At 62.6% G+C, this 56,907-nt stretch carries 55 protein-coding genes (2 of these 55 cut by a window edge); 26 read left to right on the forward strand and 29 right to left on the reverse strand.

Annotation, left to right across the window (positions count from 1 at the left end; genetic code table 11):
• The 3 genes from HMPREF2734_RS00525 to HMPREF2734_RS00535 form a co-directional block, all read left to right on the forward strand.
• A protein-coding gene (locus HMPREF2734_RS00525; RefSeq protein WP_070568215.1) for a YPDG domain-containing protein crosses the window boundary here: on the forward strand, positions 1-1,297 show its 3' portion. It extends 584 nt beyond the left edge of the window; 1,297 of the gene's 1,881 nt are visible here — the last part of the coding sequence; the start codon falls outside the window, past its left edge; its stop codon occupies positions 1,295-1,297.
• Between the two features lie 10 nt (positions 1,298-1,307).
• Positions 1,308-1,730, forward strand: coding sequence for a hypothetical protein (locus tag HMPREF2734_RS00530; RefSeq protein WP_070568218.1), 423 nt, complete (start codon positions 1,308-1,310; stop codon positions 1,728-1,730).
• A 170-nt stretch (positions 1,731-1,900) separates the two neighbouring features.
• The gene (locus HMPREF2734_RS00535; protein ID WP_070568221.1) at positions 1,901-2,335 is read left to right on the forward strand and encodes a DUF6918 family protein; all 435 of its coding nucleotides are present in this window, start codon (positions 1,901-1,903) and stop codon (positions 2,333-2,335) included.
• 103 nt (positions 2,336-2,438) lie between these two features.
• On the opposite strand, the gene gyrB is transcribed toward HMPREF2734_RS00535, so the two are convergent.
• The 6 genes from gyrB to dnaA all read right to left on the reverse strand — a co-directional run bounded on the left by gyrB (position 2,439) and on the right by dnaA (position 10,925).
• Positions 2,439-4,538: a DNA topoisomerase (ATP-hydrolyzing) subunit B gene (gene gyrB / locus HMPREF2734_RS00540; protein ID WP_070568481.1), complete on the reverse strand. Its 2,100-nt coding sequence runs from the start codon at positions 4,536-4,538 to the stop codon at positions 2,439-2,441.
• 140 nt (positions 4,539-4,678) lie between these two features.
• Entirely contained in the window at positions 4,679-5,428 is a 750-nt protein-coding gene (locus HMPREF2734_RS00545) for an Abi family protein (protein WP_070568224.1), read from the reverse strand.
• Between the two features lie 250 nt (positions 5,429-5,678).
• A complete protein-coding gene (locus tag HMPREF2734_RS00550; RefSeq protein WP_070568227.1) occupies positions 5,679-6,275 on the reverse strand; it encodes a DciA family protein in 597 nt (198 codons plus the stop codon).
• A complete protein-coding gene (gene recF, locus HMPREF2734_RS00555) occupies positions 6,259-7,440 on the reverse strand; it encodes a DNA replication/repair protein RecF (RefSeq protein ID WP_070568230.1) in 1,182 nt (393 codons plus the stop codon). The genes HMPREF2734_RS00550 and recF overlap by 17 nt, the downstream gene beginning before the upstream one ends.
• Positions 7,441-7,455: 15 nt before the next feature.
• Positions 7,456-8,655, reverse strand: coding sequence for a DNA polymerase III subunit beta (gene dnaN / locus HMPREF2734_RS00560; protein ID WP_070421914.1), 1,200 nt, complete (start codon positions 8,653-8,655; stop codon positions 7,456-7,458).
• A 683-nt stretch (positions 8,656-9,338) separates the two neighbouring features.
• Positions 9,339-10,925 carry a chromosomal replication initiator protein DnaA gene (dnaA, locus tag HMPREF2734_RS00565; protein WP_070421913.1) on the reverse strand — a complete coding sequence of 529 codons (1,587 nt, stop codon included), beginning with the start codon at positions 10,923-10,925 and terminating at the stop codon, positions 9,339-9,341.
• Between the two features lie 761 nt (positions 10,926-11,686).
• On the opposite strand from dnaA, the gene rpmH reads away from it, so the two are divergent.
• The 7 genes from rpmH (at position 11,687) to HMPREF2734_RS00600 (ending at position 16,231) form a co-directional block, all read left to right on the forward strand.
• On the forward strand, positions 11,687-11,824 hold the full coding sequence (rpmH, locus tag HMPREF2734_RS00570) for a 50S ribosomal protein L34 (protein ID WP_070421912.1): 138 nt from the start codon (positions 11,687-11,689) through the stop codon (positions 11,822-11,824).
• 15 nt (positions 11,825-11,839) lie between these two features.
• Positions 11,840-12,193, forward strand: a complete 354-nt coding sequence (rnpA, locus tag HMPREF2734_RS00575) for a ribonuclease P protein component (protein ID WP_070568233.1) — start codon at positions 11,840-11,842, stop codon at positions 12,191-12,193.
• A complete protein-coding gene (gene yidD / locus HMPREF2734_RS00580) occupies positions 12,193-12,480 on the forward strand; it encodes a membrane protein insertion efficiency factor YidD (RefSeq protein ID WP_070421910.1) in 288 nt (95 codons plus the stop codon). The genes rnpA and yidD overlap by 1 nt, the downstream gene beginning before the upstream one ends.
• 9 nt (positions 12,481-12,489) lie before the next feature.
• Positions 12,490-13,470, forward strand: coding sequence for a membrane protein insertase YidC (gene yidC, locus HMPREF2734_RS00585; protein WP_070421909.1), 981 nt, complete (start codon positions 12,490-12,492; stop codon positions 13,468-13,470).
• 100 nt (positions 13,471-13,570) lie between these two features.
• Positions 13,571-14,203: a 16S rRNA (guanine(527)-N(7))-methyltransferase RsmG gene (gene rsmG, locus HMPREF2734_RS00590; protein ID WP_101732845.1), complete on the forward strand. Its 633-nt coding sequence runs from the start codon at positions 13,571-13,573 to the stop codon at positions 14,201-14,203.
• Between the two features lie 27 nt (positions 14,204-14,230).
• Complete coding sequence (locus tag HMPREF2734_RS00595) at positions 14,231-15,151, forward strand: ParA family protein (protein WP_141750388.1); 921 nt, start codon at positions 14,231-14,233, stop codon at positions 15,149-15,151.
• Positions 15,152-15,154: 3 nt separating this feature from the next.
• On the forward strand, positions 15,155-16,231 hold the full coding sequence (locus HMPREF2734_RS00600; RefSeq protein ID WP_070568242.1) for a ParB/RepB/Spo0J family partition protein: 1,077 nt from the start codon (positions 15,155-15,157) through the stop codon (positions 16,229-16,231).
• A gap of 503 nt (positions 16,232-16,734) precedes the next feature.
• Here HMPREF2734_RS00600 and HMPREF2734_RS00605 read toward each other — a convergent pair.
• From HMPREF2734_RS00605 to HMPREF2734_RS12190, 7 genes are all read right to left on the reverse strand, one after another.
• A complete protein-coding gene (locus HMPREF2734_RS00605) occupies positions 16,735-17,910 on the reverse strand; it encodes an N-acetylmuramoyl-L-alanine amidase (RefSeq protein ID WP_070568245.1) in 1,176 nt (391 codons plus the stop codon).
• Between the two features lie 48 nt (positions 17,911-17,958).
• Entirely contained in the window at positions 17,959-18,288 is a 330-nt protein-coding gene (gene trxA / locus HMPREF2734_RS00610) for a thioredoxin (protein ID WP_070421904.1), read from the reverse strand.
• Positions 18,289-18,298: 10 nt separating this feature from the next.
• Complete coding sequence (gene trxB, locus HMPREF2734_RS00615; RefSeq protein WP_083307991.1) at positions 18,299-19,312, reverse strand: thioredoxin-disulfide reductase; 1,014 nt, start codon at positions 19,310-19,312, stop codon at positions 18,299-18,301.
• 10 nt (positions 19,313-19,322) lie between these two features.
• Positions 19,323-19,889, reverse strand: coding sequence for an RNA polymerase sigma factor (locus HMPREF2734_RS00620; RefSeq protein ID WP_070421903.1), 567 nt, complete (start codon positions 19,887-19,889; stop codon positions 19,323-19,325).
• 75 nt (positions 19,890-19,964) lie between these two features.
• Complete coding sequence (gene murJ / locus HMPREF2734_RS00625) at positions 19,965-23,390, reverse strand: murein biosynthesis integral membrane protein MurJ (RefSeq protein WP_070568248.1); 3,426 nt, start codon at positions 23,388-23,390, stop codon at positions 19,965-19,967.
• Entirely contained in the window at positions 23,387-25,849 is a 2,463-nt protein-coding gene (locus tag HMPREF2734_RS00630; protein ID WP_070568251.1) for a DUF6049 family protein, read from the reverse strand. The genes murJ and HMPREF2734_RS00630 overlap by 4 nt, the downstream gene beginning before the upstream one ends.
• Positions 25,846-26,622, reverse strand: a complete 777-nt coding sequence (locus HMPREF2734_RS12190; protein ID WP_083307992.1) for an NUDIX hydrolase — start codon at positions 26,620-26,622, stop codon at positions 25,846-25,848. Before HMPREF2734_RS12190 ends, HMPREF2734_RS00630 begins: the two co-directional genes overlap by 4 nt.
• A 129-nt stretch (positions 26,623-26,751) precedes the next feature.
• On the opposite strand from HMPREF2734_RS12190, the gene HMPREF2734_RS00640 reads away from it, so the two are divergent.
• The 6 genes from HMPREF2734_RS00640 to HMPREF2734_RS00665 all read left to right on the forward strand — a co-directional run bounded on the left by HMPREF2734_RS00640 (position 26,752) and on the right by HMPREF2734_RS00665 (position 30,915).
• Positions 26,752-28,176: a CCA tRNA nucleotidyltransferase gene (locus HMPREF2734_RS00640; RefSeq protein ID WP_246816751.1), complete on the forward strand. Its 1,425-nt coding sequence runs from the start codon at positions 26,752-26,754 to the stop codon at positions 28,174-28,176.
• Positions 28,169-28,777, forward strand: a complete 609-nt coding sequence (locus tag HMPREF2734_RS00645; protein ID WP_070568254.1) for a YqgE/AlgH family protein — start codon at positions 28,169-28,171, stop codon at positions 28,775-28,777. Before HMPREF2734_RS00640 ends, HMPREF2734_RS00645 begins: the two co-directional genes overlap by 8 nt.
• Positions 28,778-29,497, forward strand: a complete 720-nt coding sequence (locus tag HMPREF2734_RS00650) for an AzlC family ABC transporter permease (RefSeq protein WP_070568258.1) — start codon at positions 28,778-28,780, stop codon at positions 29,495-29,497. It abuts the gene before it with no gap.
• Positions 29,498-29,845 carry a branched-chain amino acid transporter permease gene (locus HMPREF2734_RS00655; RefSeq protein WP_070568261.1) on the forward strand — a complete coding sequence of 116 codons (348 nt, stop codon included), beginning with the start codon at positions 29,498-29,500 and terminating at the stop codon, positions 29,843-29,845.
• Between the two features lie 96 nt (positions 29,846-29,941).
• On the forward strand, positions 29,942-30,355 hold the full coding sequence (locus tag HMPREF2734_RS00660) for a hypothetical protein (RefSeq protein WP_070568264.1): 414 nt from the start codon (positions 29,942-29,944) through the stop codon (positions 30,353-30,355).
• Between the two features lie 188 nt (positions 30,356-30,543).
• Positions 30,544-30,915, forward strand: coding sequence for a hypothetical protein (locus HMPREF2734_RS00665; RefSeq protein WP_070568267.1), 372 nt, complete (start codon positions 30,544-30,546; stop codon positions 30,913-30,915).
• A gap of 68 nt (positions 30,916-30,983) precedes the next feature.
• Here HMPREF2734_RS00665 and HMPREF2734_RS00670 read toward each other — a convergent pair whose 3' ends face one another.
• Positions 30,984-32,267, reverse strand: a complete 1,284-nt coding sequence (locus HMPREF2734_RS00670) for an HNH endonuclease signature motif containing protein (protein ID WP_070568270.1) — start codon at positions 32,265-32,267, stop codon at positions 30,984-30,986.
• 456 nt (positions 32,268-32,723) lie between these two features.
• On the opposite strand from HMPREF2734_RS00670, the gene HMPREF2734_RS00675 reads away from it, so the two are divergent.
• Entirely contained in the window at positions 32,724-33,095 is a 372-nt protein-coding gene (locus HMPREF2734_RS00675; RefSeq protein WP_070568273.1) for a hypothetical protein, read from the forward strand.
• A gap of 86 nt (positions 33,096-33,181) precedes the next feature.
• Here the strand turns inward: HMPREF2734_RS00675 and HMPREF2734_RS00680 are convergent, their stop codons facing one another.
• The 11 genes from HMPREF2734_RS00680 to HMPREF2734_RS00730 form a co-directional block, all read right to left on the reverse strand.
• Positions 33,182-33,694 carry a hypothetical protein gene (locus tag HMPREF2734_RS00680; protein WP_070568276.1) on the reverse strand — a complete coding sequence of 171 codons (513 nt, stop codon included), beginning with the start codon at positions 33,692-33,694 and terminating at the stop codon, positions 33,182-33,184.
• Between the two features lie 15 nt (positions 33,695-33,709).
• On the reverse strand, positions 33,710-34,015 hold the full coding sequence (locus HMPREF2734_RS00685) for a hypothetical protein (RefSeq protein ID WP_070421893.1): 306 nt from the start codon (positions 34,013-34,015) through the stop codon (positions 33,710-33,712).
• Entirely contained in the window at positions 34,012-34,950 is a 939-nt protein-coding gene (locus HMPREF2734_RS00690) for a bile acid:sodium symporter family protein (RefSeq protein WP_070421892.1), read from the reverse strand. Before HMPREF2734_RS00690 ends, HMPREF2734_RS00685 begins: the two co-directional genes overlap by 4 nt.
• A 24-nt stretch (positions 34,951-34,974) precedes the next feature.
• Positions 34,975-35,349: a Rieske (2Fe-2S) protein gene (locus HMPREF2734_RS00695; protein WP_070815896.1), complete on the reverse strand. Its 375-nt coding sequence runs from the start codon at positions 35,347-35,349 to the stop codon at positions 34,975-34,977.
• Entirely contained in the window at positions 35,346-36,161 is an 816-nt protein-coding gene (gene trpA, locus HMPREF2734_RS00700; protein ID WP_070483295.1) for a tryptophan synthase subunit alpha, read from the reverse strand. Before trpA ends, HMPREF2734_RS00695 begins: the two co-directional genes overlap by 4 nt.
• Positions 36,162-37,358 carry a tryptophan synthase subunit beta gene (gene trpB / locus HMPREF2734_RS00705; protein WP_070568278.1) on the reverse strand — a complete coding sequence of 399 codons (1,197 nt, stop codon included), beginning with the start codon at positions 37,356-37,358 and terminating at the stop codon, positions 36,162-36,164.
• 10 nt (positions 37,359-37,368) lie between these two features.
• On the reverse strand, positions 37,369-38,754 hold the full coding sequence (gene trpCF, locus HMPREF2734_RS00710; protein WP_371440403.1) for a bifunctional indole-3-glycerol-phosphate synthase TrpC/phosphoribosylanthranilate isomerase TrpF: 1,386 nt from the start codon (positions 38,752-38,754) through the stop codon (positions 37,369-37,371).
• Positions 38,741-39,760: an anthranilate phosphoribosyltransferase gene (gene trpD, locus HMPREF2734_RS00715; RefSeq protein WP_070568282.1), complete on the reverse strand. Its 1,020-nt coding sequence runs from the start codon at positions 39,758-39,760 to the stop codon at positions 38,741-38,743. The genes trpCF and trpD overlap by 14 nt, the downstream gene beginning before the upstream one ends.
• Positions 39,753-40,313: a glutamine amidotransferase-related protein gene (locus HMPREF2734_RS00720; RefSeq protein WP_070568284.1), complete on the reverse strand. Its 561-nt coding sequence runs from the start codon at positions 40,311-40,313 to the stop codon at positions 39,753-39,755. The genes trpD and HMPREF2734_RS00720 overlap by 8 nt, the downstream gene beginning before the upstream one ends.
• The gene (locus HMPREF2734_RS00725) at positions 40,310-41,779 is read right to left on the reverse strand and encodes an anthranilate synthase component 1 (protein WP_070568286.1); all 1,470 of its coding nucleotides are present in this window, start codon (positions 41,777-41,779) and stop codon (positions 40,310-40,312) included. Before HMPREF2734_RS00725 ends, HMPREF2734_RS00720 begins: the two co-directional genes overlap by 4 nt.
• 185 nt (positions 41,780-41,964) lie before the next feature.
• Complete coding sequence (locus HMPREF2734_RS00730; RefSeq protein ID WP_224213302.1) at positions 41,965-42,420, reverse strand: SdpI family protein; 456 nt, start codon at positions 42,418-42,420, stop codon at positions 41,965-41,967.
• Between the two features lie 88 nt (positions 42,421-42,508).
• Here HMPREF2734_RS00730 and HMPREF2734_RS00735 point away from each other — a divergent pair, with 88 nt between their 5' ends.
• From HMPREF2734_RS00735 to HMPREF2734_RS00745, 3 genes are all read left to right on the forward strand, one after another.
• Positions 42,509-43,735 (forward strand): dicarboxylate/amino acid:cation symporter, encoded by a 1,227-nt coding sequence (locus tag HMPREF2734_RS00735; protein ID WP_070421885.1) that lies wholly within the window; start codon positions 42,509-42,511, stop codon positions 43,733-43,735.
• A 203-nt stretch (positions 43,736-43,938) separates the two neighbouring features.
• Positions 43,939-45,612, forward strand: a complete 1,674-nt coding sequence (locus tag HMPREF2734_RS00740) for an ATP-binding protein (RefSeq protein ID WP_070568289.1) — start codon at positions 43,939-43,941, stop codon at positions 45,610-45,612.
• Between the two features lie 55 nt (positions 45,613-45,667).
• Positions 45,668-46,375, forward strand: a complete 708-nt coding sequence (locus HMPREF2734_RS00745) for a hypothetical protein (RefSeq protein WP_070568292.1) — start codon at positions 45,668-45,670, stop codon at positions 46,373-46,375.
• Positions 46,376-46,402: 27 nt separating this feature from the next.
• On the opposite strand, the gene HMPREF2734_RS00750 is transcribed toward HMPREF2734_RS00745, so the two are convergent.
• From HMPREF2734_RS00750 to HMPREF2734_RS00760, 3 genes are all read right to left on the reverse strand, one after another.
• Entirely contained in the window at positions 46,403-46,744 is a 342-nt protein-coding gene (locus HMPREF2734_RS00750) for a hypothetical protein (RefSeq protein WP_070568296.1), read from the reverse strand.
• A 323-nt stretch (positions 46,745-47,067) separates the two neighbouring features.
• Complete coding sequence (locus tag HMPREF2734_RS00755) at positions 47,068-47,484, reverse strand: hypothetical protein (RefSeq protein ID WP_070568299.1); 417 nt, start codon at positions 47,482-47,484, stop codon at positions 47,068-47,070.
• A 148-nt stretch (positions 47,485-47,632) separates the two neighbouring features.
• Positions 47,633-48,055: a hypothetical protein gene (locus tag HMPREF2734_RS00760; protein ID WP_070568302.1), complete on the reverse strand. Its 423-nt coding sequence runs from the start codon at positions 48,053-48,055 to the stop codon at positions 47,633-47,635.
• A gap of 108 nt (positions 48,056-48,163) precedes the next feature.
• On the opposite strand from HMPREF2734_RS00760, the gene HMPREF2734_RS00765 reads away from it, so the two are divergent.
• The 3 genes from HMPREF2734_RS00765 to HMPREF2734_RS00780 all read left to right on the forward strand — a co-directional run bounded on the left by HMPREF2734_RS00765 (position 48,164) and on the right by HMPREF2734_RS00780 (position 52,408).
• A complete protein-coding gene (locus tag HMPREF2734_RS00765; RefSeq protein WP_070568306.1) occupies positions 48,164-49,615 on the forward strand; it encodes a DUF5129 domain-containing protein in 1,452 nt (483 codons plus the stop codon).
• 172 nt (positions 49,616-49,787) lie between these two features.
• Complete coding sequence (locus tag HMPREF2734_RS00770; RefSeq protein ID WP_070568309.1) at positions 49,788-51,035, forward strand: amidohydrolase; 1,248 nt, start codon at positions 49,788-49,790, stop codon at positions 51,033-51,035.
• A gap of 659 nt (positions 51,036-51,694) precedes the next feature.
• Entirely contained in the window at positions 51,695-52,408 is a 714-nt protein-coding gene (locus HMPREF2734_RS00780) for a hypothetical protein (protein WP_070568312.1), read from the forward strand.
• 12 nt (positions 52,409-52,420) lie between these two features.
• Here HMPREF2734_RS00780 and HMPREF2734_RS00785 read toward each other — a convergent pair whose 3' ends face one another.
• Complete coding sequence (locus HMPREF2734_RS00785; RefSeq protein ID WP_070568315.1) at positions 52,421-53,317, reverse strand: acetamidase/formamidase family protein; 897 nt, start codon at positions 53,315-53,317, stop codon at positions 52,421-52,423.
• Between the two features lie 733 nt (positions 53,318-54,050).
• On the opposite strand from HMPREF2734_RS00785, the gene HMPREF2734_RS00790 reads away from it, so the two are divergent.
• The 3 genes in view from HMPREF2734_RS00790 to HMPREF2734_RS00800 are tightly spaced (each overlapping or abutting the next) and all read left to right on the forward strand, a layout consistent with a single transcriptional unit that may run on beyond the window.
• On the forward strand, positions 54,051-55,517 hold the full coding sequence (locus HMPREF2734_RS00790) for a DUF3375 domain-containing protein (protein ID WP_070568491.1): 1,467 nt from the start codon (positions 54,051-54,053) through the stop codon (positions 55,515-55,517).
• A complete protein-coding gene (locus tag HMPREF2734_RS00795; protein ID WP_070568318.1) occupies positions 55,514-56,113 on the forward strand; it encodes a DUF4194 domain-containing protein in 600 nt (199 codons plus the stop codon). The genes HMPREF2734_RS00790 and HMPREF2734_RS00795 overlap by 4 nt, the downstream gene beginning before the upstream one ends.
• On the forward strand, positions 56,110-56,907 hold the start of the coding sequence (locus HMPREF2734_RS00800) for an ATP-binding protein (protein ID WP_070568321.1). 2,490 nt of this gene lie beyond the right edge of the window; only the first 798 of its 3,288 coding nucleotides appear in the window; the start codon lies at positions 56,110-56,112; the stop codon falls past the right edge of the window. The genes HMPREF2734_RS00795 and HMPREF2734_RS00800 overlap by 4 nt, the downstream gene beginning before the upstream one ends.

Raw genomic sequence — 56,907 nt, forward strand, 5'->3', positions numbered from 1 at the left:
AGTAACCGCAACGTTCGCCGACGGTTCGACGAAGACGTTTAGTGTGCCTGTCCTGGTCACGAAGTTCGAAGATGGCGAGCGCTCAGAACTGGCAAACGCGACAATCGAGGAATATTACGACTTCCTCTTTGAAAACCGGTTCAAGCCCGAATGGGAAGTCGCAAACATGGCGGGCGATGAGCCCGGGTATGCAGAATACTCCGGCGGGTTCGCTGAAGGTTCGAAGTTTAAGCTCCGCGATGACCTCGTCCCCAATCTCCGCTACTTCGGTGATGTCTCCGTCGATCCGGACAATGGCACCGTGACCGTGAGCCCGAAGCGACCAATCAAGGGCTTTCGGCGATTCGACGTCCCCGTCGAGGTGGAGGGCCCGGATGGCCGGGTAGGCGTTGGTTCCGCCGAGTTCTTCATTGACGAGCCAGGTCGGTGGCAGTCCGAAAAGGCGGTCGTTGAATACCCCGAGGTAAGCTCCCCGACACCCGGGCCGTTTACGTCGAATCCGTACACAGAGGTCCCCGAGGAGACATGGTTCGAACTTCATGGGAAAGCGCCGGAGGGCACGGATGTGGATGTCAACCGCCAAACCGGGGAGGTCACGGTGCAAACACCGGATCGCACAAGGCCGGGTACCACCTTGATTTTGCCGATCCTCGCCCACTTCCCAGACGGTTCCAGAAAGCACACCGACGCAAAACTTATCCTGACAGAACCGGAAGTGCCAGAGGCGAGCACGACACACGTCACGTACCCGACCCAGACGATTAATCCTGGTGAGACCGTTACCATCCGCCCGGATAATCTGCCGGAGGGTGCAGCGGTTTCCGTCAACGAAACATTCGGCCACGGGAGTTCAGTGTCGGTGGATGAAAAGACTGGTGCTGTGACAATCGCTGCCTCGGAGGATGCGAGGCGTGGATCAGCAGGAGCAAAACTTTGGGTCATATTTAAAGACGGGTCTTATCACGAGGTATGGGCTTATGTGGACATCGAAGAACCCACCCCCACGCCCACCCCGGAACCGTTGCCCGAACCCACCGAGCAGCCCACGCCCGAACCCGAGGAACCGCAGCCCGCGCCCGAACCGGAACCAGAGGCCACCGAAAAACCCACCCCGGACGTCTTCGAACCGGCCGATGTGACCGAGGAAGAACCGGGTTCCGCGGAAGGCTCCAGCACCGGCGGCATCATCGCTATTGTGCTCGGGGTGCTGGCTGCACTCGGTGGCTTGGCGTTCGCAGCCAAACCGCAGTTAGAGAAGATGGGACTCTGGCCGGACTTGCCGTTACCCACCGCCTAACATATCCCCCATGAGGAAGATCGCCACTGCCGCCACGGCCATCGCCGTCGCCGTCGCCACCACCACTGCCCTGCCCGCCCACGCTGAGCCGGCTATCACTCAGCTGTCGACGGCGCTGGGCTCGAGCGGCTCGTCGAAGCCGAATTACGACAACCTGGACTCTGTCGAGGGTTCTCCGGACAAGCGCCTGTTCGAGGGCTCGTACACGGGGTCGGCACCGATTAGCCTGACCATTGCGTTCGTCGCTACGGCGGTGGCCATCCAGGCGATCGTCGACTTCGTGCCTCCGGTGCGCGAGGCCGTGGACAAGTACGCGGAGCAGTTCAATCTGCAGCACGTTCCGGGCTCGTCCGAGGGCAACCGCATCTTCCCTGCCGAGCAGATTAAGGCGCAGGTCAACCAGGCTATTCAGGACTTCCAAGCCCAGTTGTAGCACCACCACCCACCCTGTGTTACGGTTGTGAACCGTTGTGGTTGCAGTGACTTGTGTGGCTAATGTGACTTAAGCCCGAACTGCGGTGGAAGGGCTGCAACCGAAAACGGCCGGTCGTCGATACGCGACACGGCCGTTTTGCCGTCCCAGGGGCAAGTAAGATCGCACCCATGACTGATCTTTCAAACCTGCTTGATTCCGCGAACCGCCCCAAGGTCGTCGAGGAGATCTCCAAACTTATCGACGACACCGTGGCCAACCAGTCCGGCCTCACCGGCATGGCCCTGAAATCGGCAGTCGCGGCCGGCAAGAAGGCCGACGCCGACGCGATTTCCAAGGGCGTGAACAAGTTCCTCCCGCAGATCGTCGACGAGCTCAACCCGTACTGGAACGCCTTCAACGCCAGCGACGAGCAGAACTTCGGCCAGTTCCTCTCTGCACGCGAGGACGAGGTGGTCAAGTCCATGCTCGACGCCGGTGACAGCGCCGTCGACTCCATGCCCAGCGCGCTGAAGAAGGTCTACTCCACGCTGCGCGGCAAGGCCGCCAAGATCGTCGGCCCGGCCCTGCCGGAATTGGGCAATATCGCGGAGCGTCACGCTTAACGACGACCCCGCATTGCAAAGTTGACACGGGCCCGGCATTTCCCCAGGTGGGAGATGCCGGGCCCGCGTTATTTGTCAACTTCTGCACAAAGGAGGGCGTGAACTACACGTCCAGGAAGCGCACGTCCTTCGCGCGGCGGGTGATAAACGAGCGGCGCGCTGCCACGTCGTCGCCCATGAGGATGGAGAAGAGTTCGTCGGCGCGCTGCGCGTCCTCGAGCTCCACACGGCGCAGGATGCGGGTCTCCGGGTCCAGGGTGGTCTCCCACAGCTCCTTGGCGTTCATCTCGCCCAGACCCTTGTAACGCTGGATGCCGTCATCGGTGTTGATCTTGCGGCCGGCCTCCAGGCCCTCCGCCAGCAGCTCGTCGCGCTCGCGGTCGGAGAAGGCGTAGCCCGGCTCGCCCTTGCCCCACTTGAGCTTGTACAACGGCGGGTTAGCCAGGTACACGTGGCCGTTCTCCACCAGTTCCGGCATGAAGCGGAATAGCAAGGTCAGCAGCAGGGTGGCGATGTGCTGGCCGTCCACGTCAGCATCGGCCATGAGCACGATCTTGTGGTAGCGCAGTTTCGCAATGTCGAACTCTTCGTGGATACCCGTGCCCAGGGCGGTGATGATGGCCTGGACCTCGGCGTTCTTGAGCACGCGGTCCATGCGGGCCTTCTCCACGTTCAGGATCTTGCCTCGCAGCGGCAGGATCGCCTGGTACTTGGAGTCGCGGCCGCCCTTTGCGGAACCGCCTGCGGAGTCACCCTCCACGATGAACAGTTCGGACTTTGCAGGGTCCTTGGAACGGCAGTCCGCCAGCTTGCCCGGCAGGCCACCCAGGTCCGTCGCAGACTTACGACGAACCAGGTCACGCGCCTTACGCGCCGCCTGACGAGCCTGCGAGGACGCCACCGCCTTGTTCACGATGACCTTCGCCTCAGCCGGGTTCGCGTCGAACCAATCGGACAGGTTCTCGTTGATGGCGCGCTGGACAAAGCCCTTGACTTCAGTGTTGCCCAGCTTCGTCTTCGTCTGGCCCTCGAACTGCGGGTCAGCCACGCGTACGGAGACGACAGCGGCGAGGCCCTCACGGCAGTCGTCGCCAGTAAGATTCGGCTCCTTGTCCTTGAGCAGCTTGTGCTCGCGGGCGTAGCGGTTCATCAACGTGGTCAGCGCGGCACGGAAACCTTCCTCGTGCGTACCGCCCTCATGCGTGTTGATGGTGTTGGCAAAGGTGTGGACAGACTCCTTAAAGGAGCTGTTCCACTGCATCGCCACCTCAGCCTCAAGGCCGTCGCCCTTCTGGTCGAAACCGACGATGGTCGGGTGGATCGCGGTCTTCGACTTGTTCAGGTAATTGACGTAGTCGATCAGGCCGTCCGGGTAGTGGTAGACAACCTTTTTCTCACGCTTCTTCTTAACGTCCGGCGCAACCTCATCGCCAACCTCAACCGGGTTGCCGTCGCCGTCCTTATCCACCTCAGAAGCGTCGACGGTTTCGGTGTTGTCGTCGAACGAGTCGCCGCCGATAAGCGCCGCAGTGTCGCCCTCTTCCGCAATCGCCTCGAGCTCGAGCTCCTCATCGGTGACGCGCTGGTCCGTCAGCGTAATCGTCAGACCCTTGTTCAGGAACGCCATCTCCTGCAGACGGCGCGCAATGGTGTCGTAATTGAACTCGACCGTCTCAAAAATCTCCGGGTCCGGCCAAAAACGAATCGCCGTACCAGTACCGCGGGCATTACCGCCCTCCTCCAGCTTGTCCGGCACAGCCATCTTGAAGTTCTGCAGCCAGTGCTTGCCGTCGCGCTTAATGTCCGCCTCAACACGAGTCGACAGCGCGTTCACCACGGAAATACCAACACCGTGCAAACCACCAGACACCGCGTAGGAATCCGAGTCGAACTTACCGCCGGCGTGCAGCTGCGTCATGACAACCTGCACCGTCGGTGCACCAGACGGGTGCATCTCCACCGGAATACCGCGACCATTATCGACGACCTGAACGCCGCCGTCTTCCAACAACGTCACATCGACCTGGTCGGCGTAGCCCGCCATCGCCTCGTCGACAGAGTTGTCCACGACCTCCCACACCAAGTGGTGCAGACCGCGCACACCGGTGGAACCGATGTACATACCTGGGCGCTTACGCACCGCCTCAAGGCCCTCGAGAATAGTAATCGACGACGCGTCGTAATGGGGTTGCTGTTCAGCCACTGCGGGACGCTCCTCCATGCGTGAAATATGGGCCCTAAGCCCGTTGAACTCGTTTCATCTTACACGCCGAGGGGGACATAACGGGCACTCGTCCAACCCGCGAGCGGGCGTTTCACGCCCCAATTTCACGTTTTCGGGTTTTAAAGGACAGTCAATCCGTCAAGGAAATCTTGTTGCTGGGCGATCACAGAACGAAAGCGGTTGTTTTGTCGGATAACCTCCGCAACGTCCTCGTCGATATAGCTCGCGATACTAACGAGGTTATCCGCATCACTATTAAAGTTGTGCCGTCCGAGAAGATGTTCATGATGAGCGATCCGGTTCCGTAACTTGGCAAACTGGTTTAATTCGTTCCTCAGCTGGGAACGCTTGCCTTGATAGTTCGGAAAAGCCTCAACCAAACACGGCTCCCATAGCGTCTGTTCGTAGTTGAGATAGCCGCGCCCTGGACCCGAGTCTCCGTTATTCAACAAGCTAAGCCACATTCCTAGAGAAACTTTTCCTACAAAATAGTCCCCCGAAATAGCAGAACTGGGACGCTTCCGTTTAATCTCACTCAGTTTCTGTTCAAATGCACGGTAGTCTTTTCGCGTCAGAAGGATGTACTTGCTCTTGAGCTGATTCCCTTCTTCGGAAGACGATATGGAGTCTTCTCCATTCATCACTAACGTATGCCAACCGTCTTCGTGGTCTATATCGAAGTAGTCGCACAGTTCGTCGTTCATAGCGTTGCGGACGAGAACCTCCACCAGCGCCACTGCGGGCCAAAAAGACCCCGCGATTTGTGAGTCCCAGAAATACAGTCGACTTGCAGCCCGGTTAATTCTTTCAGAAAGTTCTGAGGTGTTGTTCCGCCCTTGGTAAGCGATCAACTGGCGCTTCCTGTCCATTCTTTCCTGGCGTTAAAACATAATCCCGAAACGTTGACATTCTCGGCGAAGAAGCGATGAGATTCATATTCAGATCGCTGAAATTCATTTCCACCCCCAGAAATTTCAAATGCCCCGAGCGTCCTGAAAACTCAGAACCTTCGCCGTTACTGGCTCAATCTGCGGGGCTTACATGGAAAACAATAAGCGACACTTTTCCCCAACGCAAGCTCTAACTGCGTGAGGGTATTGACATTCAAATCAGTAATCCCTACCCATACGTATCCCGCGGGCCGCGGCCTTTGACGTGCAGCGGCCCGTAGCGCCAACTTTTCGTCTTCGGTCCGTAGATGTGCAGTTTGGTCACCACGTCCGGCCCGACTTTCTCGGCGATGGCGCGCAGCACTTCGCGCTGCATGTACTTCATCTGGGTCGCCCACGCGGTGGAATCACAACTCACGTGCACTTCGTCGCCCTTGATCATCTCCACGTGCGTGTGCTGTGCGATCTTCTCCCCGACCAGGTCCTCCCAGTGCCCCATCACCCAGCCATGCGCCATCTTTTCGGTCCAGTCGCGTTTGCGCACTTCTTTGCCCAGCAGGTTGGCAAAAGAGGAGACTTTGTAACTCCTCGGCAGCGCGCGTCCGTCCAGGCCGGTGGGAACCCCCCGAACATCTGCTTGTCGACGACCCCCTTCCGGCAAGTCCAACCCCGGCACCGTGATGGTGCGGTGGTCGTCGATAAGCGTTGGCTTGTTGCGCCTTGGAATCACACTTCTGCCCTGCCGGGAGAGGTCCGGCAGGCGGCCGCCGCGTTTGCGGGCGGTGGCGCGCAGGTTGTCGAAGGTGGTTTTAATGAGATCGCTCAATCGAACTCACCCCATCCTCCATGGTCACGGCGTAGCGGGCGGTGACGGCGTCGTCGAGGTTGCCGGGCAGATCGTCGCCAACCGCGGCGGTGATCAGGACCTGCTCGGTCTCTTCCGCCACGTGAACGAGGCGCTCGCGGCGTTTGGCGTCGAGTTCGGCGAAGACGTCGTCGAGAATCAGCACCGGATCCTTGCCGTCGCTGGACAACAATTGGTATTCGGCCAGGTGCAGTGACAACGCATACGACCAGGTCTCCCCGTGCGAGGCGTAACCTTTCGCAGGGTTGTCGCCGAGCATGAGCGCCAGGTCGTCGCGGTGCGGGCCGACCAGCGTGATGCCCCGGTCGATCTCCTCCTTGCGGCGCCGCCCCAACTCCGTGAGCATCGCCGCCTCAAACACCGCAGGGTCCCGCGAGGGCCCGCCGGCGAGCTCCGTGACAGCTTTGTCCAGCGTAGAGCGGTATTCCACCGACGCCGGCCGCGATTCCGGCGCCACCGAGTGGTACGCCTCCGCGATCAGGGGCCCAAGCGTATCGACGAGCCCATGCCGCCCCGCCACCACCTGCGCCCCAAAATGTGCAAGCTGGCCGTCCCACACGTCGAGGGTGCTCAGGGCGCTCGCGCCGTCGTCGTCACCGTAGCCCCTGCGAAGCGCCATGTTTGAGTGCTTGAGCAGTGCGTTTCGTTGGCGCAGCACCCGCTCATAATCCGCGCGGGCCCCGCCAAGACGCGGCGTGCGCAGCGCCGCCAGGTCGTCCAGGAAGCGACGCCGCTCCGCCGGCTCACCATTGATCAGCCGCAGGTCCTCCGGCGAAAACATCACCGTGCTCAACACGCCCAGGATCTCCCGGGCGGACTTCAACTTCGTGCGGTTGATCTGCGCCTGGTTCGCCCCATGCGGCTTGATCAGCAGGTGGGTTGTGAGTTCGCGGCCGTCGTTGACCGTGGTGACCGAGACGCGCGCGTTCGGTTTGTTGCTGGCTACGAGCGGTGCATCCGTAGATACCCGGTGGCTCGACAACGTGGATGTGTAGTGCACAGCCTCCACAATGTTGGTCTTGCCATGGCCGTTGCGCCCGGCGATCACCGTCACCCCCGGCTCGAGCTTGAGATTCAACTCGGGCCACGAGCGGAAATCACGCAGATCAAGCTCGCGGACGTGCATACAGACCGCCCGCGACTAGCCCGGCAGGCGAACCGGCATCAGCAGGTACGTGAAGTACGTATCCGGGGTGGGGAACGTGCCGTTCTCGTCCGCCTCCGGCAGCTCCTCCGGCTCCGGGATCATGATCGCCGGACGCGACGGCTCCGTGAAGCCGAACACCACGCGGTTCGTGCCAATCACCGACAGGCCCTCGCGCAGGTAGCCGGCGTTGAAGGCGATGAGCAGTTCGTCGGCACCGGTGAAGGCGGCGTCGATGGTCTCCTCAGCCGCACCCGAATCCGCGCCGGAGGAAAACAGCGTGACCTGGCCTTCCTTGAAGTGCAGGCGCAGCTGCGCGTTGCGGTCCGCGACCAGGCTGACACGACGGATCGACTCCATCAGCGGCGCAACCTCAACCGACGCGATCGACGTGTGCTCCTTCGGCAACAACGGCTCCACATTCGGGAACTCCGCATCCAACATGCGAGTTGTGGTTTCGCGGTTGCCGGTGTGCAGGCCAAACAGGCCCTCGCCGCCAATGTTGTCCTCGGAACCGACAGCGATCTCCACCGGCTCGTCGATACTCGTGTCCAGCGTACGAGCGTTATCCAACAGCGTCTTCGCCGGAACCAGCAGATCCGCCTTCACGTTCGCGCTCGCTGGCTCCCACGTCAGGTGACGCTGCGCCAGGCGGAAACGGTCCGTTGCAGTGAGCGTGACATTTTCGCCGTCGATCTCCACATGGATACCCGTGAGCATCGGCAGCGTGTCATCACGACCTGCCGCCGCCGCGACCTGCGTGACCGCACCCGTCAGCGACGCCGGCGAAATGCGACCCGTGACCTGCGGCAAGTGAGGCAACTGCGGGTAATCATCCAAGGACATAATCGGCAGCTCGAAGCGCGCCGCGGCACCCTGCAGCACCAGCTTCTGACCATCCGTGGTCACCTCAACCGGCTTGTTCGGCATGTTCGCCACAATGTCCGCCAGAAGCTTGCCTGCAACAGCGACGCGACCCGGGTTAGACACCTCGGCGCCGATACGCACACGCGTGGACACCTCGTAGTCAAAGCCCGCGAATTCCAAACCATTGTCATCCGCAGTGATCACCACCGCGCGAAGCACCGGCTGCGTGTTCTTCGTCGGCAAACTGCGTGCAACCCACGCCGCGGCGTCAGAAAGGTCGTCCCGTTCGACGCGGAACGACACGTTGTTGTCACCGTTGATGTCAACCATGGCGGCGCAGACTCCTTGCACGTGGGTAGGGGCCGGATGTAATTACGCAACCACTCTAGGCGGGCACCCCGACACACGCCATTTCCGGGTGCCAGTTTTGTCATTCGCTCTTTGCCTCTCGACGCCTATCGACGAAGCCCCGGCGAGTTCTGCACACCGTCTCTTTCTCTTAGAAGAATTACAAGTAAATAGATGGGAACAACAGTAAGTCCTGGGGAATCTGTGGATTACACCTTATCTGCGCCGGTCATCTCGGCGATCCGTCTTGTGATTCAGGGTGTGGATAACTTGTGGATAACTACCTTCGCCTGTGGATAGATTTCTGTGCCTTTTGGAATTACACATTTTGTCCCGAGCTATCCACGGTTTGTCCACATTTCGCTCCCCAGCCGGTCAGCGGCCTTTTGTGACCAAAATCGCCTAATTACAACGGTGTAATTACACAGGTGTGGATAGGTCTGTGGATAGATCTAGGTTGGGTGGGGTTTGGCGTGGTTTCGGTGTGTTGTTGAGGCTCCCTGGCTGACACATTCCGCCAGAATCTGTCAGCCGTCGGCATCGCTGCTGGTCAGAAATGAACCCTGACAAATTTTGTGAAGTTTGTCAGGAAACGCCGTGCGGGAGGCGCGACAACCACAAAAAAGGGAGCCCACCGGAGTGGACTCCCCTATTAACTCGACCGCCTACCGCGCGCGGGCCCGGTTCTTCACCAGTTGCGTGAGCTCCTGGATCTCGTCGTAGGTGCCACGGTTTTCTGTCATTTCCTTGCGGATCTTGCGGTCGGCGTACATGACGGTGGTGTGGTCTTTGCCGCCGAACTCGTCGCCGATCTTGGGCAGTGACAGGTCGGTGAGTTCGCGGCAGAGGTACATGGCGATCTGGCGGGCGTGCGCTACCTGACGGGTTTTACCTGCGCCGACGAGCTGCTCCATGGTGACTTCGAAGTATTCCGCGGCGGCTTCTTTGATGGTGGCGGCGTTGATGTTCACGTCGCCTTCGTCGGGAAGAATGTCGCGCAGTGCTACCTGCGCAACTTCCATGGTGATTGGCTCGTTGATCAGCGAAGAGTAGGCGGAGACGCGGATTAACGCGCCTTCGAGTTCGCGGATCGACGACTCAAACTGCGACGCGATGAGTTCGAGCACGGCGTGGTCGACTTGGGTGCCGTCGGCGGCAGCCTTCTTCATCAGAATGGCGATGCGGGTTTCTAGGTCTGGTGGCTGAACGTCGGTGATCAGGCCGCCTTCGAAGCGCGTACGCAGACGGTCTTCCAGCGTGGTCAGTTGCTTCGGCGGGCGGTCGGACGACAGGATGATCTGCTTGTTTGCCTGGTGCAGCGCGTTGAAGGTGTGGAAGAACTCTTCCTGGGTGCCTTCTTTGCCTTCGAGGAATTGGATGTCGTCGACCATCAGAATGTCGAGGTTGCGGTAGCGCCGCTTGAAGGATTCTTGGCGGTCGTCGCGCACGGAGTTGATGTAGTCGTTGGTGAATTCCTCGGACGAGACATATTTAATACGCAGGCCTGGCTGTAGGACGCGAGCGTAGTTGCCGGCGGCGTGCAGCAGGTGGGTTTTGCCGAGGCCGGAGCCGCCCCAGATGAAGAGGGGGTTGTAGGCCTTGGCGGGGTTTTCGGCGACGGCGACGGCGGCGCCGTTGGCGAAGCGGTTTGAGGAGCCGATGACGAAGTTTTCAAAGGTGTATTTCGGGTTGAGGCTGGCTTCGCGGTCGGGGTCGTGAGCTGGCTTTTCGCGCGGGATGCGGCGGTCCACGGTGGGATGAGCAGCTGCTTCTCGACGACGCCCCTCAACCTGAGCGGCATGCATCCGCGCCAGCTCGTCGAGGCCCATTGGGATTTGTTCGCCGGCGGCGGGTTGTTCTGCTTCGTACTCCCCCGCCACGGTTTGGGATTGGCCCCAGGAGTGCTGCTGGACCGGCGGCGTGGGCGGCTGCACCGGTTCGGGTTCGGGCTGTGGTTCAGGCTCGGGCTCGGGTGCGGCGACGGAAACGGCCAGGTTGTAGGGCAGTCCGGTGTGGGAGGTCAGCAGCGCGGTGATGTGCGGGGAAAGGGAGTCTTCGACCACGTTTTTGGCGGCTTGGTGTGGTGCGGAGAGGAGGGCGTAGCCGTCGACAAGTACGACTGGCTTCATGAGCCGCAGGTAGGCGCGCTGCTGCGGGGTGAGTGTGGGGACCGTGGACGAGGGTTGCTCGGAGAGTCTGAGGAGTTCGTCGACGATGCCACGCCAAAGATCCTCGAGGTGTTGATCCGCCAAGGTCCGCTCCAGTCTGTCAATTTCCTGTAATTCCAAATTCACCGCTTGATCCACAAGCGCTGAGGATGATCGGCTTGGCTCTCACCTGCCGATCCACAATGTTATCCACAGGTGTGGACAGCTTCGCATTCGGGAGTTGTCCACAGGTGCATTTTCCTCTGTGGATAACTGTGTGAATTACAGAAACCTGACCTGCCCTGCGGAAATGACCGTCGAACCGGGAAAGTCTCAACCATTACTTCACAGTTATCCACAGGGCTGTGCATGAACAGCCTGTGTGATTGTGGTGTTGAAACATTGTTACCCCGCCCGACCTCGCAGTGTCTAACGTTTTGTCATTCACCAAACTGTGGACAACTTCTGTTGTCGAACATGTGTCCCCCTATTCACAGTTACCCCGCAGGAAACTTCGGCGATTCGTCGCCCGACCTGCGAAAAAACACAAGCTTGTAATTATGGGGGCACCCGTTCGGGCCAGATGAGAAACCCGGAGTGTTGATTTGGCCGCGGCCGCAAATCTCGCGTAGTCTTATCCCCGTCTTCACGCCAGTTACCCCTGGCGTGCTTCACGAGAGCACCGCCCCCGCCGGGCACCGGGCCGCTTACCAAGGCGAGCCGGCGAAGGCGCTGCACGCGACTGCGCACCGATCCACTGGTGCCGAACCGCAATCTCGACGCACTCGTTTCAACTTTGGAACGGCCACTACCCCGGGAGGCTTTCACGAGCCGTCGGCCGTTCATGACCGCACAAGGAGTCCACCGTGTCTAAGCGGACTTTCCAGCCGAATAACCGTCGCCGCGCACGCAAGCACGGCTTCCGCGCTCGCATGCAGACCCGCGCCGGCCGCGCAATCGTTTCCGCGCGCCGCAAGAAGGGCCGCGCGAACCTTTCCGCGTAGTCTTACGCAACCATCGTGCTACCCCGCCCGCACAAACTCACTTCATCCGCCGACTTCAAAACGGCGATGAAGCAGGGAGTGCGCGCGGGGTCTCGCACATTAATGGTCCATGTGTACCCACGCCCGGACGAGGTCATCACAGGTGGCCCACGTTTCGGGCTTGTGGTGTCTAAGCAGGTCGGCAACGCCGTGACCCGCCATGCGGTGTCGCGGAAGTTGAGGCATGTGGTGGTGCAACGTGGGGTCGTCGATAAGCTGCCGCGCAATTACGACGTCGTCATTCGCGCCCTGCCGAAGTCTGCCACCGCAACCAGCGATGACCTCGCGCGCGACATGGAGCGCGCCATTACCAAAGCGATGAACCGCTAATGGCGTACTACAACTTCGCCGGCGGCGAAATCCCCGCCGCCCGCGGACCGGCCGCCAAAGCGCTGGTCGGGCTGATTCGCGGCTACCAAAAATACCTCTCACCCCTTAAAATGGGCGGGACCTGTCGTTTTCTGCCGGTATGCAGCGCGTATGGGCTCGAAGCTGTGTCTCGGCACGGCGCTCTACGTGGTGGGATGCTGGCGGCGGCCCGGATCTGCAAGTGCGGACCCTGGCACCCGGGGGGCTACGACCCTGTCCCGGGCAGCATCGAATTGAGTGAGGAGTAACACCGAAACGTGCTGAATTTCATTTATTGGCCGATTTCCTGGGTGCTGAAGTTCTGGCACGAGGTTCTCGGCTTCATCCTTCCGAAGGATTCAGGTATTTCCTGGATCCTCGCCATCGTGCTGCTGACCTGCACGGTGCGTCTGCTGCTGCTGAAGCCGATGGTGAACCAGATGCGGTCCACCCGCAAGATGCAGGAGATGCAGCCGCGGATGCAGGAAATCCGCGAGAAGTACAAGGGCGACCAGCAAAAAATTGCGGAGGAGACGCAGAAGCTCTACCGCGAGATGGGTACCAACCCGCTGGCATCCTGCATCGTGCCGCTGGTGCAGATGCCGATTTTTATTGGCCTGCTCCACGTGCTGCGTTCCTTCAACCGCACCGGTGACGGCGGCGGCGTTGGTCTTGGTTTCACGGTTGAGCAGAACCGCAACACCGCCAACTACGCCTTCCCGCCGTCGGACGTGCAGTCCTTCCTGGACGCGGACTTCCTCGGTGTGCCGCTGTCGGCGTACATGTCGATGCCGGAGGAGATGTTCGCAGCCTTCGGTAACGCTGACCTGACGCGTGCGAACATCATCGCCGTCTGTGCCCCGCTGGTCGTGCTGTGTGCTGCGTTTACGCACTTCAACGCCCGCATCATGATCAACCGCCAGGCCGCCCGCAAGGCTGCCGGCAAGACCGCGAAGCCGCAGGGCGAGATGGCCGCGATGATGGAATCCCAGATGGGCATGATGAACAAGATGATGCTCTGGTTCTTCCCCATCATGATTCTGGCCACCGGTGTCATCTGGCACATCGGCCTGCTGTTCTACATGCTGACCAACAACGTGTGGACCTTCTTCCAGACCCGTTTCCTGAACAACAAGATGGACGCCGAGGAGGCTGCCGAGGAGGCCCGCAAGGTGGAGATGAAGCGCACCACCGCGCCTGCCCCGGGTGCCCGTAAGGTGGATCGCCGCACGAAGAAGCAGCGCAAGCAAGGCAAGTAAGCATTTGCTTATCGACGACGCCCCGGCTTCACCCGGGGCATTTTTCATGCCCATATATATGGTGTGGGGCCGTGTCGGAGAGCCGACTACAGTGTTCTGCATGTCGGATACCTCCCCTGCAGCCGCAGCCCAAGTTTTCGGAGATCGCCTCGCATTGGCCGAGGCGTACCACCAGTCGCTGGCCACCACTGCCGCCGAGCGTGGTTTTATTGGCCCCAAGGAAGTCGCGCGCCTGTGGGAGCGCCACATCCTGAACTGCGCAGTGATCTCGGAGGCCTTCCAAGAGGGGCTGAAGGTGGCGGACATCGGCTCCGGCGCTGGCCTGCCGGGAATCCCGCTGGCGATCGCTCGGCCGGACCTGAAGATCACGCTCATCGAGCCGCTGCTGAAGCGCTCCACCTACCTGCGCGAGATCACCGAGGAGCTCGGCCTGGACAACGTCACCGTCATCCGCGGCCGCGCCGAGGAGCAGCCGAAGGCATCCTTCGACGCCGTGACCTCCCGCGCGGTGGCGCCCCTGGGCAAACTTGCCGGCTGGTCGCTTCCGCTGCTGCAGGGCGGTGGGGCCATGATCGCCATGAAGGGCGAATCCGTCGCCGAGGAGCTGGAACGCGACGCCAAGCTCATCGCCAAGGCTGGTGGTAAGGATCCGGAGATTCTCACCGTGGGTGCGACTACGCTTGAACAGCCAACCACCCTAATCCGCATCACCCGCAAGAAGAAGGGGGAATAAGTGGATCACTACGATGACACGCCTTTGATGGAGGAGGCGATGCGGGCGGCGAGGGTGTCGTCGAGAAGCGAAACGCTCCCGCGACCCGACCAGCCGCGCGTGATCACCGTTGCCAACCAAAAAGGCGGCGTCGGCAAAACCACCACCAGCGTCAACCTCGCGGCGTCACTGAGCCGCCAAGGCATGAAAGTGCTGGTGATCGACCTGGATCCGCAAGGCAACGCCTCCACCGCGCTCGGCGCCGAGCACACCTCCGGCACCACCTCCAGCTACGAAGTGCTCATCGGTGAGGCCGACGCCGCCGACGCCGTGCAGGCGCACGCCGACAACGAGAACCTGTTCTGCATCCCCGCCACCATCGACCTCGCCGGCGCGGAAATCGAGCTGGTGTCCATGGTGCGCCGCGAATACCGCCTCCACGACGCCATCCGTCGCGGTTTCATGCAAGACCACGGCTTCGACTACGTGTTCATCGACTGCCCACCCTCGCTCGGGCTGCTGACCATCAACGCGATGACCGCCGTCGACGAAGTACTCATCCCCATCCAATGCGAGTACTACGCACTCGAAGGCGTGGGGCAGCTGCTGGGCAACATCGGCATGATCCGCGAACACCTCAACCACAACCTGCACATCTCCGCGATCCTGCTGACCATGTACGACGCCCGCACCCGCCTCGCGGCCGACGTCGCCGACGAGGTCCGCGGCCAATTCGGCCAAGTCGTGCTGAACAACGTCATCCCCCGCTCCGTGAAGGTCTCCGAAGCGCCGGGCTACGGCCAGACCGTCATCGACTACGACCCCGGCTCCCGCGGAGCACTCGCCTACTTCGACGCAGCCAAAGAACTCGCGCTGCGCGGCGACTACCAACCCCACCCCACCACCGGCCCAATTGGCGTGAGCCCGGAAGTCTCCGCCCAACTCGACAGCACTTCCGAGGAGGACTAAACCATGGCAGAACGCAAAGGCGGCCTCGGCCGCGGACTGGCAGCACTGATCCCGTCGGCACCCGCAGACATTGACAAGAACGGCAAAACCCCCGGCATCGGCGGCAACGCCTCCGACGTGATCTTCGGCAAGCAGGACAAGGGCGCTGGTGCAGGTTCTGGTGCTGCGAAGAAGGGTGCGCCGAAGGGAGCGCCTAAGGGGGCGCCGCGGGCTGTGAAGGGCGCGCCGACCGTTACTGCGAAGCAGGACAACGTCATGCAGCCAGTGCCGGTGGGTGCCCGCTACCAGGAAATCCCGATCGGCCAGATCATCCCGAACCCGAAGCAGCCACGCCAGGTCTTCGACGAGGATGAGCTCGCCGAACTGGTCCACTCCATCCGCGAGTTCGGCCTCCTCCAACCCATCGTCGTCCGCGACACCCCCGAGGGCTTTGAACTCATCATGGGCGAGCGCCGTTGGCGCGCCTCCTCCAAGGCAGGCCTCAAGCACATCCCGGCGATCGTGCGCGAAACCTCCGACGAGGACATGCTCCGCGACGCACTGCTTGAAAACATCCACCGCGTGCAGTTGAATCCCCTCGAAGAAGCTGCCGCCTACCAGCAACTTCTCGACGAGTTCGGCGTCACCCAAGAACAACTCGCCGACCGCCTCGGCCGCTCCCGCCCCGTGATCACCAACGCGATCCGCCTGCTCAACCTGCCGGTTCCGGTGCAGCGCCGCGTCGCCGCCGGTGTGCTCTCCGCCGGCCACGCCCGCGCCATCCTGGGCATCAAACTTGGCGACGACACCACCGACGCCCAGGCCCAACTCGCCGACCGCATCGTCGCCGAAGGCCTGTCCGTGCGCGCCACCGAAGAGGCCGTATCCATGATCAACGCAGGCGGCAAGGTGCCCGACAAGCCGAAGCGCCAACCTCTCCCCCAGCCGGAGTACCTCAGCCAGGCCGCCGACTCGCTTGCCGACATCTGGGACACCAAAGTCTCCGTCACCATGGGCAAGCGCAAGGGCAAGATCGTCGTCGAGTTCGGCGACAAGGACGACTTCGAGCGCATCATGGGGCTCATCCAAGGCACCGACTAGGGGTTTTAGGCGGCTGGTTTGGGCGGTTGGTTTGGGTCGCCTGTGCGCCCGCGGTGTCCGCATGCCCGCTGCCGGCCTGCCACGCTGCCTAGCGGTGTCCGCTCCTGACACATTTTGCCGAATTTGTCAGTGCTCCCTTCTGACCTGCGACGATGCCGGCGGCTGACAGATTCTGCCGGACTTTGTCAGGGTCGTGTCTGACCTGCACGATTACCTGCGGCTGACAGATTCTGCCGCAATGTGTCAGTGACTGGGTGCCGGCCGACGGGCGACGGGCGACTGCTGCCGCGATAGAGGTCGCGATCGAGGCCGTTGCCGCTCCCCTCACCAAAAAAGTTCCACGGAAATCGGCAGATCGCGTTAGGCCCGGGAATTATCTTTGGTTCGCGACGGTGCGACCTGGTCGAAGTGAACTATTTGGGCCCGGAAAGCCGAAATAGTTCCCAGGACGGGAACTATTTGGGTAAAAGAGGCCTGGGAGGGCGCGAGAGCCGGGAGGGCGTTTAGGCCTGCTCTTCGCGCAGGAGCTCCTTGAAGGAGTAGGTGCCTGTCGGGCGGGTGTCGTGGTCCAGCAGGTAGAGGCGCTTCACGGCGACGACGACGGCTTCGGCGATGGCGTCGCGCTGGGCGGGGTCGGTAAGTACGGCCAGGTCGCCCGGGTTGGTGAGGTAGCCGGCCACGAGCTCCACCGACGGCATGCGGGTCATCCGCAGCATTTCCCAGGTGCGGGCGTGGTTGCGGCAATTCTGCAGGTCAGTGCGGGCGGCGATCTCGCGCTGGATGTAACCGGACAGGGTTTCGCCGGTCATCGAGGAGCTGCCGTGCTCGGAGCCGAAGTAGAAGGTGGCAACGCCGTTGGCCTTCTCGTTGGGGTAGGAATCCAGACGCAGTGAGATCAGCAGGTCGGCGTTGAACCCGTTGGCCAGGTCGGCGCGGTGCTTGTTGGACGGGTTGTCGCCGCGCGGGCGGGACAGGATGGTTTCCATGCCGGTGGCGACCATGCGGCCCTCGATGCGCTGGGCGAGGTCCCAGAGGATCTCCTCCTCCGTGATGGGACCATACGGGCCCTCCACAACCAGGCCCTTGTCGGAACCACCGAGGTCAGGGTCGATGACTACGCGCTTACCGGCGAGGTTCGGGCCGGCCTGGCGGACGGTTTCGCGCTCACGGATCGCCTGGGCGGAACCTCCGGTGATGCGGCGGCCAAGCAGGGACAATGCATGCAACGTGTCGGGGCCGCAGACACCGTCGTCCTCCAAACCGGAGTTCAACTGGTAGTTCATCAACGCCTCGTAGGTGGCGGGGCCGAAGCGGCCGTCGATGCGGTTGGAGTAAAAGCCGAGCTCGTGAAGCTGCGTCTGCAACTGACCCACATCGTCGCCGACCATTTCCTGGCCCGGCTGGTAGCTCAGCACGCGCGCGCCCAACGTGTAGGAGGCTTCGCGCAGCTCGCGGAGCGTCAGGTCGTCGATGGAGCCAGACGGCAAAATGCCGCGAGATTGTTGGAAGGCTTTGAGGGCTTCGGCGAGGGTGTCGTCGAAAAGCATCTCGCTTTCGGTGAAGCGACGCGTGCTATCGATTTCGCCTTCGTATCCGTCGAGGAGACCGAGGCGGGCCAGCGACAACCGAACCTCGGCAACCCGCGAGCTGGAGTCGCCAACGTGCAGCAAGTCTTGCACTAAGCACCTAACTTTCCCGGTCGAAAAAACAAAACCAACTACAACAGCTTACGCGTCGAGCTGCGCCTGGATCTTAGCGACGATCTCCGACTTCGGACGCAGACCCACAAACTCATCGACGCGCTTGCCGTCCTTGAACAGCAGCACGGTCGGAATGGACATGACCTGGAACATTGCGCCCAGGGTGCGCTCGTTGTCCACGTTGACCTTGGCTACCTTAACCTGGCCTGCCATCTCCGACGCGATCTCATCGAGCAACGGGGAGAGTTTGCGGCACGGGCCGCACCACTCTGCCCAGAAGTCCACGAGAACCGGGGTGTCGGACTCGATGACCTCGCTCTTGAAGGTGGCCTGGGTGACATCTACTGGAGCACTCATGGCCGTTAGTTTACAGCTCCGCGAGATAGTGCTGTGCGTCCAACGCGGCACGGCAGCCCGAACCAGCCGCCGTGATGGCCTGACGGTATGTCTTGTCCACCAGGTCACCGCAGGCGAACACGCCGGCGACGCTGGTGCGTGTCGACGGATCCTCCACCGAAACGTAACCGCCCTCGTCTACAGCAACCTGGCCCTCGAGGAACCCGGAGCGCGGGTCGTGGCCGATAGCAACGAACAACGCGGTGGCATCCAGGACGGACTCTTCGCCGGTTTCCACGTTGCGTACGTTCAGTCCGCCGACCTTGCCGTCTGCCTCAACGACGGACTCGACGACGGTGTTGGTGACAAACTCGATCTTCTCGTTCTGCTTTGCGCGCTCCAGCATGATGGCGGAGGCACGGAAGTTCTCCGAACGGTGGATCAGCGAAACCTTGTAGCCAAACTTGGTCAGGAAGGTTGCTTCCTCCATTGCGGAGTCGCCACCACCGACGACGGCGATGTGCTGATCCTTGAAGAAGAAACCGTCGCAGGTCGCGCAGGTGGACACGCCACGGCCGGTCAGTTCCGCCTCGCCCGGGATGCCCAGGTGGCGTGGGGCTGCACCGGTGGCAAGGATGACGGCGCGGGCGTGGAACTCCTCGTCGTCCACGAACACCTTCTTAATCTCGCCGGAGAAGTCCACGCGGTCTACCAGTTCAGGGCGCAGGTCTGCACCAAACTTTTCGGCCTGCTCGCGCATGTTGCCCATCAGATCCGGGCCGAGCACGCCCTCGGGGAAGCCGGGGAAGTTCTCCACGTCGGTGGTGTTCATGAGTTCGCCGCCGAACTCGTAACCCTCGAATACGAGGGGTTTGAGCTCGGCGCGAGCGGCGTAGAGCGCGGCGGTGTAGCCGGCCGGTCCGGAGCCGATGATGATCACATCGTGGATGGTGTCTACATCGGTGCGGGCGGTGGCGGGTTCCGTTGCGGAATCGCCGCTTTCGTCGGTCTGCGGGGTAACGAAATTGAATCCGGAGAAGTTCATATCGGTGAGTCTAGCTGCTTGTTAACCTCTCCCCGATTGCTGCAGCTACTGCCTCCCGGGCACGGTATCTCCGGGACTTCACGGTGCCCGGTTTCACGCCTAATTCGTGGGCGGCGTGCTCGACGGACATGCCTGCGACATCGATCAGCCACAGTGCCTTACGCTGCCCCGACGGCAACACGTTGAGCGCCTGGCGCATCGCGATGGTGCGTTCCATGGCCTCCATGGGGTTGTAGGCGAGGTATTTGTTCATGTCGCTGCTGACGGCCACGGCGTCGTCGTCAAGACTCGCCTGTGCGCCCGCGCGCGTGAACTTGCGTTGGTGGTCGATGGCGGCGTTGATGGTCATGCGGTGCAGCCACGTGGATAGCTTCGCTTCCCCGCGGTAGGTGTGCAGGCTGCGTGCCGCCTTGAAAAACGCGTCCTGGACGATGTCCTGCGCGTCTTGGTCGTTGCGCGTGTAGTTGCGGGCCACGTAGTACATGGCTTTGTGGTGGCGTTTGACGATCTGCCTGAACGCTCGTCGGTCCCCGTCGAGGTATTGGGCGACTAGAGCCCGGTCATTGCGGTAATCCATGATTCCCCCCCAGAAAAGTGTTGACCCCCAGTGTGCACGACCCCCGCCCCGAAGGGAAGGGGTCAATTGCACAATCTATTGGACATCCACATGCCCTGCCAACGAAACTTCCGAAATTTCGAGCGGTTTCTGTTCCGCCGGGGTGAAGGAGATGATGACCTCGGTCAGCGCGCCGGTGTAGTCCACATCGGCACTGATCTGGCCGGTGCGCACCGTGCCCTCCGACAGCACTACAGGCGCTTGACCACCCGCGGGTACGCCGGAGATGGTGAAGGTTGCGCCGGTTGCGCCGGAGGCGTCGATAAGCACTTGCTCGAGGTCGAACGGCTGACCGTTGCTTTGCTTGACGACGAGATCCCCTCCGACCTCCCACTTCGTGGCCCGATCACCGTCAACGGCGGCGTGAGCATCAGAGCCGGAAGAGCCAGCAGAGTCAGCAGCAGTGGCCTCCAGCGGTGCGATGAGCACGGGCACGCGTGGGGCGGGCGCCACGGAGGATGTCGCGACGGCTTCCTCTTCTTCCTCCCCGGAGACGATGTCCACCAGGTAGGTCGTCAGCACACCGATCGCCACTGCGGCAGCCACGGCCACCAGGGTGACCAGCGCGATTGTCAACGGCTTGGTGCGGCCGCTGCCGAAGCCACCGTGGATCACGTCCGGGTCCTCCACGTGCTCGGGCACGGGCTCGACGGACTCGGGCACCTCGACGACGGGGATGGTGTCGGTCGGGGTGTCGTCTTCCTCGCTGTGGCGGCGCGAGCCCGGCAGGTTGGCTGCTTCCTTCAGGGCGGTGGCGATTTCGCGGAAGGCGGCTTGGTCGACGGCGTCGGCGTCGACAAGCGCTCGCGTGCGGGCGGTGATCTCGGCAAGGTCGTCGGAGGTGACGTTGGAGGTCAGCAACTCCAGGGCGGCGGCGAACGCCTCGGCGTCGGTCGGCTTTGTCGCATCCGGCAGGACGGCCGGGAATGCGAGGCGCACGATGCCGTCTGTATCAATACGCAACTGCTGGCGGTTGTCCAGACCCAGCGGCACGCCGGCCTCGTGCGCGGTGGCCAGCGCAGCAGCTAGTGGCACGAGTGCATTGGCGACGGCCTCCGTGTGCAGCGTCTGACCCGACTCCGCAACAGCCTTCACCGAGGAGCCCTCGATCCAGTCGGACACCACAACGGCGCCGGAGCGGAACGACAGGATCTCCACGTGGTCCGGCAGCGCTGGCAGGTGCATGTTGACGAGCTGGCGGGTACGGCGCGCGATACCGGCGGCTTGCAGGGCGGCCTCGCGCGGGGTGGCGGGCGCCATCGGGGCGGCACCGGTGGTGTCCACGAACGTCAGCGCGACGTTGCGGCCGGTTGCAATCTCGCGCGCCTGCCAGAAGCGGGCGCTGGAGGTGGCGCCGTGGTCGCGGATGAGACGGAAGCGGCCGTCGGACACGGACGCGCCCGGCACAAGGCGCGGGCCACGGACGACACCGGCGGACATCGGCGGCGGTACCGGGGAGGCGTTGAAGGTGTCGGCGGCGAGGAACTGGTTGGACATCTCGCGCGGGTCCACCTGGCCCACTTCGAGGCCGCGGTCGGCATCCGCGGTGATGAACCGGCCCAGGCCCGGGATGCGGCCCACGGCGGAGCCCAGGTTCTGCACCTCAGGCAAGCCGGAGCGCGACAGCACGACGCCGGTGACGATGAGGAACAGCACGCCGAGCAATGCGATCTCGATGAGCGAGCCCAGCGACGGCGCACCGATCATGCGTCCAAGGGCTTCCGGGAGGTGGAGGCCGGCGACGTCGCGAACCAACCAGCGCACGCCGAACACCGCGGCAACACCGACGGCGGACGCACCGATGGCCCACAGGGACGTGCGTAGCACCTCACGGAACTGCAGGGTGCCAAGCTTGCGGCGCAGTAGCAGCGCACCGATGATCGCGCCGGCGACAAAGCCGAAGCCGTTTGCGGCACCGAGCAGGATGACCACGTGGCCTGGCTCGCTCGCGATGGTCGGTGCCAGCATGGACAGTGCAATTTTGGTGCCGGTGATGCCAGCGATGATGAAGGTTGGCGTCCAGGCTTCCTCGCGCGCGTAGAACACACGCAGGTGCAGCATGACCAGTGCGTACGGGATGAGTGTGAACGCGGCGGCGCTGATGGTCAGGCCGAGGGTGTAGGCGGCTTCGTCGCTAAATGAGCCGTAGGCGAACAGGGCGCTGGCGATGTCAGGGCCGAGCGCCGTCATGAACACGATGATCGGCAGCAGGGCGATAAACGTCAGTTTGGTGCCCATGGTCAGGTCGTGCACAACGGCCTTGTCGTCGCCATCGGCGGCGTTGCGCGACAGGCGCGGCATGATCGCGGTCAGCAGGGTCACGCCGATGATGCCGTATGGCATCTGCAGCAGCATCCAGTGCTGTTGGTAAATGAACTGTGCGGCGGGGTCGGCCGCGAACGCGATGCGGGTGGTGATCACGTAGCCGAACTGGCTGATCGCCACATAGGTGATGATGGCCAGGGCCATGCCGCCGAACTGCTTGAGGCGCTCGTCGATACCCCACAGCGGTCGCAGGTCGATGCCCAGTTTCCGCAGTGCGGGCAGCATGATCAGGCACTGCACCACTACGCCTGCGGTGGTGCCCAGGCCAAGCAGCAGGACGTGCGGATTGCTTATCGACGACGGTGCTGCCGGATTCAACGTCCCCGGCAACGCCATATACGCCACCAGCACGGCGATGGAGACGACGTTGTTCGCCACCGGCGCCCACGCGCCTGGCCGGAAGTGTTCCTTCGTGTTCAGGATTGCCATGAACAGGGAGAACATGCCGTAGAAGAAGATCTGCGGCAGCAGCAGGTAGGCAAAGGATGTGGTTTGGACGAGGTTGCCTGTGGAGTCCTCGTCCAGCATCATCTCCGTCAGCCACGGCGCGCCGACGACGGCGAGCAGCGTGACCACCGTCATCAGTGTCAGCGTGAGCGTGAACAGGCGACGGATGAAGGCGGCGCCGTGGTCGGCGTCCTCTTTCTCCGCGCGGACGAGCACCGGCACGACGAGTGCGGTGAGCACGGAGCCGAGCACGATCTCTGTGATCAGGTTCGGCAGCGTGTTGGCGGTGTTGAACGCGGAGGCGACAACCTCGCCGAGCGCTGCACCGATGAGCACGGTGCGGATGAAGCCGGTGATGCGCGAGATCAGCGTGGCAATCGCCATCGAGCCGGTGGCGCGGACAACCTTTTCGCCCTCGCTCGGTTTGGTGTCCTCGGCAGGCTCAGCGGGCTCGGCGACCGCAACGCTTGTCGCGGCTGTGGCGACAGCGGCGGCGTCGTCAGCCGTCGGCGGCGGGGCGATGGTCTCGCCCTTGGGGCTGGTGGTCAGCAGGGACTTGTCCGGCAGGCCGGTTGCCGCCGGGGTGGGCGGCTTCGGCTCGCGCGGGGCCGGTACTGGCGCCGGTGGTGCCGGGGCGACGATGCGGCGGCGCAGGCCAGCCTCGGGCTGGCTGTTGTCCTGTGCTGTCACGGCTGTCTCCGTTCACGTGGGTTGCTGGGCGGTGGGCGTTTGGTCGGGCGCCTGTTCGGCGGTGCTTTCCTGCGGGTGATGAGCAGGAGCGCTAGCATCGCGGCGATCAGCGCGCCGGCGAGCGCCCACCCGCCGAGTTGGAGCCCGGCGGTGCGCACGGAGATGTCCACCGGGCGCGAGATCGGTTGGGCCGAGGCACCCGCGAGGTAAAGCTGCAGGTCGGTGCCGCGGTTGTTGTCGGGCAGGTCGGCGGTCATCTGGACGGTGACGGAGCCGCGTGCGGGGATTTTCAGCGTCCCCGGCACGTTCAGTTTCGCGCCGTCGGGCCCCCAGTAGCGGATCTGGGTGTGCACCGGCAGCGGCATTCCGTTTTGGGCGACGATGAGCAGTGGGCTTGACGACGACGCCCTGGTGTACACGTTCCCCGGCGGGATTAACGTCACGGAATCGCGCAGATCGTTCAGCGTTGCCCGGCTGGCGGCGAGGCGGTCGCCGGTGGCGCGCACGGCGTCGTCGTAAAGCGAAAGTGCCCTGCGTCTGTTGGTGCTGAGCGCGACGAGCATGTCGCGGCGCAGCGGCAGGGTGAAGCCGTAGCGGGTCAGCGCGATGGCGGGGTCGTTTGCCATGAGCGCGGTGATGTCGTTGATGAAGCTGTTTTGCTGCGTGACCTGCAAGATTTCTGCGTCGGTGAAGGCGGCGGGGTCCGAGAATGTGGCCGTGGTGTCGGCGGGTGGGACCTCCGGCGGGGCGGCGAGGTAGTCGCCGAACGAGATCGGGCGGGAGGTTCCGTCGGCGATCAGGCCCGCGACCGTGCCCAGGAGCACCGCGGCGGTTTTCGCGTCCCACGTTGCCGGTGGGTTGATCATCACGGGTTGGGTCGGTGCGTCGCCCTCACCCGTGGTGGCGCTCTGGGCGGCAAGCCGCATCGCTGCGGCGGCGTTGACATCGCGCGCGGTATTGGAATCCCGGGTGTAGTCGAAACGCAGGCCCGGGTTGGAATACCCCGGCGTGTCCGGGTGCTCCCCCGTCGCCGCTAGCACCGCGGCCAGCGAATCCTGGTACCCGACCTCCATCACGCCGGCAGTGTTCCACGTGAAACGTTGCGCATCCGCAGGCTTTGCGACGAGCACCTGCACCGGCACCTCCGGCACCGGCGCCGCCGCGCCCGAGAAGTCTGCGAGCTCCGCGCGTTCGAGCGCGCTCTGGTGGGAGTTGGCTTCGGCGTCGGGCGCGCTGTCAGCTTGGGCCGCCTCCCACGCGGCGTGCATCCCGCCGTCGAACACCGTGGAGCGGGTGTGGTCCGCCCAGCCAAGCGCCGGCCCGGCGCCTGCCTCGATGTAGCCGGTGCCAGCGACCACCGTATTGATTGTGCCCGCCGTGCCTAGCACCCGCTGCAGCACAAACGGGCCGCGCTCGACGGCTTCGCGCATCAGCCACGGATCACCCGTACGCGCCACCGCGTTGAGGTCCGCGTTCGCCCACGGCAGCGCCACGGTGCAGCCGGTCGCGGCGATCTCGCGCACTTTGTCCAGCCACGCCTTCGCGTCCTCGGCCCCGGAACCTGGGGTGCGGTGCGTGTCGTCGTTCGAACCCCAGCTGTCGCGCAGACGCTTCGGTTCCTCCACCACGGCGGGGCGCGAATCACTGACGGTGTAGCCGCCGGTCATGCGGTCCACCGTGTCCACCAGCGCCGGGTCGAGCGCCATGCAGGTGGCGTAGCCAACCTCAGGGGTTTCCACTGCCTTGCGGTACTGCTCCACCAGGGTGTCCAAGCGCCCGCCGGGCGCGAGTTGTTCCGCCAGTGCGTCGCTCTGCAGCACCAGCGGCGGGTCCTCGGGGGCCTCGCCGGTCTCGCCCGGCACGATATTCACCGGAGCGGAGACCGGGTACAGGGCGGTCAGCCCGCCCGGTTCGACGTCGTCGGCCGACCCGCGCACGGCCAAGTGGAAGCGGTCGGTGTCCAGGGTGGCGCTGGTGTCGTCGATAAGTTGCAGCATCATCGGGTACACGCCGATGCCGCCGGGCGCGGTCATCTGCAGCGACAGCTCGGCGCTTTCGCCGGGGCGCAGCCGGGTATCCACGACCACCTCGTCGCCCACAACGCTGTACTCCCCCACCCCGGCGACGGCGGCCACGCGCTGCTCGGAGACGGAGCCCACCGGCGCGGCGCGACGCGTGAGCACTTTGAGGCCCTCGAGGGTTGTGTCGGTCTGATTGGTCACGCGAAGTTTCACGTGAAACGGATCGTGCGCGGAGACGACCGCGGGGGCGTCGATAAGCGACACGCGCGCGAGCTGGCCCTCACCCGGGCGCACCGCCGGGTTGACCCACTGCTCCGCAACCTCAGGGTTCTTCGGGCTCACCGGCACCGCGGGCACCGCGCGAGCCGGGGTCGCTGACGGGACCGCCAGCGCTACCGCAACCGCGGCCGCAGCTAGACGGGAAATCGGCCGAATCATCGCGGGGTAGACCTTCCGGCGGCGACTTCCTTCCGAGCCAGCTCAGGCATCCGGTCAAACGCGATACGCGCCAGTTTGCGCTCGTCGGCGTACGCGAGGTGCTCCATCAACTCGCTCATGGGCACCCAGGCCACTTCGGTGACCTCCGGGTCTTCGTCGTTAAACACGCCGTCCACAAACCGCAGCAGGTTGTGGTGCACCGTCTTGTGGATCCGCACTCCGTCGGACACAAACCAGTAATCAATGGTGCCCAGGGTGTCGAAGGCCTCGCCGGTAATACCGGTCTCCTCCCAGACCTCACGCTCTGCGGTGCGCCACTGGTGCTCGCCATCCTCGACGTGGCCCTTCGGCATCGACCACAACAACCGCCCACGGCGATCCAGCCGGCCAATCAGCGCGACGTAGATGCGGCTCATGTCCACCTTGCCGTCCGGGCCGACAGCCTCCGCCATACCGGAGACCACCAGACCACCGGCCGAGGTCTCGTCGCGCACCTCCATCGAAGAGTCGTGCTGGCGGTTGTACTGCGAATGACGGCGATGCTGGTTGCGGTTTCGGTTCCGCTGATTCCCGCGCCCGCCCCTCCGGCGGTTGTTCGGGTTGCGGCGACGGTGTTGCTTCTTCTTCGGCTTGTCGCCGCCTTCTGGTTGGTTCTTGTCTTGGCCCTGCTGGTTTTTATTCTGGCCGCCGCGGCGCTTCCGCGGACGACGCCGCCCGCCGGATCCCCCCTTACCGCTGGGGGGACCCGGTACAGGCCGCGTGTTGTCACTCATTCGTGCCATGCTATCCGGCTTCAGGCCGGTTGTGGTACTCCACGCGCGGGGGTGGCGGGTATCGTGTCCAAGGTGACAAAGCTTTTCGACATGCCCGATCCGAACGACCCACTTGCCCCCGCCGCGTTGATGGCCCGAGCGCAGGGGGTCGTCGAGAAGCAATCTGCCCTGCTGGAGCCGCTTGCCCGACTCTTCGCCGAGCGCGGCGAGTCCTTATATATTGTCGGCGGTTCCGTCCGCGACGCCATGCTGGGCCGCGGGGTGCACGATTTGGACTTCACTACCTCCGCCCGACCTGCGGTTATCCAGGAAATTCTCGCGGAGTGGGGCGAGAAAGTGTGGGACACCGGCATCGAGTTCGGCACCGTCTCCGCGATCCGGCACGGCGAAACCGTGGAAATTACGACGTTCCGCTCCGATCTTTACGACGGCATCACCCGCAACCCCGAAGTCACCTTCGGCGACACCCTCGAAGGCGACCTCGTGCGCCGCGACTTCGCCTGCAACGCGATGGCCATCGAGCTCTCGCTTGACGACGACCACCTCGCCCCCACCTTCCACGACCCCGTCAACGGCCTGTCTGACCTGGTCGTGGGCGTGCTGGACACCCCGCAGGAGCCGGAGGTGTCGTTCCGCGACGACCCGCTGCGCATGCTGCGCGCCGCCCGCTTCGTCTCCCAACTGGGCTTCAAGGTGGCCGACCGCGTCTTCGATGCGATGCGCGACATGGCCGGTGAGATCCAGCGCATCACCGTCGAGCGCGTCCAGGCCGAACTGGACAAACTCATGTGCGGCTCGCGCCCCTGGGAGGGCATCGACCTGCTCGTGGCCACCGGCATCGCCGAGTACATCCTGCCCGAGATCCCGGCCCTGCAACTCGAGACCGACGAGCACATGCAGCACAAGGACGTCTACCGCCACTCCCTGACCGTGCTGCGCCAGGCCACCGAACTTGAAGACTCGGACGAAGGCCCTGACCTGAAGCTGCGCTGGGCGGCGCTCATGCACGACATCGGCAAACCCGCCACTCGCGCGCCGAAGGAAGGCGGCGGCGTGACCTTCTACCACCACGAAGTGGTCGGCGCGAAGATGACCCGCAAGCGCCTCAAGGCCCTGAAGTACCCGAAGCACGTCATTTCCGACGTGGGCCAGCTCGTGTTCTTGCACATGCGCTTCCACGGCTTCGGCGAGGGGCAGTGGACCGATTCTGCCGTGCGCCGTTACGTCACCGACGCCGGCGAATTGCTGCCTAAGCTGCACAAACTCGTTCGTGCGGATTGCACCACCCGCAACCCCAGGAAGGCCGCGCGCCTCCAGCGCACCTACGACCACCTGGAGGAGCGCATCGCCGACATCGCCGCCAAGGAGGACCTCGCTCGCGTGCGCCCGGACCTCGACGGCAACGAGATCATGGAGATCCTCGGCCTCAAACCGGGCCCGGAGGTTGGCAAGGCGTGGAAGTATCTGAAGGAACTGCGCCTCGAGCGTGGCGAGCTCGACCACGACGAGGCCGTCGCCGAACTCAAAACCTGGTGGGAGAACGAGAATGCCTGAGTACTTCTACGCCGATCGCCTCTTCAACGCCCTGGAGCGCACTGACCCTGAACCCGGCATGCTGCTCGTCGCCGCACCCGGCATGTACTCCCCCGAGTTCGCCCGCACCGTCGTGCTCATCATCGAGCAGAGCGCGGAGCGCACCCTCGGCGTCGTGTTAAACCGCCGCAGCGAGACCGCCCTGGCAAACGTGATCCCCGCGTGGGCCGACCTCGCCGCGAAGCCGCAGGCCGTGCACATCGGCGGGCCCGTCCGCCCCGAGGCTGCCGTGTGCCTCGGCGTGACCTCCCCCGGCGTGGACATCGACGCTAACCCGTACTTCCAGCGCATGGCCAACCGCCTCGTGCTGCTCAACCTCAACGTTGAACCGGAGCTTGTCTCCGCCGACATCGACGGCGTCCGCATCTTCGCCGGCTACGCCGAGTGGGAGCCGGGCCAACTCGACGACGAGATCCTCCGCGGCGACTGGTTCGTTGCCCCCGCACTGCCCTCCGACGTGATCGCTCCGGCGGGTGCGGATTTGTGGGGGGACGTGATGCGTCGCCAAGCAATGCCCTTGCCTCTGTTTGCCACCTTCCCGGCGAATCTGGAGGACAACTAATTGGGTGTTTCACGTGAAACAAAGCGGCAGATCCGCCTCGGCCTGAAGGATTCATGGCTCGTCTGCCTCGGTTTGGTGCCGCTCGGGCTGGCGTTCGGGTTGCTGGTTACGCAAGCCGGTTTCACATGGTGGTGGGCTCCGATCTTCTCCTTCATTATCTATTCCGGCTCGATGGAATTCCTTGCCATCGGCATGGTGACCAGCGGGTTCGGAGTGTTCTCCTCCGCCCTGACCGCGTTCATGGTGAACTTCCGCCATATCTTCTACGGCCTCACCTTCCCCCGCGACGTCGCGCGCCCGGGCCTGCCGCGCCTGTACCTCACCTACGGCGTGACCGATGAGCTCTACGCGCTGACGTCCACGCTCGTCGCTAATGGCGCGCGCCTGACTCATGCCCGCTTGATGACCAGCGCGATGCTGATCAACGCGTCGTGGATCCTGCCGGGCATCATCGGCGCACTCGTGGGCAACCTCATCCCAGAGGACATCGAAGGCTTCGAATTCGCACTCACCGCCCTGTTCGCCGTCCTCGCCTACGAGGCATTCCAAAGCAGCAAGGACCTCTCCGCCCCACTCATCGCTGGCGCGCTGGCCGTGGTCGCGGCGTTCATCTTCCCCGACCAGATGATCATCATCGGCCTGCTCGCCTACTTCGGCGTGCTGTTGCTGCGGTTCTGGGCACCGCGTATCGACGACCTCCTCACCTGGCAGGTGAAATAAATGAGCACCCTCGGACTCCCCGACGGCGTCACCCTCGGCATGGCCGCCGCCGTGATCATCCCGGCCGGCATCGTGACGTTCCTGCTGCGCGCCCTGCCGTTCACGCTCACGCGGTACCTCAAGGGCAGTCCGTTCATCGACTTCCTTGCCGTCCTCATGCCCGTCGGCGTGATGACCGTCCTGGTCGTGTACACCATCGCGGGCGAAGCTGGAAGCCCCGGCCGCTTCTGGTCCGCCCTCGCGGCTTTGGTGATTACGTTCGTGCTCCACGCCTGGCGACGCCGCGCCGACCTCTCCATCTTCGCCGGCACCGCCGTGTACATGCTGCTGGTGAACCTGGTGGTGTGAGGGGTTCGCCCGTTTTGTTGTTAACGGGTGTCATGCTTAACTGACTAGGCTCAGATATCTGACAGCTCATATTCAGTTTCAGGTAAGGAGACCCCAATGAAGCGCCGTATTGTTGCAGCCTCCGTGGCAGCCACCACCGCCCTGTCGCTCGCTGTTGTTCCAACACAGTTCGCCCACGCGCAAACATCCTCCATCGCGTACTTTAATTGCGTCGCCACACTCAACGACCTTGATGAGAAGCGTGCTGAGGCGCCGACAGATGATGTAGACAAGTTTGCAAAAGATTTCTACGAGAGCATTGTTGATAATTTTGTCGAAGAGCTTGATGTCAAAGGCTCGTCTAACGAAGGCACGTGCATGAATGTGCTGCTGCACCCAAAGAATGCATATCGCCCTGGAACCATCGCGTTTTTGGTTCTGGCTCCGATTGCGATCCTTGCTCTGCTGTACACCGCAGCAGGCAAGATCCCGGGTGTTGAGCTTCCCTCGCTTTCTAGCCTTCCCCTCTAGATCAAATGAGTCTCTGGCTGTGCGGCTGAGGATTCACTTTGCCCAGGTCACGCTACTATTGAGATGATCCGAGGGCTGTTGTGGTCGCCCTTCTCCAATTTGACTTCTGCAACGAATGTGAAGTTCTGTTTTAATGCGTGTGTCAAGTTAATTGACAGAAGTAATCCGCCTCACAGTAGGAGTGTCCTATGAAGCGCACTACAGTAGCAGTTTTGGCAGCGACTACCGCACTGTCGCTCGCCACCGCCCCGGCACACGGTATTACCGTCGACGAAGCCCGCGCCCAGGACGAAGCGCGTAATGCAAAAGAAGTCGAGAAGCTAATCAAGAAGTGGGACGAAAATGGCTACGGAGCCATGCCTAACACCTATGAGGCTGGCTACATGGCTGGTGGCTCGGTGAAGGCTGGGTCTTCGGGTGAGCAGGCATACGGAGCTACTCAGGCCGGCTGGGTTGCCACCTGGATTGCAGTATCTGCCGCGGGTTTGGGCTTGATCGCATTCGCTGCGAAGCAGGCGGGTGTCCTGCCACCACAGATCGCGGGACAGCTCCCGTTCTAAACCGCATCGGTTCTTGCACGTGACTCCTCTCCCTTGCGGAGGGGAGTTTTTCTCTGCCCGAGCCATGCTTAGTCGTCGAACCCTCCCCCGCTTTCTGCCCAGGTCTGCGCGTTGTCGCGGCGCCGTGGCAGGGAATAGTTGTCCGAGACGTAGCGCGTGCCGTCTTGGTAGATGAAGTGCACGTCGCTGCCGTCCTTGACGGTTTCGAGGTAGCCATCGGTAACCAAGGAGTGGCAGGCGGAACAGAGTGGCAGCAGGTTTTCTAGATCGGTCATGCCGCCCTCGGACCACTCTTTGATGTGGTGGATCTCGATGAACCGCGAGTGCGTGCAGCCGGGCGCGGCACATTGCCCACCCCACATGGTGAGCAGAGCATTGACCTGTCCCGGCGTGGCGAAGCGGGAAGAGCGGCCGGTGTTGATGATCAGGCCGTCGTCGTCGACAGTAGAAACGCGCAGGTCAGCATTCGCGATCAATCCAACCAGTGCCTCGGAGCGTGCGCCGACGTTGTTGGGCATGTAGGCGCGGCCGTCCTTAGTCACCAGTACGTTGACATGTGCGCCTGGCGTTGTCAGTGTGCTCTTGGGCTGGCTGCGGGTCATGTGCACCATGCCCATGAAGGCCTGCAGCAGCATCCGACCGATCGGCATGCCGTAGCCGGACGCGGTCTTACGTGCCTTCTTTGCGGGTTCGACGGCGTCGGCTTTCTGCAGCATGTCCCTAATAGAGAGCTCGGCGACCCGACCGTCTTCGTGGCGCAATGCATCCTCGAGCATTTCCTCCATCTCGTAGTAGGCGATCTCCCCGAGTTTCAGCGCGGCGATGAACGCGGCGCCATCCGAGGCGTTGAGCACCCCGTGGAGGGCAATCTCGCCGTTATCGCGGGTGTGTACGCGCAGGTAGTGGTCCGGCTTCTCGCTATCACCATTCCCTGGTTTGTCGTATCCACTGAGTGCGATTTCGAGTTCGTGGTAGCCGAGTTCCAGGGCCATGTCGACAAGTTGGCGCTCTACCGCCGGGGTTAGGTAGCGCAGCAGTAAGCGAACCACGGAGTAGCTGATCTTGCCTGCAGAGAACTGCTGCTGAAGGTACAGGAACTCGCCGAGGCGGCAGCCGACGTGAACATATTCGTGCGCTGTGGAGATCGAGATCCCCAGGCGACGCGTCAGAAACTGCGCCGTGGTCCGTGCCCCCATCTGCGGTGCGAAACCGCCCTCCTCAAACGCGCGTATCGACGTCAACAGCTCCGCCTTACAACGCGTCATGCTTCTGTGCGACTGCTCGATTGCATCCGTAAGCAACTCCGCAAACGCACTAGGTTCAGTGCACTTCTCCTCCACTGCCGTTGTCATTGTGGTCCCCCTTAAGGCCGTATGTATGTTCGATAAAGCAAAGCATACAACCCGCCACGACACGGCTGTGACCTGCAAAAACAACGTTTTCTATGTGCGCTATAAAACGCACTAAAACCGAACGAAAAAACTCCGCATTGCGGACAATTCCGACCACCCCAATCGTTGGGTCGGGCCAACTAATTCGGGCGCGTGGGGTCGTCGTCAAGCATCCGCAACTCCGCATTGCGGACAAGTGGGGACGCACCAACTAATTCCGAAAATGAGGAGAACCTTCATTGGTAGTCGGCTTAACTCTGATGAGCCGGAGAAAATGGGCAGTCTTATCGTTGCTGCAAGCTGCAGCGTTACGCAAATTTGTAAAGAATATAAATCATCCCTACAGTCAATAGTGATCTAAAATACTTTTGTCCAGTCCGCTGGCAGAATCACACAAATATCTACTGAGGAGTCCCCATGAAGCGTCGCTTGACGGCAGCCGCTCTTGCCGCTGCAACCACTGTTTCTCTTGCCATGGTCCCTGCAGAGGCCGCAACCAAGCCAAACAATGAGGCAGAAGAGGTGCGTCAGGCCGTTGAAGCTGTCAAGTTGCTCGGCATCATTGCGGATAAGGGAACAGGCGCTGCTCCAAACACCGAACCTGTCGGCAATATGATGGCTGGGTCCATTAAGGCTGGTTCTTCGGGTGAAGAGGCTTACCGCGCAACTCAAGCTGGTTGGGCTCTCACCTGGATCGCTATTTCTGTTGCAGGTCTCGGTCTGATCGGCTACGGCGCTAAGGCTGCTGGCATTCTGCCGCCGCAGGTCGCCGCTGCTCTCCCGTTCTAAGCAAGAGCTGAAGCGCCACTCTCCCGTCGGAGTGGCGTTTTTTCATGCCCGCAACTCCGCATTGCGGACAAGTGGGGACGCACCAACTAATTCACCACGCGGTACCAGAGGCGCTTGCCTTCCTTCTTCGGCGGGACGAGTTTCACGCGGACCGGCTGCGGCAGGGTGAAGTCGTAGCCGCCACTCTGGATCTGGCGGCGGATCTCGCGGGCTTTGAGCGTGTCGCCGACGTCGATCCGATGCGAGCGCTGGCGTAGGGGGCGCTTGAAAATCTGCCGACGAACCGCGCTGGGGAGGGCACCGGGACTGGCGGGGATGTCCTTGTACTTCACTACCCCATTGGGCGTGGTGGCCTCGATCGTCGCAACGGACATGTATCTGACGGTCGAGTCCACACCCGGGATGTGCGGGGTGATGTGGATGGTGCGGATGACGCCGCCGATAAGGTCGCGGCGAAATCCGATGGGTGCGCGGCCTGGGAAGATCATCCGGGCGATGAAAAACAGCACCAGGATCGGGAGGAAAATCTGGCCGTAGAACCCGATGATTTCAAGCGGGCCAGGCAGGAAGGGGCCTATGGTGTCGAAAAAGCTACCCATAGGCGAAGAATAAAGCTAGTGCGGGAACTTCGCTCGGGCTTCGCTCCAGAGGCCTTCGAATTCGTCGGCGGTGAGGTGTCGGGCGGTGATGCCTTCCATCGCGTCGTAGGTGCGCGGGTGTGGCACGGTGCCCATGGGTTGGTTGGCCTGCCCGATGACGCGACCGTCGACGTAGATGCCGGTGATGGTCTCGGCGGGGTCGAGTTCGATCATGCGGAGCATGGTGCAGCTTTGCGACGACACCTCCTCCAGCTCAGCGATATTCAGCAGCTCTCCGCCGAGTTCGGGGACGTTGTAATGGATGCGGACGTAATGTTTCACGTGAAACTCTTTCTGGAGACATATGCGGAACAGATCATCAACTGTGCCATGTGATAGATCATTAGCGGAATAATAAGCACGCCGAGTTGGGCACCGCCGAAGATGACGGTAGCCATCGGCAAGCCGGTCGCAAGAGATTTCTGCGTGCCACACATCTGCACGGCCACGACGTCCTCGCGCGGGAATCGCAGCGCCTGTGGCACGACGCGGGTCAGCCACAGCATGGCGAAGACCAGCACCACGGAGAACACAATCAGCAGCACGATCTCAAGCGCGGTCACGTTCGACCACACGCCGGAGACGACACCCTTGGAAAAGGCGGAATAGACGACCATCCAGATGGAGCCGCGGTCGACAATCTTGGTGGCCTTGGATTTAGCCAACTCCCCCAGCCGTTTGTGTGCCAGCTGGCCGAGCATGAACGGCAGGAGGAGTTGGAGGGCGATGTCGGTGAACACGGTGGTGTCGATGTGCACGCCGTCGCCTGCGCCCATCAGCCACATCACGAGCAATGGCGTAGCGACGACACCCACCAACGACGACACCGACGCCGCCACAACAGCACCGGACACGTTGCCGCGTGCGATGCCGGTCAGCGCCACGGAGGACTGGACGGTGGACGGAACGAGGGTCATGAAGAGTAGGCCCTGGTAGAGGTCCTCGGAGATGAGCCCGGTGGTAGGTCGCGCGAGCAGACCGATCAGCGGGTATGCCACGAAGGTAAACGCGAGGATGAGGGCATGGAGGCGCCAGTTGGTGAGGCCCCGGAGGGCTTCTTGCGTCGATAGGCGTGCGCCGTAGAGGAAAAAGAGCAGCGCGATCGCGAGTTTGACGGCCACCCCAAAGCCGTCCGCGAACGCGCCGCGCGCCGGCACGACGAAGGCGAGGATCGCAGCAACAACGATGCCGACGAGGAGAGGATCGAGCTTCTTCATGTGGCCGAGTCTACGGCCAGCAGGTTAGCTCGCCGGGTTTTGAGCTTCGACCTTGTCGCCGGCTTCGATGACCTCAACTTCGCGCAGGCCGGTCACGGCCGGGCCGGAGACACGCGCGCCGGTGGCGATGTTGAAAACGGAACCGTGGGCGACACACTTGACGGTTTCGCCCTCCACCTTGGTGATCTTCTTCTGCTGGTGCGGGCACACCGCCGAGTATGCGACGAACTGGCCGGCGGACGGCTGGGCGATGATGAACTTGTCCAGGATCACCGCGGAGCCGACCGGCACGTCGGTCTTCGCAATTTCTTCGGGGGCCTCTTCCCCGCAGGCGGCCAGGAAGGCACCGGCGAAGGTAGTGGCGGTGCCGAGCAGGAACATGCGACGTGAACAGGTCATGATGCGATCGTAGCTTGCTTCATGGCGCCCACGTAGTCGGAAAGTTCCCGCTTCAGCCCGTCCATGTTTTCCACGCGATTATCGACGACATACTTATCAATAATGTTCGTAATCGCCGACCCGGTGATCGCGCCAGCGGCCCCAGCGGCGATCGCGTCGCGCACGTGCTCGGGACGGGAGATGCCGAAGCCGAGCAGTACCGGTGCGCCGCCGAAGGACTGCACATTATCGACGACCTCACGCAGGCCCTCCACCGTCGCCTCATTCTCCGCGCCGGTGACGCCGTCGCGAGAAATGGCGTAAATGTAGCCGCGGGAGTTAGCGGCCACGCCCTCGAGGACCTCGCGGGAGGCCTTGGCCGGGGCGATGAAGATCGGGTCGATGCCGGCGCGCTCGGCGGCGGCGGTGAAGGGGTCAGACTCGCGCACGGGGACGTCGGGAAGCAATACGCTATCGGCGCCGGCCTCCTTGAACTCGGTGTAGAAGCGGTCGAGGCCGCGAGTGTGGGCGACGTTGGCGTAGATCAGCATGCCGATCGGCAGGTCCGGGTAGCGCTCGCGGATGGTGCGCACCTGGTCGAGGGACTGCTGCACGGTTGCTCCCCCACGGAGAGCGCGGACGTGGGCGCCCTGGATGGCGGGGCCGTCGGCGACCGGGTCGGAGAACGGCACGCCGAGCTCGAGTGCGTCGGCGCCTGCTTCGACGATGGCGGAGATGATCTCCACCGCGTCGTCCGGGTTCGGGTCGGACAGCATGATGAAGGGGACGAACGCGCCCTCCCCCTTGGCAAAGAGTTGCTCGTAGCGCGACATTTACTTGTTCTCCTTCTGCTCGAGGGTTGCGCGGACGTGTGCGATGTCCTTGTCGCCGCGGCCGGACAGGGCGACGAGAATGTTCAGCGGCTCGGCGTCGGCCGGGTGCTCGGCGGCGCGCTTGAGCGCGTAGGCCAGGGCGTGCGAGGACTCGAGCGCCGGGATGATGCCTTCGTGGCGGGATAGGGCCTGGAAGGCGTCGAGGGCCTCGTCGTCGGTGACGGGCACGTACTTCGCACGGCCGGACTGGGCGAGGTAGGCGTGCTCCGGGCCGACGGCCGGGTAGTCCAGGCCGGCGGAGATGGAGTAGGACTCTTCAACCTGGCCGTCGTCGTCACGCATGAGGTACGAGCGGGTGCCGTGCAGGATGCCGATGGTGCCCTGGGCGATGGCGGCGCCGTGCTTGCCTTGGCCGAAGCCTTCGCCGCCGGGTTCGGCGCCGACCAGTTCGACGGTGTCGTCGTCAATGAAGTCGGCGAACATGCCGATGGCGTTGGAGCCGCCGCCGACGCAGGCGACGACCACGTCCGGCAGGGCGCCGGTGCGCTCAAGGATCTGGGCGCGGGCCTCGGTGGAGATGACACGGTGGAATTCCTTGACGATCTTCGGGAACGGGTGCGGGCCGGCAGCCGTGCCAAGGAGGTAGTGGGATTCGTGGAAGGTTGCGGTCCAGTCACGAAGCGCCTCGTTCACGGCGTCCTTGAGGGTGCCCGCGCCGGATTCCACGCCGACGACTTTCGCGCCCATCAGGCGCATACGGTAGACGTTCGGCGCCTGGCGCTGCATGTCGGTCTTGCCCATGTAGATCACGCAGTCCAGGCCAAGCAGCGCACAGGCAAGCGCGGTTGCAGTGCCGTGTTGGCCGGCGCCGGTCTCCGCGATGATGCGGGTTTTGCCCATCTTCTTCGCTAGCAGCGCCTGACCGATTACCTGGTTGGTTTTGTGGGCGCCGCCGTGTACGAGGTCCTCGCGTTTGAGGAAGATGCGCGCGTTGCCGTCGATCGGCAGGTTGCGGCATTCGGTCAGCGGAGTCGGGCGGCCGAGGTAATCGCGCAGGAGGGCGCGGTATTCAGCCATGAAGGTGTCGTCGTTAAACGCGTCGACGAAGGCTTGCTCGAGTTGGTCGAGCGCTGGCAGGAGGGATTCGGGGACGAACTGTCCGCCGAATTCGCCGTAGTACGCAGGGAGGAGAGTCATGGGGTGTCCTTTAGTCGTGGTAGTTGCCGATTGTGTCGAAGCCGCGTCGCAGCGCGCCCGCGTCTTTGTGGCCGTTGGGGTCTTCGAAGCCGGAGTTCAGGTCCAGGCCGGCGCAGCCGACGCGCAGCGCATCGGTGAGGTTGTCGGGGTTGAGGCCGCCCGCGAGGAACGCTTTCTGCTTCACGGCGTCCGGCACGCGCGTCCAGTCGAAGCGCTCCCCCGACCCGCCGTCGTGGGCGTCGAGCACTAGCTTGTCGACGACCCCAGCAACCGACTCGGCCACCTTTTCGCCATCCGGCTGCGTCATGGAGACGGCACGCCAGACCTCAACGTCGACCTCTTTGCGCACGGATTCGATCAGCGCCAGTTCCTTTTCAACGGACCCCTGGTACGGCGCGTGGATCTGGACGGCGGCGATGCCGGGCTGGATGAGCTCGTCGTAACCCGAGGTGCGGCGGGACACCGCGACGTAGTCCAGGCCTGGCTCGGCGGCGATGATGTCGGTGGCTGTTTCACGTGAAACATTGCGCGGGGAGGCGTCGTCGAAAATGAGCCCGCCGTAGACCGCGCCGCACGCCTTGGCAGCCTGGGCGGCGGAGCCGGTGCGCAGGCCGCAGACCTTGTTCGGGCCATAGACGAGCTCGCGGCAGGCGCGGTCGATGTCCGGCTGGGAGGTCAGTTGGCTGCCAACCAGGAACGCATCGGAGTGACCGCCGAGGCGACGCACGGTTGCGGAGTCGCGGATGCCGGACTCGGAGACCACCACTGCCCCATCGGGAGCGAGCTCGGCGAGGCGTGCGGAGCGGTCGAGGTCGATGGAGAGATCGTGAAGATTGCGGTGGTTCACGCCGAAGATCTTCGCGCCGAGTTTGATGGCGCGGTGAGCTTCGTCCTCGTTGATCACCTCGGTGAGCACGTCCATGTGGAGCGACTCGGCGACGGAAGCCAGGTGCGCGTACTCCTCGTCGGAAAGGACGGAGAGCATGAGCAGGATCGCATCGGCGTCGAAGTAGCGCGCGGCGTAGATCTGGACCTCGTCGATGATGAAGTCCTTGCACAGTACCGGCAAATGGGTCGTTGCGGCGACGGTGGCCAGGTGGTCGTAGTCGCCGTTGAAGTAGTCCGGCTCGCACAACACGGAGATGCCCGCGGCGTAGCGTGAGTACACGGATGCGATCTCGCCGGGCTTGTAGTCGTCGCGAATTGGCCCGAGCGAGGGGGACGCGGACTTGCACTCCATAATGAATGCGGTGCCGGGGCGCGCGAGGGAGTCGTACAGAGAGCGCTCCGAATTGCGTAACGTGGCGAAATCTACGTGTGCAACGCGTGCGCGAATATCGTCAAGGTGACGTTTTCGGTTCTCGACGATATTGGTCAAAATCTTAGCCACTGTAATCGGCCTCCTCGTGGGTGGCGAGCCAATCGGCCACCGTGCCGTTTGCAAGCAACTGCTTTGCGTGCTCGGTACCCGCGGCAAGCGAATCCGCAATGCCGTAGAGGTAGAACATCGCACCCGCAGTCACGGCGACGGCGTCGCGGTGCGCGGCCGGACCCTCCCCTGCGAACGTGGCGCGCATGAAGGCTGCGTTCTCGGCACCGTTGCCGCCACGCAGGTCCTCCAGGCTGTGGCGCTCCACCCCGAGCTCCTCGGGCGTGACCGTGTAGTGGGTAATCTCGCCGTCCTTGAGCTCCCAGACCTCGGTATCGCCGTGGACCGCGATCTCGTCAGTGCCCGCGCCATGGACGACGAGCGCACGGTTCCGGCCCAGCTCACGCATCGTTTCCGCAATCACCTGGCCCAGCGCCGGGTTAGCGATGCCCATGATCTGGAACTCCGGGCGTGCCGGGCTGAGCAGCGGACCCATCGTGTTAAACAGCGTGGACACGCCAAGTGCCTTGCGGACCTGCTGCACGAACGCGATCGCCGGGTTGTACGCCGGGGCGAACAGGAACGTGAAGTTGGAGGACTCGAACTGGCGCACAGCACGATCCGGGTCGAGGTCCAGCGGGATGTTCAGCGCCTCGAGCACGTCCGCCGAACCGGACTTGGAGGACACGGAGCGGTTGCCGCACTTGATCATCTTCACGCCACCGGCAGCTGCGGTAAGCGAAGCGGCGGTGGTGATGTTGATGGTGTTCGCGCCGTCGCCACCCGTACCGGCGGTGTCCATGATCCCCTCCCCCGTCACCGGGAACGGACGCCCGGCGGCAAGGAACGCGCGGGCCGCACCGGCGATGTCGGCGAAGGTTTCGCCGCGCGTGCGGATCATGGCCAACAGTGCGGCGATGTGCACGTCGTCGTAATCGCCGACGGTCAGCGGGGTAAATGCCTCGATGGCCTCCTCGAGGGTGGGCTCGGGGTTGTCCATGAAGCGGCGGAAGATCTCGAGTTGGCTAGTCATTGTCGTGGCCTTTCTGTAGTAATTTCGTCACACAGTGGTCCAGGATTTGCGGGCCAGAGGGGGTGAGGATGGATTCGGGGTGGAACTGCAGTCCGATGGACATGCCGTCGTCGGTTTCGGCGGCCATGATCACGTCGCCGATCTCCGTGCCGGTCCACGCCAGCGGCGTGATGCCGGGTGGCGCGGTGGTGGCGCCGAGGGAGTGGTAGCGGGCGACGGGGACGCGGCGGCCGTCTGTAAGCACCATGCTTTGCGACGACCCATGCACCGGCCCGCACGGCTCAACCCGCCCACCAAAGTGCTCCACCAGAGCCTGAAAGCCCAGGCAGATGCCCAGAATCGGGACCCGTCCCTGGGCGCGTTCGATGACCTCCATCATGCAGCCGGCGTCGGCCGGGTAGCCCGGGCCGGGCGAAAGCACGATGAGGTCCGGGTTGGCGTTCAGCACCGTGTCGGCGGTAACGGTATTGCGGTAGACCACGGTGTCGTAGTCCGCGAATGCGTCCACCAGGTTGTAAACGAAGGAGTCTTGGTTATCCAGCAGGACGATCATTTCTTCACCTCCAGGTCGCGGCCACCGGCGAGTGCGTGCAGGACTGCGTAGGCCTTGTGCAGAGTTTCGTCAGCCTCGGACTGGGGCACGGAGTCGCGCACAACACCCGCGCCGGCCTGCACGATGGCCTTGCCGTTGGCCACGAATGCGGAGCGGATGACGATGCAGGTGTCGAATTCGCCGTCGCCACGCAAGTAGCCCACCGCCCCGCCGTAGGAGCCGCGGCGCTTGCCTTCCACGGACCGCAGCAGTTCTGTCGCGCGCAGCTTCGGTGCGCCGGTGAGCGTGCCCATGTTCATGCACGCGCGGTAGGCGTCAAGCGCGTCCAGGTCCGCGGCCAGCGTGGCGGTGACCCGGCTGACCAGGTGCATCACGCGCGAGTAGCGATCCACCTGCAGCAGGTCTTGCACCTTGCGGGTGCGCGGCTCGGCCACGCGCGCCATGTCGTTGCGGGCCAGGTCCACCAGCATGGTGTGCTCCGCGACCTCTTTGGCGTCGGTGCGCAACTGCAGTTCCATGCGCGTGTCCAGTTCGTGATTGACCGTGCCGTCCGGGTTCAGCCCGCGCGGGCGCGTGCCGGCAATGGGATACAGCTGCACCTGGCGGGTGGTCGGCGAGAACTTCAGGTTCGACTCCGGCGAGGCGCCGAACAGTTCGTACCCCTCGCCGCGGATGTAGAACATGTACGGCGAGGGGTTCGCGGCACGCAGGCGGCGGTACGCACCGAAGGCGTCGTCGCAGTCGGCGGTGAAGCTGCGCGCCGGCACGACTTGGTAGATGTCGCCGTTGTAAATGTTGCCCTGCAGCTGCTCCACTACCCCACGGAACTCCTCGTCCGGCATATCCGCCTCGGCGACGAGGGTGCCGGTGAGGGTGGTTGGGTCGGTGGGTGCGGGGGCGTCGTCGATAAGTGCTGCGATCTCGGTGAGATCAATGCCGTCACCTGCAGCATCAACCCCGGCGAGGTACGCCGTGCCGGTTTGGTGGTTCACGCGCAGCACCACCTCGGCGAGCACGAACTCGTAATCCGGGTAGGTGTTGTCGCCGTCGGCGACCTCGGGCAGACGCTCGAACGTCTCCAGGTAATCAAACGCGAAACCGCCCGCGAGCAGCGGAAAGTCCTCATTGCCCTCGGTGGAGGTCAACTTGCGCAGGACATCCATCGTCGACGCCGCGGTCAGGCGCTCGCGCTCGTCCTCCACATCAGCGCGCGGAAACTCGTGCTCGAGCCCGATCTCGTTCGCAATAATCTCGCCCGACGGCGTCAGCGGTGTCAGCGTCACGCGGTTGCCGGAGCAAGTAATGCGTATCGACGACCGCAGCACCGCCAACGACTGCAACCCCGAACGTGTCGTGATGTCAGCGGACTCGAGCAACACCGTGTCGGTTGCGTCGAGGCCGCCGATGTGGGCGAAGAGGCTTGCCACATCCTCGTGGTAGCGCACCTCTTGGCGGGTGAATTTCATGTGATCCTCGGTTCTGTTCTTGCTTGCACCGAGGGATAAAAAGGGCCCGCGGCGCTTGTGGACAAGCTGGCGGGCCGTGACTTCGCTAGGTGGCGCGCCAGTTAGGCGAGCCACCACCATGTTTGAGAAGTCATGTACGTCACAAAAAGGAAGTGTAGCCGAGGATCCGGCTTCGCGGGCTCATTTTATTCGTTGTTGTCGGCGTGGTCGGCGGCTCGTCGCAAAGCATCAAGGTTCACCGCGGGCTTCTCCTCTTCTTGCGCAGGCGCCTGCTCACGCGCGTGCTCCACCAACGTTGCGGCGCGCGCACCGAAGTTGCCGCCCACGGACGCCGAAATCACCGCCGCCACCGCCGCGATCGCCGGCATGACCCACATCCAGCCGGAAGCGATGAACGAAAATGCCGCGCCGAACGCGAGCGCCAACGCGGCCAGCACCCAGAACGGACCCGCTACCTTATGCGCCTGGTTCCAAATGCCTTCGTCCTTGCGTACGGCCGGCACGTGGAGGCCGATCCACTTGTTGCCGGGCAGCTTGCCCGCAGAGGCGAGCGCGCCGGGGATGAACAGCGCAAGCGTTAGCAACGAGAAGATAATGCCGAGGACAACGTTAAGGGAGCTCATGTTCGCGAACGGACTCATAGCCACTAAGCATACGACCGCACACTCACCTGCAAAAAAATATGATCAAAATGCAGTAGATTGCATAAATACGGGCTACGCTAGGCCCATGCAAAAGAAAATCCTCCACTCATTGCTGTTCTGGGTGGTTGTAGCGATTGCCTTGGGCTTCGCCTGCAGCTTCTTCTTCCCGGACTGGCTTGCCCGCGTCTTTGTCACGTTCAACGGGCTGTTCTCTAACTTCCTCGGCTTCTTCGTCCCGGTCCTTATCTTCGCCCTCATCGCACCCGCCATCGCGGGTCTGGGTCAGGGCGCAGGCAAGTGGCTCGGCGTCACCGCCGGTGTCGCATACGGCTCCACGTTCATCTCCGGCCTGATCGCGTGGTTCACCGCGTCCACGCTGTACCCGAGGCTTCTGGACGGCAAGACCCTCATCACCGATGTCGCCGACCCCGATGCCGGCGGCCTCTCCCCTTACTTCAGCGTTGAAATGCCGCCACCACTGGAAGTCATGTCCGCGCTGCTCCTCGCCTTCGTCGTCGGCCTGTCCATGACGGCAGTGAAGTCCGACAACCTGTTCAAGGTGCTCGGCGAGCTCAACGACATCGTGCTCAAGGTCGTGGTCACCTTCGTCATCCCGCTGCTGCCGCTGTTCATCTTCGGCACCTTCCTCAACCTGGGCATGAACGAGAACTTCGGCGACACCATGGCGGCCATGGGCGTGGTCCTCCTGCTCTCCGTCGTGATGACTGTTGTGATCGTCCTGCTGCAGTACCTGGTCGCAGGCACCGTCGCTGGCGTGAACCCGTTCAAGGCGCTGAAGAACATGCTGCCGGCATACTTCACCGCACTGGGCACCTCGTCCTCCGCCGCGACCATCCCGGTCACCTACAAGTCCACCCTGAAGAACAAGGTTGACGAGGACGTCGCCGGCTTCGTGGTCCCGCTCTGCGCGACGATTCACCTGTCCGGCTCGATGATGAAGATCACCCTCTACGCGCTCTCCATCGTGTTTATGGCCAACCTGGATATTTCCGCCGGCCAGGTCATCGGATTCATCCTCCTGCTGGGCATCATGATGATCGCCGCGCCGGGCGTGCCGGGTGGCGCCATCATGGCCGCTGTCGGTCTGCTGCAGTCCAACCTCGGTTTCGACGAGTCCATGGTCTCGCTCATGATCGCGTCCTACATCGTCGTTGATTCCTTCGGCACGGCCGCCAACGTCACCGGCGACGGCGCGATCGCCCTGATCGTGAACAAGTTCGCTGCGGGCAAGATCAAGAACGATTCGCTTGACGACGACACCGTCACCACCCCGGAGGAAGCCACCCGCTAGTCCCCTTCTGTTGAGACGACCGCCCTTCGGGGCGGTTTTCTTTTGCCTTGTCCCTCGCGCCGTTTCACGTGAAACATTCCTCACTGTATCGAGATGGCTCCTCACTGTATGAAGTGACGCCCTCACTGTAAAAAGAGAGGTGAAAATGGGTCCTCACTGTATTGAGTGATACCCTCACTGTAAAAAGTGAGTACAGTGAGAGCATGAGTGAGCGGATGGATGACATCATGGCCAGGCTGCGGCGCCAGCGGAATGATGATCACTGGATTGAGGCGAAATCCGGTACGGGGAAGTTGGATACCGCCTTTTGGAAAGCCGTGAGTGCCTTCGCCAATACGAAGGGTGGCCTGATCGTCCTTGGCATTGAGGAAGATCAGTCGACCGGTACGTTCCAGCCAGCCACTGATTTTGACTCTCGTGCGATGAATGATCGACTCATCAGTGCTTTGAGGGTCGACCAACAGAAGCCTCCGGTGACGCCGATACCCGAGACTGTCGTCGAACTCGATGAATACCAGGGTTCGCCGGTGATCTTGGTTGAGGTGCGGCCGATGCGTACCGATGAGCGCCTCGGAAAGCAGATGCCGTGTTACGTGACCTCGCAAGGACTCCGGGATGGCGCGTACAAGCGAGTACTGGATGGCGATCAGAGGCTTTCCAGCTACGAGATCTTCCAGCTCATGAATCTCTACACGCCAGATTCCTCGGAGTTGCTGCCTGTTCCTGGGGCGAACCTCGATGACCTGGATGGCCAGACGTGGAACGGGCTGATCCAATCTTTGGAGAAGAGGGGATCCCGGATCCGGGTGGGAACAAGAACCGATGCAGAGGGCGTGCCAACCCTTGCGGGCGCGTTGGCATTGGGCAGCTATCCGCAGCAGTTCTTCCCGCAGCTCTTCATCGATGTCGCAGTGCACCCGACGACGGAGAAGTCGACGTCTGAGACACGCTTCCTTGATCGGGCTCACTGCGACGGTCCGCTTCCACTGGCGGTCGAGGATGCGATTAAAGCTGTCGTGCGCAATCTCCGGGTTCGTACTGTGGAAGTTGGGTCGAATATGGTCGACGAACCTGAGATTCCAGAGATTGCTCTGCGTGAAGCGATTGTGAATGCCGCGATGCACCGTGACTACAGTCCGCAGGTTCAGGGGCGGCAAGTGCAGGTTGATGTGTACCCGGACCGGGTCGAGGTAAACAGTCCCGGCGGACTGTGGGGAGATCGCACCGAAGACAATATCGACGAGAACAGGTCGGTAAGCAGGAACCCTTCGCTCGCGAACTTGCTGAGCAACCTTCCAACGCCTTCAGGCTCGATGCGCGTGGCTGAAAACCAGGGAAGCGGCATTCAACGAATGAAGCAAGGGATGGAAGGCTATGGCCTGCCCCAGCCGGTGTTCGATGCCCGGATTGGTGAGTTCACCGTCATCCTCTACAGGTTCGGGATCCTCGATCCTGAAATGTCGGCATGGTTGGAGTCGGTTGCTCCTAATAGCTCTCGAGAGGAACAGATCGCGCTGGCGATTGCCAAGGGTTTGGGTGCTGTGTCCGTGAAGGAGCTCCGTAAGCACATTGGGCTTGATAGTGACGATGCACGGAGTCTGTTGAGTGATCTCGTCACACGCGGGCTGCTCGGTCCGGGCCACACGCGGGATTCGTTTGTTCTTTCAAGCAGCGGCATCGAACTCGATGAAACGGACAACAAACTCATCGCCTACCTGGCCCAAGTTGGAGAGGCAGCAGCACGCGATATCGCGGACCACCTTGAAGTAAGCGTGAATACCTTGCGTCCAAGACTCCGCAGCATGGTGGATGTGGGCGAAATTGTGCCCACTGCCCCACCGACAAGCCGCAAGCGAAAGTATCGCCTCCCCAACTAAGCGCCGTTTCACGTGAAACATCTGCCCGCTCCCCCAATGGCGTAGTGTCATTCGCATGTCCTTCGAGATCGTCACCACTCATTTCGTGGCGCACGAGCCGGACCTCGACGGCGCGTACGAGCTCTACCTGAACCGCATCCGGGCCAGCGGCGTCGAGATTGCGGCGGTGTCGCCGCACCCCCACCCCATCGAGGACGAGTATGTGCTTTGGGATCTCCGCTGCCAGGCCGCGTACGACAACCTCGCCGCGCCGGAGGACCTCCAGCTCTACGAGCTCAACGCCCTCGTGGACTTCACCACGACCAACCGCGACGAGGCCCTTGACTACTTCTTCTTCGAGGATATGGGCGGCCCCACACGCTTCGCGGCGGCACTCGGCGGACTCTCGGACCTCACGCTTCGCGACGAGCCCGCCGGCCCCCTCTCCCTTACCACCATCGTTTATCTCGGTGCCTCGCAACACATGGCGGTGGCGCAGCAGCTTTTCGACGACACCCTTGCCGCCCTCAACGCCGTCGCCTACCAACCCTTCGTCGCCCCACTCGAGGGCACCGAACATGCTGATCTCGTCGGCCCGCTCTGGCTTCGCGACGCCACCTTGAACATCATCGGCAAAGGCGACGGCATCTTCTCCCCCGGCAAGGACGCCTGGGCGGGTTGGGTGCTCACCTCAGACAGCAACAACACCGCCGAGCTTCAACTGCGTGAGCGCATCGAGCCTGACGCAGTGGTGATTAGCCGGGCGGTGTCTGAACCGTTCTAGCGGGACTTACCCGCTGCCGGTGTTGGCTTAGTTGGTCGGTGCGGTGGCTGCACCGTCAGCCGGAATGGAGTTGGTCACGACTCCATCGGAGATAACCGCATCATCGGTCGGCGCCAGCGGATCCTCGGAGACTACAGCCGTATCGGAGACGACCGCATCACCAGTGGCGTCAGCGCCGCCAGTGGTGCCACCGGTGCCGTCTGCGGTGGCGCCATCAGTGGTGACGGCGTCACTGACCTCAGAGACCACGCCATCGGTCGGGGTGGTCACGGTGTCGGTGGAAGCGTCGTCGGAGTCGTTGCAGGCGACAAGGCCGGTTGCGCCGAGAACAAGAGCGGTAGCGGCAGCTGCAATACGAGTGTTGGTCATGATTACTCCTTCGCTAGTTGGTTCGCACTAGTTCATTCACTCGGGCGTTGTGCCCGTCGCCATTCACTTGTACGGACCGAATCTGTGTTGTGGGTTGGAGAAATCACACAGGTTTCGTGCTCTTCACTGACGTTTGCGTCCTCACACCGTTACTCTGAGATGAAAACGGCTGCTTTCGGGATCTTTCTTCCCCCACCGCACCCTAATAATACATTCTCCCCCGCTTAACACGGAGCAAGACCGAAAAAGTTCCACATGGCAAAACAAAACCCGACCCCCTCACTAGGGACCGGGTTGAGTTGGTGGTGTCTAAGCGCGCTGACTTAGAACGGCAGTGCCGGGAGCTGCACGCCCGGGATAGCGCCGGAGAAGGCAGCAGCTGCGCCGAGCAGTGCGACGAGAGCGACCGGGACGCCGATCAGGAGGCCGAGGATGCCGGACTTGTAGTCGTCGTCAGCAATGAGTTGCTTGATGCAAACGCCGGACCGGGTCGAGCTGTTGGATTTGCCCAGCCTCTCTTCTTTGTCCATAGCGATCCCACGCTTTTGTACGGACTTTTCCTCGTCGGTCTTGGCCTCTTTCAAGATCTCGTCGTATCGGGCGAACAACTCGTCTACTTCAAGCCTGCACTCGTTGTAGGCGTAGGAAGAGCTTGGCTTCTCCTCCGCAGCGAACGCCGGGGTTGCGACTGCGGTCAGGGACACAGTTGCCGCGACGGCGGCGGTAGCGATGCGCTTCATCGTTTCTCCTTGAGATTTGGTGTGTAGAAAGTATTAAACGGGTGTCAAGCGCCTTCCGCAGGAAAATCGACAAAATTACCTCAGAATCACAGAAAGACCCACCCCCAACTGGGGGAACTGGGTCTTAATTGCTGTGTCTAAGTGTGACTTAGAACGGCAGTGCCGGGAGCTGAACGCCCGGGATAGCGCCGGAGAAGGCAGCCGCTGCGCCGAGCAGTGCGACGAGAGCGACCGGGGCGCCGATCAGGAGGCCGAGGATGCCGGCCTTGTAGTTGTCGTCCTTGATGAGCTCCTGGATGCAGTCGCCGGTGGACTTCATTTCCTTGGCCTTGGTTTCCTCGTTCTTAGCTTTGCCGTCCTTGGCCTCGACGGGCTTCGGTTCCTTCTTGCACTGCTTGAAGCGCTCGGAGGAGCCAACCTTGGTCTCGCCGGCCTTGTCGCCTTCCTGCTTGGAGATGGAGGAACCGTCCTTGCCCGGAGTGGTGGTGCCGTTGGTTTCCGCAAATGCCGGGCCGGCGACGAGGGACAGGGACAGGGTTGCAGCGGCAGCTGCGGTAGCGATGCGCTTCATAGCGTTCTCCTCAATGTGATGGGTTCAACATGCCAGGGGTCTGACATGTGTAAAACTAACATCGCTTGCACTGCGGCGTGTGTTACTTCGTCGCTAAAATTTTTTCGTATGGCGAATTTGAGCGAGATCGCAGCGGTTGTTGGCGTCACGGCGTTGGTGGGGCTTGGCGGTGCGGCTGTCGGCTACAACATGGTGGATGTGCCGGAGATTTCGCAGGTCACGATGCAAACGCATGGCGCGCCGAATGCGATTATCGACGACCCGCAGCAGGTCCTCTCCCCCGACGACCGCGCGCGTCTCGAGCGTGACACTGCGCGTATTGATGCGCCTGAGGTGGTCACGGATTTCCACTACATGGTATTCAAAACGAACCACGACAACGTCCTCGACGACGTTGAGGAACTCCTGCGCACCCAGTACCCGGACCTTGTCGATCAGTCGAAGCGCGAGAACGGCCACCTTGCGGACGGCGCGCTCATCGTCGGCGTAGGCCTCGACCCGCGGCGGGCATTTGTGTACGGCGGCGAGGATGTGACTCGCGAGCTCATGCTTGACGACAAATCCCACCTCGCCGATCTCCTCGACGCCATGAAACCCGGCGTGAAGGACGGCAACATCCCGGCCGGGCTGTTCCGCACCGCGAACCAGGCCATGAACGCCGAGGCACTCGCCCAGAAGCAGGTCGATGACGCGACTGATGATCAGATCGGCGCGACCATTGGCCTTGGTGTCGGTGGTGCCGGTGTGGCGGGCGCTGGTGGGGCTGGGTTGTTGGCGGTGCGGGGGCGTCGTCGAAAAGCAGTCGCCCAGGCGCGCAAGGACTACGACACCGTGACCAGCGAATACACCCGCCTCGCAGGGCGACTGGACGAGGTGGACGTGCGGGCGAACTCGCTGACGTCCGCGTTTGCCGACGAAACCCTGCGCCGCCAGTGGGCGGAAGTCCGCGACCGCTTCCTGAGCATGAACGAGTTGGTCCACGGCGCGGCGGGGCTAAACGCGATCAACATGAACGACGACAAGGACGTGTACGAGCACCGCAGGCAGTTGGCGGACGCGGCCGAATCCGTCAAGCACGTGTCTAAGGCGGAGGAAAACATCGACAGGCTTTTCGCCGTCGAGCATGGCGACGCCGCAGCGCGCCGGGCTGACCTGACCAAGATCCGCGAGGACGTGCTGCGGGCGCGCAGTGAGGTGAAGGGCAAGGAGCTGAAGCGGGAACTCGACCTGCTGATGGGGCGGATCGAGGCGCTTGACGCAAACCCGAACTCCCCCACCTTCCTCGATGACTTCGTGCGCGTGCTCGGCGATTACCGCGTGATCTTGGACCAGGTGAAGAAGAAGCAGTTCAGCGACGTGAAGGAGAAGCAAAAGCTGCGGGCACCGGCGGTGTACGAGACTGGGTTCTGGTACGGCGGGTACGTCCCATACGTGCACATGCACTCGTGGCACGCGGCGAACGTGCAGGCGGCAAAGGCGGCGTCGTCCTCCTCGAGTGGCTTTAGTGGCGGCGTGTCCTCGTCGGGCTTTTCCGCTGGTGGCGGTAGTTCGTCATTCTAAGAAATTTTGAGGTGACAGTCGTCACAAAACACAGTTAGGGCTTTTCCTTTATTAGGTCCGTGTTTATGCTTAGGCGCGGAGAAATTCGAAGCGCAAACCCGCCACTGAGAACACGCAGTGGCGGGTTTCCTTATGCCACGACCTAGTAGGTAGGTAGGCGTACCGTGAAGGTATGTCTGTCGAAATTGGCAAGGTCAAGAAGATTTTGGGTGGCCTCGCGTCAACCCAAACCGAACGCGAAGCGCTGTACAAGCACTTCCACCAACACCCCGAGCTGTCCATGCAGGAGCATGCGACCGCGGAGCGGATCGTAAAGGAACTGGAATCCTCAGGTATCCGGGTAACCCGGGTGGGGGAAACTGGGGTGGTGGCGGTCGTCGATAATGGCGAGGGCCCAGTCGTGGCCATGCGCGCAGACATTGATGCGCTGCCGGTCAAGGAAGCCTCTGGCAAGGACTATGCCTCCACGGCCACGCAGGTTGACGCCAAGACCGGCGCGGAGGTCCCCGTCGCCCACTCATGTGGTCACGATTTCCACCTGATGTCGCTGCTCACCGCGCTGCAGGCGTTCAACGCTCACAAGGACCAGTGGTCCGGCACCTTTATCGGCGTCTTCCAGCCCGCTGAGGAGACCGCTGAAGGTGCCCGTGCGATGCTCGAGGCCGGAGTGGAACAGGCAATGCCACGGCCCGACGTGTACCTCGGCCAGCACGTGCTGGCCAGCCTGCCCGGCGGGCACGTGGGCACGCGACGCGGACCGGTGCTGTCCTCCGCATTCTCGGTGAAGGTCACGGTGCATGGCAAAGGCTCCCACGGGTCGATGCCGGAATTGGGCGTGGACCCGGTGGTGCTTGCCTCCACCATCGTGATGCGCCTGCAAACCATCGTCTCGCGCGAAGTGGCGGCCAAGGAAACCGCGGTGGTGACCGTCGGTGCGATCCACGCGGGCACGAAGTCCAACATCATCACGGACTCCGCCGAACTGCTCATCAACACCCGCGCATACAGCAGCGAGGTCAGCGAGCACCTCAAGGAAGCCATCGAGCGCATCGTGCGCGCCGAATGCGTCGCCGCCCGCAGCCCAAAGGAACCCGAGTTCACCTACTACGACCGCTACCCACTCACCGACAACGACGGTGACGCCACCGACACCGTCCGCGAAGCCTTCGACGCATACTTTGGTGACGAATCCTGCTACCTCGACCCCGTCCCCGCCTCCGAGGACTTCTCCATCATCCCCGACGCACTCGGTGTCCCCTACACCTACTGGGGCCTGGGAGGCTTCGCGGACATGAGCAAGGCTGTGGGCAACCACAACCCGGCGTTCGCACCTGATCTCCAGCCCACACTCGACCGTGGCGCCGAAGCAGTCGTCGTTGCTGCTTCCGCCTGGTTGACCGTGCCGGTCTCGGCGGATTAGTGGAGTTTAAAAATTTATGCAGCGGCCAATGGGGGGCATGGGCCGCTGCAAAGGACCCGAAGGCCCTGGGTGGGGACTATGTCCCCCAAAGGGAGCCCGCGCCTCTCGCACTCTAAATGGGGGGGGGGTGGGTGAGGGCTCAGCCGGTTCTCGGGGGGTGTAACCGTGGGCGGGGCTCCGGCTCAAATATAGATCATGTGTAAATGGCTTGTCTAGTCTTAGTGCAAAATACTGCTAAACATGCAGGTAAAAGGCGTGGTGTTGCGGTGGTGGGGTGCGGTTACGGCAGTTCCACGCCACACTGCTTGAGGATCGTTTTGGGCAGGCGGAAGCGAGCGGTCATGCGAACAGGTGTGCTAATTTTGTGCTGAAGATTCTCGGCACCTATTAAACTGTCGGTTAATAAAACTGCTGGTTACGAAAGAAGCAGACGGAGGCGAGAAAGTTGCCATTGGAAATCACTGTCACCAATAGTGAAGAGCTTCTTGAAAGGAAGCGAGAGTGTTTGGCATCTCTAAGGGCCACCACTCGCCTTCCCCATGCTGAATTTCAAGACCTCAAGGTGCTGGCGAATGCCGGCATGTTGAGCGAGGATGAGCGGACCGTGTACGACGAGCTGCAGACAGTTCTCTTACTGCTCGGTGAGGGTCGTTTTGGGAGTGCATGATGCGGCAGGGCGGTTTCTCGGCGACGTAAGAGACACGTTACTTGAGGCGTTGCCGCTGGCATGCAGAGCGGATTTACAGGCGAAAGCCAAGCTAAACATCGACAAGAATATCGTGGTGGGTGATTTCAAGGCTCCTCTCGTTCACGGTGCTGGACAACCTGAGGGCTCAGTGCGCAGGGAAGACTACAGTCAACTCTTTCACGTGATTATCAATTACGAACTGTCATCCGATTCGTCGGAGAAGTTCCTAGCCGTAAAGAGCAGCAAATTCGAACTGCGGGTTGCTACGTCGCCGGGCATACGTTTCGAGTTTGAGCGTGACTACACCAGCGCGCCCTGTGCGCATATCCACTACTCAGGGGTCGCAGGGTTGCTCAGTCCAGCGTTAATGCAGAACTTTCAGGACAAATCAGGCAACCCGAGGAAGAAGGGCCGCCTAGATGAATTGCACTTACCTGTGGGAGGAAAGCGTTTTCGTCCGTCGCTTGAGGACTTCCTCTATTTTGTGATCAGCGAATGTGGATTCCGCGGGAGGCCAGGATGGGAACCTGCACTACAGGAACGACGCCGAGTATGGCTTTCTAAACAGGCTTCTGCGGCAACCCGAGATCATCCCGAAGCTGCTGCAGAGGCGCTCAGGGACCTCGGGTTTACCGTCACTCCCCCGAAGGGGTTCACTACGCCTAAAGCAGATGCGCAATGGTGAATTGCCCGTTAGCTACGGCAGTTCCACACCGCACTGCTTGAGGATCGTTTTGGGCAAGCGGAAGCGAGCAGTCATGCGGGGGTCGACGATCTGGCTGATCTGGGTGTCGCCAACCAGGGATAGCAGCATGAGGGCGTCGGTGGCGTCGAGCGCGGATACGCTCACGAGCCAATCGCGCATCATGCGGGTGGACTCCTTGACGGCGTCCATCAGTTCGATCTCGGAGGAGATGGCGTAGACCGCGTCGCCGGAATCCAAGAAGGGCAGCGGCAGCGGGCGGCCTTCGAGCACCGTCACGCGGATCTTCACCTCGGCCTCGATCTCGGCGCCGCAGACTGTGACTTCGCCGTCGCCCATGACGGCGTGGACGTCGCCAAGGCTGAGGTTCGCGCCGTCGACCTCCACTGGCAGGTACAGGGTGGAGCCGGCGACGATCTCCTTCGTGTCCATGTTGCCGCCGTGCTGGCGCGGCTCACCGGTGGGCACCGACTCGGATGCCGGTGCGGTGCCGATGACGCCGATCATTGGGCGGATGGGGATGGTGATGTCGTCAGAAAACTGCGCCTTGCCATCGCGGATCGGGACGATGCGGGTGCGCTCCTCCACCGTGTCGGGCAGCGCGCCGAAATCAGGGTGGGTGGTCATGGTGGCCTGCTCGCCGACCTCGATGCTGAGGATCTCCACCTTCAGTGTGTCGCCAGGGCGTGCTCCCTTGACCGCGATTGGGCCGGTGGCTGGGTTGACCTTGTCCCAGCCGACGGTGCTGAACAGCTGGGACTCGTCGGTAATCGTGTTGGAGAAGCAGTCAAGGGTTCGAACCGTAACCTCGTCGCCGCTTTCCACATGAAGGCGCCGCTCTTGGTCCGGAGACAGGGCCAATACACACGCGTTGGAATCGATGGAGTGCATCCTTTTACCTCTCTTCGAAGGAACAACCAGCGGATACCTCTGACCATAGTTGGAAACAGAAATTCGCAGGTGAAGGTTGTGAGAAGGGTGGGTGCGTTCAGGCCGTTAGGGGCCTTCAGGGGCCTGGAGCAGTCATTATCGACGAAGCCCGCGAACCCTTGGCACGTGGACACTGCGGCCGGTGGCTTCGAATGTTTAATGTGAAACCCTGCTGTTGTAGGGGCGCTGGCGGCAGTGGCGGTGGCGATAACGAAGTCGCGACTTGACCCCCCGAGTTTCCCGGTACCAAATACGCGGAACACGGGAGCATTGGCTTTGCGAAACACTGAGACCAAAAACCCGCACTGGTACTTCGGGCATTTGGTGTCGATTCAATGGTTGCTCAGTAGATCATGTATGTTTGGGTTTACGCACACCACGTCCTCTCCGGTTCGCCGTGACGGCGTGGTTTTCTCAATTCTTAGGGGGTAATGGATGGGTTAAGGGTCAAAAGGGGACGCGGACATTTTGACCCTTAACCCTAGGCGCCTAAAAGCGCTTGAGAATAGCGGAATCCCCTCCGCCTACTCGCACTCTAAATGGGGGTCGGTGAGTGCTCAACCGGTCTCGGGGGGATGGACCGTGGGCGGAGGGGCCCAAAAGCGGATATAGACGATCGCCCTCAGTGTGTCTACACCTAGAGCAAAAAAGTTTTTCGGTGCAGGGGGGAGGGTGCTATGGGATGATAGCCGGCATGACCATTCAGGCCCGGGCGCTGACATATAAGCGTGAAAAGGAGCAGTCGGGCGCGATCCGTTTGTTGCACGCGGACAACGCCCCGGTGCTACTCGCGGTCGTGGCGGAGCACTTCCCGCGAGGCGCAGAGGTCCGACCTGCGGAGCAGCTCTATCAGCTCATGGCTGAGGACTTCGCAGTGTTGCGCGGTATCTTCGAGCTCCCGAAAACACCCCAGGCGTACTGCAACGACTGGGTGAAAGCCGGGTGGCTGGTGCGCAAGTCCGGCACCAAGGAAACGGGCGAGACGCTTGAACCAAGCGAGCAAACGCTCACCGCGCTGCAGGTGATGGACCGTGTCAGTGCACCGCGATCGGCGGTGACGGCGAGCCGGGTGGCGTCGATAAGCAATGCCCTGCAGGCGCTCGCGCGGGACACGGACCCGAACATCGACTCCCGCCTGAGGCACCTCGAGGCCGAACGCGCCCGCATCGAGGCAGAGATCGAGCAGGTCGAGCGCGGGGAATTCGAGCTGCCCTCCCCCGCCACCGTGCACGAACGGGTGGGCGACATTCTGGAGCAGGCGAATGCGATCCCTGGCGATTTCGCGCGCGTGCGGCACGAGCTGGAAACGCTCAATACGCAGCTGCGCCGCCAACTGCTGGATCCGGAGGGCTCGCGCGGCGACGTGCTGGACGAGATCTTCGCCGGCGTGGACTTGATCGGGGAATCCGATGCTGGCAGAAGCTTCAACGCGTTCTACTCGTTGGTGGTCGACCCGGAACGCGGCGCGTGGTTGGACACGTGGATTGGGCAGGTGCTCGAGCGCGCCGACAACACCGCGATGACACACGAAGAGCGGGCGAAATTCCGCAGGCTGTTCCGCGACATGGAAGACGCCGGCTACGAGGTTAACCGTATGATGACGCGCCTGGCCCGCAACCTACGCAACTACGTGGCCAGCGAACAGTTTGCCGAGGACCGCCGAATGATCGAGCTTTTACGCGACACTCGCAAGCTCGCCGCCGACGCCGCGGAGCGCGAGGAGCTTGCAGCCACCCACAAGATGGACACGCCCTTGCAGCGCATCGGGATGCAGATCACCTCGGTGGCGCAGATCAAGCTGGCGGACCCGGGTGCGGAGGTCATCACCACTGCGGTGGAGGCGTTTGAACCCGGCGAGGGCGACGCGGAGGCGCTCTACCAGGCGGTACGTGAAAGCGAGATCGACTTGGAAGAGCTTATCGCGGCAGTTGGGGAGACGGTTGGGATGGCCGGAGGGGCGTCGATAGGCAAGGTGCTCGAGCGCCATCCCGCCTCCCAGGGGCTGGGGTCGGTGGTGGGCCTTGTGTACCTGGCCCTGAAGCATGGGGTGCGGCAGGACGGCAGCGAAGAGGTGCGCTTCGAGGAAGACGATGGGAGCATTCGCTTGGCGACGGTCCCGCGGTGGCATTTCGACGCCGCAGCAGTAAAGGAGATGCAATGACGGAACCGCTGTGGACGGGCGACACGGGCACCCTGTCCGAGGAAACCCGGCGCGCACTGGTGGACCTGCTCAAAGGTCCGCTCATCACCGCCGACCGGAAGAAGGAAACCTGGCACGCCATCACCACCGACACGGAGACGCTGCGCTCTCGGCTGCACGATGTGTTTTTGGAGCTGGTTGTGGACGAGGACGCCGGCATCGCGTTCACTCGCCACGTCCGCCCGGACGACGAGGACGTGAAAGTGCCGCCGGTGTTGCGCACGGAGGCGCTGACGCACTTGCAAACCGCGATCCTGCTGCAGCTGCGCCACGAGCTGGGCATGTCTACCCCAGGCGAGCGCGTCGTGGTGGGAGAAGATGAGTTGTATGGCGCCATCAGCTACGTCCGTGCGGTGGACAACCGTGACGAGTCCGGGTTTAAGAAGCGCTTCACCGCGGCGGTGAACACCATCCGCAAGTACAGCCTGCTCACCGACACGGAGACCGAGGGGCGCTGGGAGGTCTCCCCTGTGCTGCGCCACATCTTCGACGCTGACACGGTCCACGCGCTGCGCGAGGAGTATCTGCGCCTGGCACAGGAAGGGGAAGAACAGTGACAGAGCAGTTCCGTCTTGCGCGCGTGCAGCTGGTCAACTGGGGCACGTTCGACGGCTACTACGACATCCCCGTCGGCGAGCGTGGGTTTTTGATCACCGGCGCGTCCGGCTCGGGCAAGTCCACGCTTATCGACGCCTTCTCCGCCGTACTAGTCCCGCCTGGCAAACTGCGGTTCAACGCCGCCGCCCAGCAGGAAACCGGCCGTGACAAGGGGCGCAGCCGCGTGTCCTATATCCGCGGTGCGTGGCGCCGCAGCGAGGACCCGGCCACCGGCGAGATCCGCAGCCAGTACCTGCGCTCCGGAGCGACAGCCAGCATTGTCGCGCTGACCTACCGCGCCGGGAAGGAGGCGTTCACGCTCGCCGCAATCTACCGCCTCAATGCGGGACAGCAGCAGGAAGCGCAGGTGAAAACGCTCTACGGCATCTTTCCCAGCGAGGTGGACGTGGACGGGTTCGTGCCGTTGCTGCAGAACTCCCTGGATAAGCGCAAGTTGGAGGCGAAATACAAAACTGCCGGCGTGACGTTCACGGACCAGTACTCCGTGTTTGCCAACCGCTTCCGCTCCAAGCTGGGTATCGGCAGCGAGGAAGCGCAGATGCTGCTGCACCGCACGCAGTCCGCGAAGTCCCTGTCCAGCATGGACGAGCTGTTCCGCAACTACATGCTGGACGTACCGGACACGTTCCAGGTCGCGGAGGACGCCGTGGCCACGCACGAGGACCTGCGCCAGGCGTACGAGCGGCTCGAAGACGTGCACCAGCAGATTGAGACGCTCGCTCCCCTGCCGGGG

The organism is Corynebacterium sp. HMSC055D05 (assembly GCF_001810365.1).
In the GTDB taxonomy this organism is placed as follows: Bacteria; Actinomycetota; Actinomycetes; order Mycobacteriales; family Mycobacteriaceae; genus Corynebacterium; species Corynebacterium coyleae.

Coding starts and splice junctions, on each gene's coding strand:
- HMPREF2734_RS00530 (WP_070568218.1), top strand. CDS start 1,308: ATGAGGAAGATCGCCACTGCCGCCACGGCCATCGCCGTCGCCGTCGCC.
- HMPREF2734_RS00535 (WP_070568221.1), top strand. CDS start 1,901: ATGACTGATCTTTCAAACCTGCTTGATTCCGCGAACCGCCCCAAGGTC.
- HMPREF2734_RS00545 (WP_070568224.1), bottom strand. CDS start 5,428: ATGGACAGGAAGCGCCAGTTGATCGCTTACCAAGGGCGGAACAACACC.
- recF (WP_070568230.1), bottom strand. CDS start 7,440: ATGCACGTCCGCGAGCTTGATCTGCGTGATTTCCGCTCGTGGCCCGAG.
- dnaN (WP_070421914.1), bottom strand. CDS start 8,655: ATGGTTGACATCAACGGTGACAACAACGTGTCGTTCCGCGTCGAACGG.
- yidD (WP_070421910.1), top strand. CDS start 12,193: ATGGCGTACTACAACTTCGCCGGCGGCGAAATCCCCGCCGCCCGCGGA.
- rsmG (WP_101732845.1), top strand. CDS start 13,571: ATGTCGGATACCTCCCCTGCAGCCGCAGCCCAAGTTTTCGGAGATCGC.
- HMPREF2734_RS00595 (WP_141750388.1), top strand. CDS start 14,231: ATGGAGGAGGCGATGCGGGCGGCGAGGGTGTCGTCGAGAAGCGAAACG.
- HMPREF2734_RS00600 (WP_070568242.1), top strand. CDS start 15,155: ATGGCAGAACGCAAAGGCGGCCTCGGCCGCGGACTGGCAGCACTGATC.
- trxA (WP_070421904.1), bottom strand. CDS start 18,288: ATGAGTGCTCCAGTAGATGTCACCCAGGCCACCTTCAAGAGCGAGGTC.
- trxB (WP_083307991.1), bottom strand. CDS start 19,312: ATGAACTTCTCCGGATTCAATTTCGTTACCCCGCAGACCGACGAAAGC.
- HMPREF2734_RS00620 (WP_070421903.1), bottom strand. CDS start 19,889: ATGGATTACCGCAATGACCGGGCTCTAGTCGCCCAATACCTCGACGGG.
- HMPREF2734_RS00630 (WP_070568251.1), bottom strand. CDS start 25,849: ATGATTCGGCCGATTTCCCGTCTAGCTGCGGCCGCGGTTGCGGTAGCG.
- HMPREF2734_RS12190 (WP_083307992.1), bottom strand. CDS start 26,622: ATGAGTGACAACACGCGGCCTGTACCGGGTCCCCCCAGCGGTAAGGGG.
- HMPREF2734_RS00640 (WP_246816751.1), top strand. CDS start 26,752: ATGGCCCGAGCGCAGGGGGTCGTCGAGAAGCAATCTGCCCTGCTGGAG.
- HMPREF2734_RS00645 (WP_070568254.1), top strand. CDS start 28,169: ATGCCTGAGTACTTCTACGCCGATCGCCTCTTCAACGCCCTGGAGCGC.
- HMPREF2734_RS00655 (WP_070568261.1), top strand. CDS start 29,498: ATGAGCACCCTCGGACTCCCCGACGGCGTCACCCTCGGCATGGCCGCC.
- HMPREF2734_RS00660 (WP_070568264.1), top strand. CDS start 29,942: ATGAAGCGCCGTATTGTTGCAGCCTCCGTGGCAGCCACCACCGCCCTG.
- HMPREF2734_RS00665 (WP_070568267.1), top strand. CDS start 30,544: ATGAAGCGCACTACAGTAGCAGTTTTGGCAGCGACTACCGCACTGTCG.
- HMPREF2734_RS00670 (WP_070568270.1), bottom strand. CDS start 32,267: ATGACAACGGCAGTGGAGGAGAAGTGCACTGAACCTAGTGCGTTTGCG.
- HMPREF2734_RS00675 (WP_070568273.1), top strand. CDS start 32,724: ATGAAGCGTCGCTTGACGGCAGCCGCTCTTGCCGCTGCAACCACTGTT.
- HMPREF2734_RS00680 (WP_070568276.1), bottom strand. CDS start 33,694: ATGGGTAGCTTTTTCGACACCATAGGCCCCTTCCTGCCTGGCCCGCTT.
- HMPREF2734_RS00690 (WP_070421892.1), bottom strand. CDS start 34,950: ATGAAGAAGCTCGATCCTCTCCTCGTCGGCATCGTTGTTGCTGCGATC.
- HMPREF2734_RS00695 (WP_070815896.1), bottom strand. CDS start 35,349: ATGACCTGTTCACGTCGCATGTTCCTGCTCGGCACCGCCACTACCTTC.
- trpA (WP_070483295.1), bottom strand. CDS start 36,161: ATGTCGCGCTACGAGCAACTCTTTGCCAAGGGGGAGGGCGCGTTCGTC.
- trpB (WP_070568278.1), bottom strand. CDS start 37,358: ATGACTCTCCTCCCTGCGTACTACGGCGAATTCGGCGGACAGTTCGTC.
- trpD (WP_070568282.1), bottom strand. CDS start 39,760: ATGACTAGCCAACTCGAGATCTTCCGCCGCTTCATGGACAACCCCGAG.
- HMPREF2734_RS00720 (WP_070568284.1), bottom strand. CDS start 40,313: ATGATCGTCCTGCTGGATAACCAAGACTCCTTCGTTTACAACCTGGTG.
- HMPREF2734_RS00725 (WP_070568286.1), bottom strand. CDS start 41,779: ATGAAATTCACCCGCCAAGAGGTGCGCTACCACGAGGATGTGGCAAGC.
- HMPREF2734_RS00730 (WP_224213302.1), bottom strand. CDS start 42,420: ATGAGTCCGTTCGCGAACATGAGCTCCCTTAACGTTGTCCTCGGCATT.
- HMPREF2734_RS00735 (WP_070421885.1), top strand. CDS start 42,509: ATGCAAAAGAAAATCCTCCACTCATTGCTGTTCTGGGTGGTTGTAGCG.
- HMPREF2734_RS00740 (WP_070568289.1), top strand. CDS start 43,939: ATGAGTGAGCGGATGGATGACATCATGGCCAGGCTGCGGCGCCAGCGG.
- HMPREF2734_RS00745 (WP_070568292.1), top strand. CDS start 45,668: ATGTCCTTCGAGATCGTCACCACTCATTTCGTGGCGCACGAGCCGGAC.
- HMPREF2734_RS00750 (WP_070568296.1), bottom strand. CDS start 46,744: ATGACCAACACTCGTATTGCAGCTGCCGCTACCGCTCTTGTTCTCGGC.
- HMPREF2734_RS00755 (WP_070568299.1), bottom strand. CDS start 47,484: ATGAAGCGCATCGCTACCGCCGCCGTCGCGGCAACTGTGTCCCTGACC.
- HMPREF2734_RS00760 (WP_070568302.1), bottom strand. CDS start 48,055: ATGAAGCGCATCGCTACCGCAGCTGCCGCTGCAACCCTGTCCCTGTCC.
- HMPREF2734_RS00765 (WP_070568306.1), top strand. CDS start 48,164: ATGGCGAATTTGAGCGAGATCGCAGCGGTTGTTGGCGTCACGGCGTTG.
- HMPREF2734_RS00770 (WP_070568309.1), top strand. CDS start 49,788: ATGTCTGTCGAAATTGGCAAGGTCAAGAAGATTTTGGGTGGCCTCGCG.
- HMPREF2734_RS00785 (WP_070568315.1), bottom strand. CDS start 53,317: ATGCACTCCATCGATTCCAACGCGTGTGTATTGGCCCTGTCTCCGGAC.
- HMPREF2734_RS00790 (WP_070568491.1), top strand. CDS start 54,051: ATGACCATTCAGGCCCGGGCGCTGACATATAAGCGTGAAAAGGAGCAG.
- HMPREF2734_RS00795 (WP_070568318.1), top strand. CDS start 55,514: ATGACGGAACCGCTGTGGACGGGCGACACGGGCACCCTGTCCGAGGAA.